Origin of the sequence: Bradyrhizobium sp. JR4.3 (assembly GCF_040547695.1) — a bacterium.
Taxonomy (GTDB): domain Bacteria; phylum Pseudomonadota; class Alphaproteobacteria; order Rhizobiales; family Xanthobacteraceae; genus Bradyrhizobium; species Bradyrhizobium canariense.
Genome location: NZ_JBEPQF010000037.1, coordinates 1 through 57,008, shown reverse-complemented (window position 1 = coordinate 57,008; position 57,008 = coordinate 1). Strand labels below are relative to the sequence as shown.

The 57,008-nt window shown below is 62.9% G+C and carries 55 protein-coding genes (1 of these 55 running past the window's edge); 35 read left to right on the top strand and 20 right to left on the bottom strand.

The window, feature by feature from the left end:
- The 3 genes from ABIB91_RS35315 to ABIB91_RS35305 all read right to left on the bottom strand — a co-directional run.
- Positions 1-2,193, bottom strand: the 5' portion of a protein-coding gene (locus ABIB91_RS35315) for a decarboxylase (RefSeq protein WP_354171353.1). The gene continues 561 nt to the left of window position 1, outside the view; only the first 2,193 of its 2,754 coding nucleotides appear in the window; the start codon lies at positions 2,191-2,193; its stop codon lies off the left edge, out of view.
- Between the two features lie 206 nt (positions 2,194-2,399).
- Positions 2,400-4,106: a SulP family inorganic anion transporter gene (locus tag ABIB91_RS35310; protein WP_354171355.1), complete on the bottom strand. Its 1,707-nt coding sequence runs from the start codon at positions 4,104-4,106 to the stop codon at positions 2,400-2,402.
- Positions 4,106-4,780, bottom strand: a complete 675-nt coding sequence (locus ABIB91_RS35305; RefSeq protein WP_354171358.1) for a YoaK family protein — start codon at positions 4,778-4,780, stop codon at positions 4,106-4,108. The genes ABIB91_RS35310 and ABIB91_RS35305 overlap by 1 nt, the downstream gene beginning before the upstream one ends.
- A gap of 123 nt (positions 4,781-4,903) precedes the next feature.
- Between ABIB91_RS35305 and aspT the strand changes: the two genes are divergently transcribed.
- Genes aspT through ABIB91_RS35290 form a run of 3 tightly spaced genes read left to right on the top strand, consistent with a single transcriptional unit; the run spans position 4,904 to position 8,130 of the window.
- On the top strand, positions 4,904-6,592 hold the full coding sequence (gene aspT / locus ABIB91_RS35300; RefSeq protein WP_354171360.1) for an aspartate-alanine antiporter: 1,689 nt from the start codon (positions 4,904-4,906) through the stop codon (positions 6,590-6,592).
- Positions 6,593-6,636: 44 nt separating this feature from the next.
- The gene (locus ABIB91_RS35295; RefSeq protein ID WP_502917063.1) at positions 6,637-7,491 is read left to right on the top strand and encodes an alpha/beta hydrolase family protein; all 855 of its coding nucleotides are present in this window, start codon (positions 6,637-6,639) and stop codon (positions 7,489-7,491) included.
- Positions 7,492-7,518: 27 nt separating this feature from the next.
- Positions 7,519-8,130: an invasion associated locus B family protein gene (locus tag ABIB91_RS35290; RefSeq protein WP_354171362.1), complete on the top strand. Its 612-nt coding sequence runs from the start codon at positions 7,519-7,521 to the stop codon at positions 8,128-8,130.
- A 12-nt stretch (positions 8,131-8,142) separates the two neighbouring features.
- Here ABIB91_RS35290 and ABIB91_RS35285 read toward each other — a convergent pair whose 3' ends face one another.
- Entirely contained in the window at positions 8,143-8,517 is a 375-nt protein-coding gene (locus ABIB91_RS35285) for a response regulator (protein WP_354127605.1), read from the bottom strand.
- Positions 8,518-8,714: 197 nt separating this feature from the next.
- Entirely contained in the window at positions 8,715-9,338 is a 624-nt protein-coding gene (locus ABIB91_RS35280) for a response regulator transcription factor (RefSeq protein ID WP_354171365.1), read from the bottom strand.
- 318 nt (positions 9,339-9,656) lie between these two features.
- Between ABIB91_RS35280 and ABIB91_RS35275 the strand changes: the two genes are divergently transcribed.
- Positions 9,657-10,340 carry a helix-turn-helix domain-containing protein gene (locus tag ABIB91_RS35275; protein WP_007592978.1) on the top strand — a complete coding sequence of 228 codons (684 nt, stop codon included), beginning with the start codon at positions 9,657-9,659 and terminating at the stop codon, positions 10,338-10,340.
- On the opposite strand, the gene ABIB91_RS35270 is transcribed toward ABIB91_RS35275, so the two are convergent.
- From ABIB91_RS35270 to ABIB91_RS35255, 4 genes are all read right to left on the bottom strand, one after another.
- Positions 10,318-10,776, bottom strand: coding sequence for a potassium channel family protein (locus ABIB91_RS35270; RefSeq protein WP_354127603.1), 459 nt, complete (start codon positions 10,774-10,776; stop codon positions 10,318-10,320). The two genes, ABIB91_RS35275 and ABIB91_RS35270, sit on opposite strands and share 23 nt — an antisense overlap.
- A 103-nt stretch (positions 10,777-10,879) precedes the next feature.
- Complete coding sequence (locus ABIB91_RS35265) at positions 10,880-12,088, bottom strand: acetate/propionate family kinase (protein ID WP_354171368.1); 1,209 nt, start codon at positions 12,086-12,088, stop codon at positions 10,880-10,882.
- Positions 12,089-12,240: 152 nt separating this feature from the next.
- Entirely contained in the window at positions 12,241-13,356 is a 1,116-nt protein-coding gene (locus ABIB91_RS35260) for an AI-2E family transporter (RefSeq protein WP_007592983.1), read from the bottom strand.
- Between the two features lie 83 nt (positions 13,357-13,439).
- Entirely contained in the window at positions 13,440-14,285 is an 846-nt protein-coding gene (locus tag ABIB91_RS35255) for an HD domain-containing protein (RefSeq protein ID WP_219684394.1), read from the bottom strand.
- Positions 14,286-14,593: 308 nt separating this feature from the next.
- Here ABIB91_RS35255 and ABIB91_RS35250 point away from each other — a divergent pair, with 308 nt between their 5' ends.
- Complete coding sequence (locus tag ABIB91_RS35250; protein ID WP_354171371.1) at positions 14,594-15,091, top strand: hypothetical protein; 498 nt, start codon at positions 14,594-14,596, stop codon at positions 15,089-15,091.
- A 314-nt stretch (positions 15,092-15,405) separates the two neighbouring features.
- Here ABIB91_RS35250 and ABIB91_RS35245 read toward each other — a convergent pair whose 3' ends face one another.
- The 3 genes from ABIB91_RS35245 to ABIB91_RS35235 form a co-directional block, all read right to left on the bottom strand.
- Positions 15,406-16,161, bottom strand: coding sequence for an outer membrane protein (locus ABIB91_RS35245; protein ID WP_007592988.1), 756 nt, complete (start codon positions 16,159-16,161; stop codon positions 15,406-15,408).
- Positions 16,162-16,333: 172 nt separating this feature from the next.
- Positions 16,334-16,609, bottom strand: coding sequence for a hypothetical protein (locus ABIB91_RS35240; RefSeq protein ID WP_007592990.1), 276 nt, complete (start codon positions 16,607-16,609; stop codon positions 16,334-16,336).
- Positions 16,610-17,057: 448 nt separating this feature from the next.
- Positions 17,058-17,576: a hypothetical protein gene (locus tag ABIB91_RS35235; protein ID WP_007592992.1), complete on the bottom strand. Its 519-nt coding sequence runs from the start codon at positions 17,574-17,576 to the stop codon at positions 17,058-17,060.
- Positions 17,577-17,892: 316 nt separating this feature from the next.
- Here ABIB91_RS35235 and ABIB91_RS35230 point away from each other — a divergent pair, with 316 nt between their 5' ends.
- The 4 genes from ABIB91_RS35230 (at position 17,893) to ABIB91_RS35215 (ending at position 19,503) form a co-directional block, all read left to right on the top strand.
- Complete coding sequence (locus ABIB91_RS35230; protein WP_354171374.1) at positions 17,893-18,183, top strand: hypothetical protein; 291 nt, start codon at positions 17,893-17,895, stop codon at positions 18,181-18,183.
- A 77-nt stretch (positions 18,184-18,260) separates the two neighbouring features.
- A complete protein-coding gene (locus tag ABIB91_RS35225; protein ID WP_354171375.1) occupies positions 18,261-18,797 on the top strand; it encodes a hypothetical protein in 537 nt (178 codons plus the stop codon).
- A gap of 91 nt (positions 18,798-18,888) precedes the next feature.
- Complete coding sequence (locus tag ABIB91_RS35220; RefSeq protein ID WP_007592998.1) at positions 18,889-19,062, top strand: hypothetical protein; 174 nt, start codon at positions 18,889-18,891, stop codon at positions 19,060-19,062.
- A gap of 165 nt (positions 19,063-19,227) precedes the next feature.
- The gene (locus tag ABIB91_RS35215) at positions 19,228-19,503 is read left to right on the top strand and encodes a hypothetical protein (protein ID WP_007593000.1); all 276 of its coding nucleotides are present in this window, start codon (positions 19,228-19,230) and stop codon (positions 19,501-19,503) included.
- 147 nt (positions 19,504-19,650) lie between these two features.
- On the opposite strand, the gene ABIB91_RS35210 is transcribed toward ABIB91_RS35215, so the two are convergent.
- On the bottom strand, positions 19,651-20,529 hold the full coding sequence (locus ABIB91_RS35210) for a MurR/RpiR family transcriptional regulator (RefSeq protein ID WP_311985924.1): 879 nt from the start codon (positions 20,527-20,529) through the stop codon (positions 19,651-19,653).
- A gap of 318 nt (positions 20,530-20,847) precedes the next feature.
- On the opposite strand from ABIB91_RS35210, the gene ABIB91_RS35205 reads away from it, so the two are divergent.
- The 25 genes from ABIB91_RS35205 to ABIB91_RS35085 all read left to right on the top strand — a co-directional run bounded on the left by ABIB91_RS35205 (position 20,848) and on the right by ABIB91_RS35085 (position 48,664).
- Positions 20,848-22,389: an ABC transporter substrate-binding protein gene (locus tag ABIB91_RS35205; protein ID WP_354171378.1), complete on the top strand. Its 1,542-nt coding sequence runs from the start codon at positions 20,848-20,850 to the stop codon at positions 22,387-22,389.
- A 79-nt stretch (positions 22,390-22,468) separates the two neighbouring features.
- A complete protein-coding gene (locus ABIB91_RS35200) occupies positions 22,469-23,413 on the top strand; it encodes an ABC transporter permease (protein ID WP_007593006.1) in 945 nt (314 codons plus the stop codon).
- Positions 23,410-24,270 carry an ABC transporter permease gene (locus ABIB91_RS35195; RefSeq protein WP_007593008.1) on the top strand — a complete coding sequence of 287 codons (861 nt, stop codon included), beginning with the start codon at positions 23,410-23,412 and terminating at the stop codon, positions 24,268-24,270. The genes ABIB91_RS35200 and ABIB91_RS35195 overlap by 4 nt, the downstream gene beginning before the upstream one ends.
- Before the next feature lie 3 nt (positions 24,271-24,273).
- Positions 24,274-25,248, top strand: a complete 975-nt coding sequence (locus ABIB91_RS35190; RefSeq protein WP_219684399.1) for an ABC transporter ATP-binding protein — start codon at positions 24,274-24,276, stop codon at positions 25,246-25,248.
- Complete coding sequence (locus ABIB91_RS35185; RefSeq protein ID WP_007593009.1) at positions 25,245-26,210, top strand: ABC transporter ATP-binding protein; 966 nt, start codon at positions 25,245-25,247, stop codon at positions 26,208-26,210. The genes ABIB91_RS35190 and ABIB91_RS35185 overlap by 4 nt, the downstream gene beginning before the upstream one ends.
- A gap of 340 nt (positions 26,211-26,550) precedes the next feature.
- A complete protein-coding gene (locus ABIB91_RS35180) occupies positions 26,551-27,801 on the top strand; it encodes an ABC transporter substrate-binding protein (protein ID WP_007593010.1) in 1,251 nt (416 codons plus the stop codon).
- 130 nt (positions 27,802-27,931) lie between these two features.
- Complete coding sequence (locus ABIB91_RS35175) at positions 27,932-28,759, top strand: AraC family transcriptional regulator (protein ID WP_219684401.1); 828 nt, start codon at positions 27,932-27,934, stop codon at positions 28,757-28,759.
- 200 nt (positions 28,760-28,959) lie between these two features.
- Complete coding sequence (locus ABIB91_RS35170; protein ID WP_354171382.1) at positions 28,960-29,970, top strand: branched-chain amino acid ABC transporter permease; 1,011 nt, start codon at positions 28,960-28,962, stop codon at positions 29,968-29,970.
- Between the two features lies 1 nt (position 29,971).
- Positions 29,972-31,093: a branched-chain amino acid ABC transporter permease gene (locus ABIB91_RS35165; protein ID WP_354171384.1), complete on the top strand. Its 1,122-nt coding sequence runs from the start codon at positions 29,972-29,974 to the stop codon at positions 31,091-31,093.
- Entirely contained in the window at positions 31,086-31,868 is a 783-nt protein-coding gene (locus ABIB91_RS35160) for an ABC transporter ATP-binding protein (protein ID WP_007593014.1), read from the top strand. The genes ABIB91_RS35165 and ABIB91_RS35160 overlap by 8 nt, the downstream gene beginning before the upstream one ends.
- Positions 31,861-34,074, top strand: a complete 2,214-nt coding sequence (locus ABIB91_RS35155; RefSeq protein WP_354171386.1) for an ABC transporter permease — start codon at positions 31,861-31,863, stop codon at positions 34,072-34,074. Before ABIB91_RS35160 ends, ABIB91_RS35155 begins: the two co-directional genes overlap by 8 nt.
- Before the next feature lie 3 nt (positions 34,075-34,077).
- Positions 34,078-34,911: a phosphoenolpyruvate hydrolase family protein gene (locus tag ABIB91_RS35150; RefSeq protein WP_354171388.1), complete on the top strand. Its 834-nt coding sequence runs from the start codon at positions 34,078-34,080 to the stop codon at positions 34,909-34,911.
- 25 nt (positions 34,912-34,936) lie between these two features.
- Entirely contained in the window at positions 34,937-37,840 is a 2,904-nt protein-coding gene (locus ABIB91_RS35145; protein WP_219684405.1) for a flotillin family protein, read from the top strand.
- Between the two features lie 9 nt (positions 37,841-37,849).
- Positions 37,850-38,287, top strand: coding sequence for an SRPBCC family protein (locus tag ABIB91_RS35140; protein ID WP_007593021.1), 438 nt, complete (start codon positions 37,850-37,852; stop codon positions 38,285-38,287).
- Between the two features lie 5 nt (positions 38,288-38,292).
- Positions 38,293-38,742, top strand: coding sequence for an SRPBCC family protein (locus ABIB91_RS35135; protein WP_354171391.1), 450 nt, complete (start codon positions 38,293-38,295; stop codon positions 38,740-38,742).
- On the top strand, positions 38,739-39,557 hold the full coding sequence (locus tag ABIB91_RS35130) for an FAD binding domain-containing protein (RefSeq protein ID WP_354171393.1): 819 nt from the start codon (positions 38,739-38,741) through the stop codon (positions 39,555-39,557). The genes ABIB91_RS35135 and ABIB91_RS35130 overlap by 4 nt, the downstream gene beginning before the upstream one ends.
- A gap of 5 nt (positions 39,558-39,562) precedes the next feature.
- Positions 39,563-40,039, top strand: a complete 477-nt coding sequence (locus ABIB91_RS35125; protein ID WP_007593025.1) for a (2Fe-2S)-binding protein — start codon at positions 39,563-39,565, stop codon at positions 40,037-40,039.
- An 11-nt stretch (positions 40,040-40,050) separates the two neighbouring features.
- Entirely contained in the window at positions 40,051-41,640 is a 1,590-nt protein-coding gene (locus tag ABIB91_RS35120) for a xanthine dehydrogenase family protein molybdopterin-binding subunit (RefSeq protein ID WP_354171395.1), read from the top strand.
- Between the two features lies 1 nt (position 41,641).
- The gene (locus ABIB91_RS35115) at positions 41,642-42,664 is read left to right on the top strand and encodes a xanthine dehydrogenase family protein molybdopterin-binding subunit (RefSeq protein WP_354171397.1); all 1,023 of its coding nucleotides are present in this window, start codon (positions 41,642-41,644) and stop codon (positions 42,662-42,664) included.
- Positions 42,665-42,671: 7 nt separating this feature from the next.
- Positions 42,672-43,553, top strand: coding sequence for an AAA family ATPase (locus tag ABIB91_RS35110; protein ID WP_027569309.1), 882 nt, complete (start codon positions 42,672-42,674; stop codon positions 43,551-43,553).
- The gene (locus ABIB91_RS35105; protein WP_354171400.1) at positions 43,550-44,671 is read left to right on the top strand and encodes a vWA domain-containing protein; all 1,122 of its coding nucleotides are present in this window, start codon (positions 43,550-43,552) and stop codon (positions 44,669-44,671) included. Before ABIB91_RS35110 ends, ABIB91_RS35105 begins: the two co-directional genes overlap by 4 nt.
- A complete protein-coding gene (locus tag ABIB91_RS35100; RefSeq protein ID WP_354171402.1) occupies positions 44,668-45,552 on the top strand; it encodes an amidohydrolase family protein in 885 nt (294 codons plus the stop codon). Before ABIB91_RS35105 ends, ABIB91_RS35100 begins: the two co-directional genes overlap by 4 nt.
- Positions 45,553-45,593: 41 nt before the next feature.
- Positions 45,594-46,442, top strand: a complete 849-nt coding sequence (locus tag ABIB91_RS35095) for an MBL fold metallo-hydrolase (protein WP_354171404.1) — start codon at positions 45,594-45,596, stop codon at positions 46,440-46,442.
- Positions 46,443-46,459: 17 nt separating this feature from the next.
- Positions 46,460-48,034, top strand: coding sequence for an isochorismatase family protein (locus ABIB91_RS35090; RefSeq protein ID WP_354171406.1), 1,575 nt, complete (start codon positions 46,460-46,462; stop codon positions 48,032-48,034).
- A gap of 3 nt (positions 48,035-48,037) precedes the next feature.
- Positions 48,038-48,664, top strand: a complete 627-nt coding sequence (locus ABIB91_RS35085; protein WP_354171408.1) for an FMN-dependent NADH-azoreductase — start codon at positions 48,038-48,040, stop codon at positions 48,662-48,664.
- Positions 48,665-48,688: 24 nt separating this feature from the next.
- Here ABIB91_RS35085 and ABIB91_RS35080 read toward each other — a convergent pair whose 3' ends face one another.
- From ABIB91_RS35080 to ABIB91_RS35055, 6 genes are read right to left on the bottom strand one after another with little or no spacing between them, the layout of a single operon-like run.
- A complete protein-coding gene (locus ABIB91_RS35080; RefSeq protein WP_354171410.1) occupies positions 48,689-49,738 on the bottom strand; it encodes a LacI family DNA-binding transcriptional regulator in 1,050 nt (349 codons plus the stop codon).
- Positions 49,735-50,379 carry a ThuA domain-containing protein gene (locus ABIB91_RS35075; protein ID WP_219684414.1) on the bottom strand — a complete coding sequence of 215 codons (645 nt, stop codon included), beginning with the start codon at positions 50,377-50,379 and terminating at the stop codon, positions 49,735-49,737. The genes ABIB91_RS35080 and ABIB91_RS35075 overlap by 4 nt, the downstream gene beginning before the upstream one ends.
- A gap of 10 nt (positions 50,380-50,389) precedes the next feature.
- A complete protein-coding gene (locus tag ABIB91_RS35070) occupies positions 50,390-51,487 on the bottom strand; it encodes a Gfo/Idh/MocA family protein (protein WP_354171413.1) in 1,098 nt (365 codons plus the stop codon).
- Between the two features lie 22 nt (positions 51,488-51,509).
- Entirely contained in the window at positions 51,510-52,358 is an 849-nt protein-coding gene (locus ABIB91_RS35065) for a carbohydrate ABC transporter permease (RefSeq protein ID WP_219684416.1), read from the bottom strand.
- The gene (locus ABIB91_RS35060) at positions 52,351-53,292 is read right to left on the bottom strand and encodes a carbohydrate ABC transporter permease (RefSeq protein ID WP_502917062.1); all 942 of its coding nucleotides are present in this window, start codon (positions 53,290-53,292) and stop codon (positions 52,351-52,353) included. The genes ABIB91_RS35065 and ABIB91_RS35060 overlap by 8 nt, the downstream gene beginning before the upstream one ends.
- 2 nt (positions 53,293-53,294) lie before the next feature.
- Positions 53,295-54,554 carry an extracellular solute-binding protein gene (locus ABIB91_RS35055; RefSeq protein ID WP_007593046.1) on the bottom strand — a complete coding sequence of 420 codons (1,260 nt, stop codon included), beginning with the start codon at positions 54,552-54,554 and terminating at the stop codon, positions 53,295-53,297.
- Between the two features lie 164 nt (positions 54,555-54,718).
- Here ABIB91_RS35055 and ABIB91_RS35050 point away from each other — a divergent pair, with 164 nt between their 5' ends.
- Positions 54,719-55,477 (top strand): SDR family NAD(P)-dependent oxidoreductase, encoded by a 759-nt coding sequence (locus ABIB91_RS35050; RefSeq protein ID WP_007593048.1) that lies wholly within the window; start codon positions 54,719-54,721, stop codon positions 55,475-55,477.
- A 34-nt stretch (positions 55,478-55,511) separates the two neighbouring features.
- On the opposite strand, the gene ABIB91_RS35045 is transcribed toward ABIB91_RS35050, so the two are convergent.
- Entirely contained in the window at positions 55,512-56,660 is a 1,149-nt protein-coding gene (locus ABIB91_RS35045; protein ID WP_007593050.1) for an ABC transporter substrate-binding protein, read from the bottom strand.
- Positions 56,661-57,008: the final 348 nt, after the last annotated feature.

Below are 57,008 nucleotides of genomic sequence, written 5' to 3'. Positions count from 1 at the left end.
AGAATTGCGCGATGTCTTGTTGATCTGGATGTTGTAGTCGTTGGCCAGGATGCCCTTGAACTGCGTACCGTCGTAGCCGGCGGTGCCGCAGACCAACGTCATCCGGGTCGGGTCGAGGCAGAACTCGTCGTCGTCCAGGCTCTTCAGGACGCTCGCCCAGTTCATGCCTGTTGCGAGATAGTCGGTGAAGCCGCTCTGGCGATATTGCGCCGGCACCATCGCGTCCGCACCGAGAATCCGGAAGTATTTCGAGATCAGCGGATTGCTGTTGACCGCTTTGCGGATCGCGAACGCAATTTCGATCGCGTTGGCGACGAGACCGTAGCCCTCAAGCTCCATCTGGCGCCGCGAGACATCGAGGCTGGCGATGAGCTGCTGGTTCGGGCTGGTCGACGCGTGCGTGAACACCGCCTCCTTGAACTGCTGCTCGACGGTGTGGAATTCGACGTCCTTGACCGACAGCATCGAGCCCTGCCGGATCGCCGACATCGACTTGTGGGTCGAGTTGGTCTGGTAGACGCGCAGGCGGATCTGACGCGGATCCGGGATCAGACGAGTCTTGAGCAGCACCTCGTCCGAGGGGGTCTTGCCGAGGTCGGCCTGCTGCTTCTCGTAAGCCGCGACCGATTTCGGATCATGCATCCAGGTCTCGATCTCGTTGGCGGCGCCCATCGCGGTCCGTCGCCGCAGGAACGGAGAGAAGCGCGCGAAGCCGAACCAGGCTTCGTCCCACAGGAAGATCAAATCCGGCTTGATCGCGAGACATTCCTCCATCACCCGGCGGGTGTTGTAGATGTGGCCGTCGAAGGTGCAGTTGGTCAGGTCAAGCATCTTGACGCGGTCCAGGCGGCCGTCGGCTCTGGCATTCAGCAGGGCCTGCTTGATGGTCTTCAGCGGCACCGCGCCATACATCGAATATTCGGTCATCGGGAACGCTTCGACGTAGATGGGCTGAGCACCGGCCAGAACCATGCCGTAATGGTGCGACTTGTGGCAGTTACGATCCACGATCGCGATGTCGCCTGGCCCGAGCAGCGCCTGCACCGCCATCTTGTTGGATGTCGAGGTGCCGTTGGTCACGAAGAACACGCGATCGGCGCCGAGCGCGCGTGCCGCCTTATCTTGCGCTCTCTTGATGGTGCCCGTCGGCTCCAGCAAACTGTCGAGACCGCCGGTGGTCGCGCTGCTCTCGGCCAGGAACAGGTTCAGCCCGTAGAATTCGCCCATATCGCGGATCCAGTCCGACCTGAAGACAGATTTGCCGCGAGCGATCGGTAGCGCATGAAACGTCCCGATCGGGCGTTGCGCGTATTTCTTGAGATTGTCGAAGAACGGTGTGTCGAAGCGATCCTGGATCCCTTCGAGGATGGAGAGATGCAGCTCGAGGAGCTCTTCGATGGAGTAAAATATCCGCCGAACCACATTGGCTTCGGGGTTCCCCGCCATTGCCTCCACGTCGCGATTCGACATCAGGTAGATGTCGAGCTCGGGACGTACCCGCTTGATGACGTGCGCCAGCCGGAGCGCGGACGCGTCCGCCTCGTCATTGATGCCCGCGGCGGCGGTCATGGTGCGGAGTATCGGCGCATCGTGGCGCGAGCGCAGGCCGAACCCTTCGTTGATGACGACGGCGGCGATATTGGGGTTGAGCATCGTCGCGCAGAAGGCGTCTTCAAGACTACCGACGATCACCGGCTCATAGACGAAAGAATCGACCGGACGGCGCAACTTGCGCCATTCGGCGGCGAGCGCCGGCCAATGGTTGGACGAAAGGCCGGTGACGATCAGTGTCTCGAAATAGGGTCGATGGCCCTCATGCGATCCGAAAGTTGACGGCACAAGCTCGGGCGCATCACCGTTGCCGTCGTCCTTGGCATTCCAGTCGCCGGCAAGCTGGCGGAAAGATCTCGTCATCAACGCCTGCGTGATGCGCGTCGCGAGAGCAAGTGAACCCGCCGCATCCCCGGCCGAGGCCGCTTCCCGCAAAGCCGCCATCAACTGCAGCCCCGGATAGCCGTGAAACTCCTCTATCACGGAGAGATCCGCCAGCGCCGCATCGTACTTCGTGCGGTCACCGCCGCGCGCCCATGCCTTCGCTGCCTCCACCAGATCGCGCCAATCATCCGCCCGTCCGCCGGGCCCGGAAATGAACTGATCGATGCGCTTTTCTGCAGCCTTGGCGTCCTTGGGCATGTCTCTCTCCGGATCTTTTTGCGACGTCTCCGCCGGAGATCGTGATGCCCGCGCACCTCGGTCCATTGATCCAAGTCAAGGGTCGCGCCTCTTGAAGAGACCTGGAGTAATTTGCGGTGCGACATCGTCCAAGGCGCTGCCGCGTGACGGATCGAGGACGATGGTGAGATCGCATCAGAGACGACCGCCAATAAGTCGGGCGGATCCTATGGATTGGGATCAGATGATTGTCCGGCCATGCTTTCCCCGAGTACGCTGCCGACCGAACGAAGCCACGCCCCGCTGTCAGTCTTTTCCGCCAGTCCTTCAGCCCGCAGAAGATCGCGCAATTGCGCGTGCGCGCCAACGATGCGGAAGGTGATATTTCGGGAGGCGAGTTCGTCATAGAGATCATGCAACATGCGCGCGCCGGCCAGATCGATGTAGGGCGATGCCGACAGATCGCAGACAACCAGCTTGACGCCGACCGATAGCGGCAAGGTGCCTAACACTGTTTCCAGGATCGTTTCAGCATTGATGTAGAGCAGCGAGGCTTCGGGTCGAAACGCGATGATGCCGACCAGGGGCTCGACGCCTTCATGCCTCGCATTGTCGGAATAACGGCCGGTGCCGGGCAGCCGGCCGAGGAATGCGACATTCGGACGCGAGGCCCGCGCCAGCAGCAGCACGATCGATGCGACAGCCGCGAGCAGGACGCCTTGTAATATCCCCAGGAGCAGCACCGACACCAACGCGATTGCCGCAGCATAGAAGTCGATGCGGCTGACTTGCCACATCCGCACCAGCGCTCGGATGTCCACCAGCCTGTAGACGGCCGCAAAAACGATTGCGGCAAGTACTGCCTTGGGCAGATTCGTCAAGAGCCCCGTGAAGAACAGCAGGCATAGCGCGAGCGTCGCCGAGCAGATCACCAGGGCCAGCGGCGTGCGCGCTCCGGCATTGTCGTTGACGGCAGATTGCGACAACCCGCCGGCCACGGGATAGCCGTGGCCGAACGCGGTGACGAGGTTCGCCGCGCCGAGCCCCAAGAACTCCTGCCGGACATCGAGGGTATAGCCGTGCTTGGCAGCAAAGCTGCGGGCGGCGGAGACGCCTTCGATATAGGCCAGCAGCACGCATCCCGCAGCCAGCGGGAACAGTTCGTCCGGCTCCAATAGACCAAAGCTGGGTAATCCAAACGCCGGCAATCCCTCCGGAATTTTGCCGGTCACCGGCACGCCAAGCGACGGAAAACCAAGCAGTGTCGCCAGCATGATCGACAACGCCATGATCGTGAGCCCGACCGGCCTTCCCGGCAGCCGCCGTTCTCCCACCAGCAGGAACAAGAGCGCAATGGCTCCGATCGCCAGAACCAGCCAATTGATGCCGCCGAGCTGGCCGGCGAGCTTGATGGCGCGGTCGAAGAAATTGTGACCGCCTCCGGGGACGCCGAACAGGCTCGGCAACTGGCTCATCACGATGGTAAGTCCCGCGCCGGCCTTGAAGCCGACCAGGATACTGTCGCTCACCAGGCGGACGAGAACGCTGAGCTTGAACAACCAGGCAATCAGACAAAGCAGCGCCACTGCGCATGCGGCCAGGCTCGCGATCTCGGCGTATTTCGCCGCGTCTCCGCCGGCAAGTGCTCCGACAGTGGCCGCAATCATCAGTGAGATCGCGGAAGTCGGACCAATTGCAAGCTGGCGCGACGACCCGAGCAACGCGTAGCCGATGCCTCCGAGCATGTAGCCGTAGATGCCGATTTGGGGCGGTAGGCCCGCCAGCGTGGCATAGGCCAGCGACACCGGAATGGCGTAAGCCGCAAGCGTGATGCCGGCGATGGCGTCCGAACGCAGCCAGGCGCGGTGATACTGCGCCAGCCAGGTTGCGGGCGGAAACAGGAAGATCCAGTGCCATTTCCACCCGGAAGACATCAGAGCCTGCCCTCCTCGCTTGAGGCTTCGCAGAGCAACAGCACGACCAGCAGTGCGATCACGGGGAGACCGAGCGCCAGATTCGGGATTTGCTTGGTCGCGAAGGCGCCCACAGCCGCCCCGAGACCAAAGGAGACACATAGGGTGGCAAAAATGCCGGGGGGACGGAGCGCCCCATCGCCAGCGGCCGCAGTGAACAGGCCTTCAATTGCCTGCCGCATGTTACCCGTGATCATGACGGAGCTGTAGACCACGCCCTCCACCCTCGTGAAGACGGCGCTCTGCACGGCGGCGACGAATGAAATGCCAAGCGTTCCCGCAAGATCCGGCAAGCGATTGTGTAGGACGGCGATAGCGACCAGCAGGAGGATTTCGATCAGCGTGCTGATCGCGCTAGCGCGCTTTCCGGTTACCCGGCGCAGCCATGACGCGACGACGATACCAACCGCGAACGCAAGGATCGGTGGGACGAAGTGGAGCGCTTTCGTCCAGTCGCCGATCGAGCCATAGACCCACAGCAGCACGAGATTTGCCGTCTGGGCATTGGCCATCACGCCGTGGATGATCCACGTATAGGCGTCGAGATAGCCGCCCGCGAAGGCCAGCAGCAGCGCGATTGGCACCGTTTCGTCGCGGCGTATCGACGAAGCAACGGCGGTATCCATCGTGCTCATGTCCCCACGTCAAGTCCTGCGGCTCAACAGGGAGCGGCTTAACCCCGGCAGGGGTTGATCTGAATCAAGCATCGCCGGATTTGACGAACCAGATTTAGCGCAAATCGCTGGAGGGCCTGCACCATGAGCACGGTCAGATGGATCATCTCCGCCGCGCCGGAAATCTTTCTGCTGCTGTCGGTCGCGCTCGGCACCATTCTTGGCCGCGTCCGGATTCACGGTTTTTCGATCGGTACCACCGCGTGCACGCTCATCGTTGCCGTCCTGATCGGGCAGCTCGGCACCTTCACGTTTCCCTCCCTGTTGAGGGTCATTCTCTTCAGCCTGTTCGTGTTCACGATCGGCTACCGGTCGGGGCCCGAGTTCTTTGCCTCGCTGAGCATCCGGACCCTGGCTCAGGTCGCCCTCGCGCTCGTGCTTGGTGGCACCGGCCTCGTCATCGTTCTCATATTCGCCCATGTATTCGCGCTCGGTCCCGGCACCGCTTCCGGTCTTGCTGCGGGAGCCCTGACACAGTCGTCGGTCATCGGCACCGCGTCTGGGGCACTATCCCAGCTCGGACTGGCCAAAGAGGTGCTGCAGCAGCAGGACGCCAATATCGCCGCCGGGTACGCCGTCACCTACGTGCTCGGCTATATCCTCACGCTCCTGTACGTGCCGTTCGTCGCGCCGAAATTGATGCGGATCGATTTGAAAGCGGAAGCTGCAAAGCTCGAGGCGGAGCTGTCGGGTGGCAACCCGCCACAGACCGAAAATCTGCATTATCGAAAGTTCCAGGCGCGCGCGTACCGGGTGTCGGCAGCGGCGGGCCGGACCGTCGGCGCCGTCGAAGACCAGATCGGCAGCCGCAGCGTGATCGAGCGGATCGTGCGCCAGGGCGCTGACGTCGAACCGCATCGCGACACCGTTCTTGAAGCGAACGACGACATCGTTATCGCAGGCCGCACCGCCGCCATTGTCGCTGCAAAGCCGATTGTTGGCACAGAAATCGACGCCGACGAGATCCTGAAGGCTCTTCCAGGCAACGTGGTCGACGTCCTCGTCGACAATCGCAAGCTCCATGGCCGCTCCGTCAAGGACATGGCTGAACGCGTCGGCGACGCCGCGCGCGGCGTGTTCCTGCGCACCCTGACGCGGATGGGACGCGAGGTCCCGTTGAGTGCGGACACCCGCGTCTATGTCGGTGATGTCATGACGCTGGTCGGCAGCACCCGCAACATCGAGCGCGCCGCCTCGCAGGTTGGACAGATCCTGAGCTCCGAAGACCGCACCGACATCGCATTCCTTGCCGCAGGCATTGCCATAGGTCTGCTCGCCGGCCTCGCGAGCGTCAAGATCGGTTCAGTGCCTCTGACTCTGGGCGGCGGCGGCGGTGCCTTGATAGCGGGACTTTTCTGCGGCTGGCTGCGCTCGCGGCGGCCGACGATGGGCGCGATGCCGCCTGCAGCGCAGCAGACGCTGAGCGATCTCGGTCTTGGCGGCTTCATCGCCGCGATCGGGCTCGGGAACGGCCATGCGGCCTGGGTCGCGATCCAGTCGCACGGCATGCTGCTGGTCGGCATGGGCCTGGTCGTCACGCTGGTACCGCTGATCGTGACGACCCTGTTTGCCCATCGCGTGCTCCGCATGAACCCGGTCATCATTTGCGGCGCGCTGGCCGGCGCCATGACTGTCGACGCCGCGGTGACCGGGGCCTGCGAAGTTGCAGAAAGCCAGACGCCGGTGCTCGGCGTGGCCGTGCCTTACGCTGTTGGCAACGTCGTCCTGACCGTGCTTGGACCGATCATCGTGGCCAGCACTTTCGCCGGTTGAAGGAGGCGCGCGTGAATCTCCGCCATGCTTCAACAGCGACCTATCTGGCAGGAGCGCTGAGCATCTTGGCCTGCTTTCTTGCCCCTGTACGCGCCGACGACAATGCTCGGATCCAGGAAGAGGTCTGGGCCCTGCCGCTCCCGCTGCCGATGTTCGCCTATGTGGTGCGGCCGGTCGGCGACGGCCCCTTCCCGCTGGCGATCATGAACCATGGCGTGTCGCTCAAAGCGGTCGACCGAAGCTTTTTCCCGCTGGTGGAATTCCGCAATGCCGCGAAGTGGTTCGCCAGCCGCGGCTATTTCGTCGTAGCGCCGGTCGGAACCGGCTACGGCGCGGCCGCCATCGATATTCCCGAGCACGGTCTTTACGGGCCCTTCTTCTCCAAGGTCGGAAGCTGCACCAATCCGAACTTCCACGACGCCGGGCGTGCGGTGGCACAAGTCGATCTCTGGATCATCGACTACATGGTGGCCGAGAAGCGCGTTCTGCCGAAGGACGTGATCGTCATCGGACAGTCCGCAGGCGGCTGGGCTTCCATTGCGCTCTCGAGCGCAAACCCTCCGCAGGTCAAGGCGATCATCACCTTCGCCGCAGGACGCGGCGGCCGCGTCGATGGCAAACCCAATAACAATTGCGCACCGGACAAGCTGGTCGAAGCGACCGCCGATTTCGGCCGGACGTCGCGGGTGCCAATGCTGTGGTTCTATATCGAGAACGACACGTTCTTCGGCCCTGCCCTATCGAAGCGCATGCATGAGGCCTTCACCGCGGCCGGCGGCAGGGCCGAATATCATCTGATGCCGCCCTTCGGCGGCGAAGGACATTTCTTCATCGGCTCGCCCGACACGATCCCGATGTGGTCACCGCTCGTCGAACGATTTCTTGACGCGCAGAAATAGCCGCAGAGGCTGGCGTGGAGGTAGAACATGATTGACGCAACATCAATACCTTCGCCGGGCGGTACGCTCGTCTGGCTATCGATGTTGTTCGCGGCGGCTCTTGCCGGACCAGCTTCGGCGCAGAATGCAGTCGCGCCCAAGCCGGCTCCAGAGGCAAAGTCCGCCGAAATCGCGCCTCGCGGACAGCGCGAAGCCAAGGACATCACCTATGGCGAGTGGCGGAAGCTTTGCGTCAAGCCCGGCGGTGCGCCGACGCTGTGTCGGACCTCGATCACCGGCAAGTTTGCAACGGGCCAGATGGCGGTGCGCGTGGACCTGATCGAGCGCGACGGCGACCGCACTGCCCGGCTGCAAGTGTTTGTCCCCGTCGGGATGTATCTGCAACGGCCTGCCAAGCTGACCGTCGATCAGGGAAATTCCAGATCATTGCCCTACACCTGGTGCCTGACCAATACCTGTATCGCCGCAGACGCCGCCGATCCCAGGTTCATCGAGGACATGGAAGCCGGCAAGACTCTGGTGCTCGAGGTCACCGATTCCAACCTTCTGTCTCTGACGACATCGTTGCCGCTGGCACAGTTCGGCTCGGCTCACAACGGCGCGCCCGCACAGACTCTGGAGCAGGACATCGAGGAGTGAGCAGCGGCGGCTTCAGCCATGCTCGGCGCAGGCGCGTTCAATGGAGTCGATGAGTGCGCTTGCTGCAAAGGGCTTGGCCAGATAGGCGGCGCACCCGGACTGAATCGCGGCAGCCTGATTTGCCTGGCAGTCGTTGCCGGTAATATAGATGATCGGGACACTGGCACACTCGCTCGCGAGCCTGCCGCGGAGTGAGATACCCGACTCTCCGTTCAGATTGATATCCAGAACGATGCAGCACGCCTCTTCGATGCAGCCATAACGAAGCAGCGCAGCGGCGGAATCAAAGGCAACAGCATCAAAGCCGTGCTTTCGAAGCAGCCGCTCCAAGCTCCGGCGCATTGATAAATCATCATCCACGACGTAAATCGGCTTACGTGCAAACAATGGGCCCGTCTTTCTGATTGGAAACCTGGCACTCGCGTCGCAACGACGCTACGCGGCAAAGGTTCCTGCGCTAATCCGACGGCTAACGACGCCGGTATGTAGGCGGCCCAGGGCGAATTATGTCAATAACATTTCATATTGTCCCATCGTACAGGTCTGATCGCAGACCTGACGAAGCGCACGAAAACCGGCCTGCGTCACACCTTTGCCGAATCCAGAAGGCCGAGCCGCTCGGCAGCGGACACCAGTTCGGCAAACGATAGTACCTGCATCTTTGTCATCACTTGGTGGCGGTGCGCCTTCACCGTTCGTTCGGTCGTTCCAAGCTCGTAGGCGATCTGCTTGTTGATCTTCCCGCGCACGATGAGGTCGAAGACCTGTCGCTCGCGTCGCGATAGAGACCTCAAGCGAGAACGAAGCGGATCGAGCTTGCTCTGTTGGCTCCGCGCCACCTCCTGTTGAGCCATTGCCCGCTCAATCGCATCGATCAACTGTTCCGACGACACCGGTTTGGTCAGAAAATCCTCCGCGCCGGCCTTGATCGCACGGACCGTTGTCGCGGTATCCGCATGCCCGGTCAGAAAGACGATGGGCAGCGGCGAATGGCATTGGACGAGCGAGGCTTGCAACTCCGGCCCGCTCAGGCCCGGAAGCTGCACATCGAGCAAGATACATCCCGGATGGTCGGCCCCTGGCGGATCATCCAGCAGCTGCTGGGCAGACGCGTAGGTCACAACTTCATACCCAGCCAGTTTGAGCCGACGCTGAATCGCCATCCGAAAGGATGCGTCGTCGTCCACGACATATACGAAGCCGGACAAGTTTTTTCCCCTCGATGGGTACTTCAAATGCAGAAAGACCAGACGTGCCGTTGATGCCTAAGCAAAGCAGCCCAATTGGGATGCTGCAATCGGGAACGAAGCGTCCGTTTTCGGCATATTGCCGCACCATCTGACAGACACTCTGACGGGTTCTCAGTCAGCGCATCGAACCCCTCCTGTACCTTGGTACAATGCACCTACAGACAATGGTTGAAAACCCCAATTATCGCCTAAACAACCTTCGCGGGAAGCGGATTTTCGGCGGCTCCTTATTCCCGCGATGGAAATACCGCGTCACCATCAGTTCGGGAGTTGGCCATGTTCGTTCGCACCGCTGCCGACGCCTCCTCGCGGCTTCATTCGCTCCGCGAGCTAGGGTTAAACACCGATTCAAACCCGATCATCAGTTTAAACGAGTTTACCTATAAGAAGGGCTCCGAAGTCTACGGCGAAAAGGAGCCCGCAGAGTACGTCTATCAGGTGAAGAACGGCGCTGTGCGGAGCTACAAGCTGCTGTCGGACGGCCGCCGCCAGATCGGCGCATTTCATCTTGCGGGCGATATCTTCGGGCTGGAAAACGGCAGTGCGCACAGGTTCACGACGGAAGCGATCGTCGATACCACGGTTCGCCTGGTGAGGCGCCAAAGTCTCGAGCTGGTCGCGCAGGACGACGCCGTGGTGGCTCGCAACCTGCTGAGCATGACCACGACCAACCTTCAGCATGCGGAAGACCACATGCTGCTGCTCGGCCGCAAGACGTCGCTGGAGCGGGTCGCAGCCTTCCTGATCGAGATGGACAAGCGGCTGACAGCCGCCGGGATCATGGCGCTGCCGATGTCGCGGCGCGATATCGCCGACTATCTCGGATTAACGCTGGAAACCGTCTCCCGCGCATTATCGCGGTTGCATGAACTTGGTATCCTCGGCTTCGTCGGAAATACCCAGCGCCAGATCGTGCTGCTGGACCGGCTGAAGCTCGCTAGCCTCGATCTCCAGAACTAGACTTAGGCGCCGCAATCGCCGCGAGATGTTCAACCGTCTTGCGCAGGACCTCGAAAAGAACCGCGGTCGACCAACCAAACATCAGGATGCCGTTCATGGCGGTCATAGGTCCGGTCAGCCGCCAGCCCGCCACGGGCGTGATGTCCCCATAGCCGAGCGTGGTGTAGTTCACGAAGGTGAAATATAGCAGATCGCTTCCCGGAGGCGCCGCGCCGACCGCCGCATAGGCGAGCGCCCAAATGAGAACCTCGACGACGTGCGCGACCATCAAAATGACAGCAGTGATGACCATCACGGCCATCAGGTGCGACCGGGGCCGCGCCGTATGCTTCAATCCGGCGGTACGGGCGATGTCGATGGCCGCAACGGTCACCAGCGCGTGAATCATGATGTTGATCACGCTGATCAAGGTACCGAGCAGGAATTGAACCGCCAATACGCACTCCTGGTGCCGACATCGAAGAAGCCGTCCGATCCCGCAAGCGCCGACCACGGGACCCCGTTGACGCTTGACCGCAACCCCGATCAAGGGGAACCGATCACGACGCCCCCTTTGATGCTGTCGAGCCGCTGTTCATTAGCAGCGCCAACGTGTGTCTCGCGATCATAAGATCCACGTCGGACGGCAAGACGTAAACCGGAATGCGGCTCGCGGCAGACGATATCAACTGCGATTGCCGCGCGTTCTGCGCCACATCAAGCTTGACACCGAGCCATGCGAGCCGCTCCGCCACGCGCAAACGGATCGACGCGGAGCTTTCGCCGATCCCGGCGGTGAAGACGAACGCATCGAGCCCCTGCAACGCAGCTGCGAGCATACCAGCGTTAAGGCTGACCCAGTGAACGAAATAGTCGATCGCAAATTTCGCGTTGACGTCTTTACTTGCCTCGAGCTGACGCATATCGCAGCTGAGGCCCGAGAGGCCGTTCAGCCCGCAATCTCCCTGGAGAAGCTCCTGCACTCTGGATGCTGCCATTCCCTTCTCCGAAATGAGATAAAGCACAACTCCCGCGTCGATCTGCCCTGGTCGCGCTTCCATCGGCAGTTCGTCAATCGCGGTGAAGCCCATGGTGCTTTCGACGCTCCGCCCTCCATCGAGCGCGCACATTGATGCCCCGCTCTCGAGATGCGCGACGATCACGCGTCCCATCGCGATTTCCGGCGCAACCCTCAGCAAGGTCTTCGCGATGTATTCGTAGGAAAGGCCATGAAATCCATAGCGCGGTACGCCCTCTGCATGAAGCCCACGAGGGATCGCGTCGTGGTCGGCCACCGCAGCATGTGTTCGATGAAATGCGGTCTCGAAGCAGGCGACCTGCGGAAGCGTCGGGAAGTCAGCCAGGATCGCTCGAATGGGCGCCAGATTGTGCGGTAGATGAAGCGGCGCCAACGCCGTCAGTCCTTCCAGGCGAGCCAGCATCCCCTGATCAATCAGGACCGGCCGGTCATGCTCCGCACCGCCGTGAACGACGCGGTGCCCGACAGCGATGGGGCTGATATGAAGCTCATCCCGCAACCAGGCGCCTGCAATGTTCAGTGCGGCCGGAATATCCCGCACTGCTTCGATCGGATAGGCGCGATTGGCAAGCGGATCGCCACCGGCACTGCTCGCCTGCAGTCGCGGGCAACGTCCGATCCCGTCGATCCGCCCCTTGATCTGCTGCCGTAGGCTTCCTTCTCCTTCGACCGAATAAATACGGAATCTGAGGTGGGAAGAGCCGGCATTGATGACAAGAATGGTATCCATGGCGCTCACGTCGCACTCGTTGGAGCATGCCGAAGTCCTGCATCAATACCGGCGGCCACAGCAAGGGGACCAGGCGGGCCAGATATTTCCACCACGTTCCGACCTCGTTGTCGTATCGCTTTGCCTGAAAGGCTCAGTCGAATTGATATGCGTCAACGCTCGATCGCCAGTTTCGCCGGCACAGCACGTTCGGTACGAATCCAGGCCACCGTCAGCTCCCAGACCACAGATAGAATGATAGGTCCGATGAAGAGGCCGATGATCCCATGGAAGAGGGTTCCTCCGATCACCCCGATCAGGATCACGAGCGCCGGCGTGGTCAGGCCGCGGCCCATGACAAGCGGTTTCAGGATATTGTCGAGCACCGACACGATCACGAGAAACACCGTCAGCAGGAGCGCGATCGGAAATTCCTTGTCGGTCCAGATCCAGATGATAACCGGCAGGATGACGATGGTCCCGCCGATCTGCACGATCGACAGCAACAGCACCACGAAGGCAAGAAGGCCCGCGCTGGCGATGCCGGCGAGCTTGAAACCTATTCCCGCCAGCAAGGCTTGGATGATAGCAACGCCGATCACGCCTTGAGCCACCGCACGGATCGTGGCTCCCGCCAAGTCCAGAAAATGCTCGCTTTGGTCCGGCACGATGCGCGACAGAAAGCTGCGCCCTGCGGCCACGAGCTGAGGTCCATACGGAAACAGCACGCCGGCCACCGCCACCGACAGCAGAAACTTGACCGTTCCCACACCGGCATTGCCGGCAAACCCAAGCAAGGTGGTCGCGAATGGCTTCAAATAGGGCACGACCGCGCGCAAGAGCGACCGGAGGTTGGTCGTCGCCTGATCCCAGAGATCGAAGAGCTGAGGCCCGATGACTGGCCACTCCTTGAGCGACTGCGGCGGCGAAGGCACATGCAATTCACCGGCCGTCACCTGGGCGGCAAGATCGGTGATCCCGTCGACCGCGCCCATGCCCAGCCAGGTCGCCGGTCCGATCACCACAGCCAGGTTGACGAGCGTGAGAATCGTCGCCGCAAGCTTCGGCCGCCCACCGAGAATGTCGCTGAGGCGCCGAAAAACCGGGTTCAGCGCAGCAGCAAGCACGACACTCCAGGCCAATATGGGGATGAATGGACGGACCAGGAGGAGCGCCCAGACGAGCAGCAGCCCGAGCAATCCGAGCCGGATCAAAAGCTGGATGATCTCGTCTCCAGAGAATATCTGACGGAGTGTTTTCACGGACGCGCCTTCAGTCATGCCGCGCATGCTGAGGCGAACTAGCCCCTGCTCTCACGCCGCACGCTTGATCCAGATCAAGCGTCGAGCCTCTTCTAGGGCTGTGGTCCGGTCTAGGGCTGCGGTCCGGAGAGAGTCAGCTCACGCTCGGCCCGAAATACGTTGCCGTAGAGACTCGCTATCCATTGCCGGCCTCGAGACGTCACGTTGAGATAACGTATCGCCGGTTGGATCTGGGGAGCTACGTTACTCCAATAGAATTGTGGATATTTGTAAACGATGTCCGCTGGCGTCGCGTAGCCCAAGGTCTTGTTGAGTCCGATCTCCTCGAACTCGTAGAACAGCGCGTTGGACTTCTTCAGATAGTTGGGATCGCCGAGCTGACCGATGAGATCGGCGGCCCGCAACAGCAATCCCTCCTCTTCAATGAGGCTGTCATTCGAAGACATCGTGTAAGGAAACCGGGTATATTCGATCGCCCGAGCGACCCGATCGGCATCCACCTGCTCGACGGAATCCAACCGTTCCAGCACGAACAGTTTCGACCGATCGACATGGTATGGCGCGAGAGCCGCATCGGACGATCCTCGCGGCAGACGAACCGTGTTGCCGGTGACGTCCGCGATGAACAGATCGTCCTCATCGCCCTGAACGACGCCGCGGACGTATCCGATGTCGTGGGCAAGGCACGCCAGAATGAAATTCGCATAGTCGTTTGCCGTGGTGGGCCGGAGCAGCGCGCGGCCTGTCAGGATATCGTGCCCGGCAAGGGTCACGAGCAACGTATGCTCGATGTTGTGATAGAGAGCATCGCTGTTGCCGATGCACTCCATCGTGAGCTTGGCTGCAAATGGAAGCAATTCGGTCAGGCCGGCATGCGAGGCGCCGAACCGGTCCTTGGTTTCCGTCGTCAGAAACGCGCCCAGAGCTTGCGACACCAGTTCCGGAACTGTGATCATCAGGCCGCTCCACTATGCAAGTGTCGACGATATGCAGATCGAGCCGTTGCGATTAATGTTCGCTATATTCACAGGTTCTTCAAGCCCGCCGCGCTCTGCGACCTAAGGACGATCCATCTGGTGCCGCGCCTCGGGCAAGCGGGCCCGTGACCGGCCGGAGCCGCTCACGGCCTCCAAGCTCGCTCGTTGATTCAAATCAAGGCCAAGCCGGTAACGACCGCAAACATTTCATGTGCGCGGTCGTGCCGCCGGCGTGACGGAATTCTTCTCTCGCCGGTCAGTCGAGATTTAAACCAGTGGAGGATATGATGAGGTTCATCAAAGGAGCATTTCCAGCAATTCTTACTGTCGCGACCACCATGATTTCTGTAGCCGGAAGCGAAGCAGCGCCCTTGCCGACCAACGTCGGCGCCATGAGAGCCACGCTCGATAATGACGTGGTGAAAGTGCGCTACGGAGGCTGGGGTTATCGCGGCGGATGGGGCGGAGGCTACCGCGGAGCGGGATTGGGCTATCGTGGTTTGGGCTATCGCGGCGCCGGATATGGCTACAGAGGTTACGGATATCGAGGCTACCGTGGCTGGGGCGCCGGCGCGGTGGTTGCGGGCGCTGTCGTGGGTGGCGCGATCGCAAGCTCCGGCTACTATGGTGCATATCCCTCCTACGGCGGCGGATACTCCTCTTACGGCGGAGGATACGGCTATGAATATTGTCCGCCCAGTGCCTACAGCGCCTACGGTAGCTATGGCGGTTATGGCGGTTATGGCGGCTACTATGCGAGGCGGAGCTACTATTCCGGCTGGTAGATCTGCCCCGGATTTTCCAGAGCACGCGCTCTTGGTGCCCGGGCTCGTCTTCGCGAGTCCTAAATGCGCCAACGCGGCCGTATATTGCCAATATGTGGACTAGCCCGCGCATTGCGTCGCAAGACCGGGCGTCGTCTGGGAGTGCGTCCCGTCGCGCACGCTGCCGCACGAGAAGCAGTGCGGTCCGGCGCTCCGACCAACCGCGGCGGTCCGGTCGATCGCGCCGGCAGACGCTGACTGGCTTGCGCGATGAGACCACAAAAATGAGGGCCGACATGACTGCCGGCCCCCTGAAGACATCAGACCGGGAGAGTTCAGTACCTCGCGACGACCGGGTTGGCCCCTCCGAAGCGGTAGTTGAAGCGCACGGTGAGCATATCCACGTCCTGGGTGATCCGGTCGTTTACAAAAGCGGCAAGGCGCGGATCGGCGGCCGTGAACGAATTATTCCGATGCCCCATGAACAGATGGTCGTATTCGAGCCCCACCGACCAGTTCGGGGTGAAGCCATACTCGTATCCGACACCAATGACACCACCCCAGCGGGTTGCGCTTTGCGCCGCGAGCTCGGCGCCGGACGCAGTATCAAGCACGCTGAGACGATTGTCTGTTACCGCAGCGCCACCCTTCACGTAGAACAGTGACGCATTCCAGGCGTAGCCGATCTGGCCGGTGAAGAGGCCGATGGCGCTCGTTTTGGCGCGCGTGGAGAGCGCCGGATTGAACAGGCTGACGCGCTGGTTGCTGAGATCCGCCCAATCGCCCTGAGCCTCCAGACCAAACACCCACTGGCTGGCCTGCCAGCGATAACCGAGCTGGCCACCGATGACACCACCGGAACGATCGCGGCAGCCAGAGGCGACGGCGACTCCAGCCGCGTCAAGGAAATCGACGCAGTTGTGGTTCTGCGCCCAGCCACCATTGCCGCCGATGTAGAACCCCGTCCAATTGTAGATCGGAATGATCGGTGCCGGTGGAGGCGCCTTTACGGCCATATCGGCAGCCATGGCGGTCCCCGCCGTGCACAGCGCCACCAGACCAACGGTTGCTAGTAGAAGTCTTTTCATCATGCTCTCTCCTTGCCGGCCGCTTTTGATTGCCCGATCGGCGGCTTGTTGCACTGCAATCATCCCCCAACTTCCAGCTGAAACTCTACGGGCGACGCCACAAACTCCACGTGCCATAATGGCAACACTCAAGACATTTCGACGCGACATCGGCATGAGCACCAAGACATGCTGCCTATTTCTCCGGGTCGCGCTTGGCATCGTGGCCGGCAACCTCGTCGCCTCGGTCTTGCTCTATCCAGGACGGGATATCGCTCGAGGGAATCAGCCGTCGCGGCAAAAAGGGATTGAGCGTGCCTGCAAACACGATCAATCCCTCATTGAACTTCGCTCGCGCGAAAGCCCGCGCCTCGGCTTCGCTCTCGAATGTGCGTGTCTCCCGTGGACTTCGCCGCTTCGGCAAGGTCCCACGCTTGTGCACCTCGAATGTTACGTACCAGGTCTGCGGCATCCGCCAGCTTCCGGATCGCGATCAAGCAGACATCTGCCGGCGAACGATAATCGGTGAGGTCATGTCGGCGTCCTAATTGCGCCGCTCTTCACGGCGCTCCGTGCGCCCTGTATGCCTTTCCTGACGGCGTTCAGTCCGGCCCGCGCGCCGTTCCTGACGCCGCTCGTGGCGGGCTCCGCGCCTCTCCTGGCGTCGCTGCATGCCGATCGTCTGCGCCGGCGCTTCTGCTCCGAACAGGAACGTTCCGGAGGTCGCCAATCCGAGTACCGCGGCCCATCCGAGCAACGAAAGAGCCCGGCGACGATCGGTTCGCTCAGACCTCGACGTTTCACTCATGTCAGTTACTCCCGATCTTCAAGGACGTTTGATTGGGCAATGCCTCGACGTGCACTCGTTGATAGTATCAATGGCGGGCGCCCCACCCCGAAGATGCGACGATAGGAGACGCTCACCAAACCTGGTTGCCGAACCAGCCGTATTGCGGCGGCCGCGCGACGAGCCGGATATTTTTTTCGATGTGCCTCCTCGCACTTTTGTTTTGGCGCTGCGGCTTCACATCCGCCTTTGTCGACGGACGCGCTGGTGGTCGTTCGGCATCGGGGGCTCCTAGCTGAGCAAAGGCCTCGCGAGCGCGCCTCTGTGAGACGTCGGCGCCGGGCAGGATACCAAGCTCGACCCTGGCGATGTCGGTTGCGACAATCGTCGGCAGGCTAGTGTCGAGAACGACCCGCTCGGGTAATTTCCAATCGGAATGGATGCGGATGGTCGCGGAGCGCGCAGCTCCACCGTGGATGGCGGGCCGATCCGGCACCAGTGCGTCCACAACAAAGAGCATCGCGAGCAACGTACTGCCGACATAGAGCAGATATCGTGAGATGGGCATTGTCGGCGCCATTGCCGCCGCAGATCTTCGCCGGGCAAGCAACGGGCCACGGCGGCAGAATTGGCGAAGCAATGCAACCTGCATGGCATGGCTGCCTAAATCGAGCCGCCGCTTCTGCCGCGGCGCGCCCCTGGTGAAGCACTTGCTGAGGCATGGCGGCGCTTCGTCGGTAAGCGCACGCACGCTGCAGCAGGCGAATATTCACCGCGTCCGAACGCGGCTTCGCTTGAGCCAGATCAACGAATTGAACTATCGCAACACGGCCTCGCATAGTATCGCACGGCTTAGTCAGTGGCTGTGACCTGCCCCTTGGTACAATGACCGGAAGGGCAATTGCAGAGGTGTGGCACGCAACGCAGAATTCTCACCGGGTACATCGAGCTTCTGGCAGGGAGGGCCGATGATGAGTCAATTCGAGCTGAGTTCGCGCGCAGCACTTTGCCGGCAGCTTGCAAGCCAGGATCCGGCAAACCAAACGGTCTGGATGGCCGAGGCAAGAAGCTGGTCACGGCTGGCCGCCGAGATGCTTCCTGATGAGCACCAATTGAAAGGCGGCATCACCGCCCGGTTATTCTTCGCCTTCAACAAATTGGTCGCGGCGCAACACGAGCCTGCGAACCAAACGGCAGAAATGATGAAGAGTAGATCCAAACGCGTCATGCCGCCTCGGAGCTTGTCACCGACTGCCTGACGCATTCCAGCGAGAAGCGTTCGCACGATTGCATACATGGCTCAAGTATGAAGAGAGCCGGTGCACCACGTGACAGCATGCTTTCCGATGCGATCCGGCGGGCTGCACTCGTCGGACGTCAAAGCGTCGTCATCCAGATTCCCTTAACTCGATCTGAACTTGACCCGGTAAAATCGAAGACGAAGCAAATGCGATTTGTTGAATCCCTTGATCTAAAGCAAGCCGCCGCCCTGGTGCTGCGTTGGTGTGGTGGCGTTGAAGTTCATTTTTGGAGAACGTCCATGAAGTCGATAAGCGCAAGGAAGATTGCCGTTGCCGTCGCCGCGCTCGTATGCGGCACGACGCTGTCCATCGGCTGGACCGATCAAGGCGGAGTTTCGCTGGGGCTCGACAAGGCGCAAGCGACGACGAGGTTGTACGTCACTCCCTATTATCGCGGACACTACTACACGAATGACGGTCTGCCCTGGTACGCCGTGCGAGCCTATTACTTCGGCGGACCGTGGAGCTATGGCTATAGCGGCTGGACCGACTATGCGGCGCGCAACGGCATCGGTTGCGTCCCAGGCTCGTTGGTGAAGGGCGGCGATGGCATCATGTACGTGTGCCAATAGAGCTTGATGATGGCGCGATGGGCGGCGCCCATTAAGCCGCCTGTCGCGCTAATCTGAGCTCAGGAGATCGACGGCTGAGGGGGAGGATACCGTGACCTATGTTCTGGTCGTCATCAGCTGGCTCGGCGTCGCGAATGGCGCCGTCATATCGACACAAGAATTTTCAAGCGCAGAGCGTTGCGAAGCAGCCCGGACGGCGCTGATGGAATACGCGAAAGCGCGCAGCAGCGACGAGACACTGAGGCCGCTCTGCATACAGAAGTAAAAACGAGGCGAAAAGGGTGACGCATGTACCCGAACCCGACTGAATCGTTCTGGTGGTTCGCCTTCGGTTACCAGCTTACGATTTCGACGGTTCCTTGATCTTGATCAATGGTCCGAGCCCCAGTCCATGGAGCGTCCAAATTCACTCTCACAGGCGGAGACTATTATGAAGCTTGGTTTGGTCACAAAATTATCACTCGCAGTTGCCGTGGTCGCCCTCGGAGTGTCCGGCTCGATGGACTGGTCGGTGGACGAAGGCCTTTCGCTCTCGCTCGGCCGGGCTGAAGCACGGGTCGGGCGGCCCTTGACGCCCGTATCAGTCGCCGGCGTAGCACGGCGCACCACCAGGCGCGCGGTCGTCGGCGGCGCAGCAGTTGGTGCAGCCGCTGTCGGTACGGGATGTGTCCGCGTTCTGGTCAATGGCAGCTACGTCTGCCGCTGATAGCCGTCGCAGCCGGCTCTGAACATCGTATCCTGCCGGACGATTTTTCTGCAGCATGTACTGTTCAGGTTTCGGAGCGCGATGGACGTTGCCACATGCGAGCGGCGATGCACCGAACAAATCCTCGTCGGGCCACTGGGAGATTTTTCAGTCTCCCAGCGGCCCTTTGGCGTCCCCGTCGCTTCCCTTCAGCAACTCGTATTTGATCCGCCGCATGCGTGCCTGGGCTTCGAGCGGCTTGCAATAGGCGGTTGACGCTGCGAGCAGATCGATGGTGGCGAGAAATGCATAGCGCGACGCCGTCGGCTTGAGCGCGTCGGGCGCTTCCGGCACGTGCACGCCGAGCGCAATATCGGCGATCGAGGCCAGCCTGCTTTGCGGCTTGGTAATTGCGACGACCAAGGCGCCGTATTGCTTGGCGATACTGGCTGCCTCGATCACCGCGTTCGCTGCACCGGTGGTCGAGATGGCAACGACGACATCATCCCGTCCGAGGGTCGCGGCGATCATCCGCATCAAGCTCGGATCGGAGGCATGCGAGACGGCAACCCCAAGACGAAAGAACCGGTTCTGAACCTCCGCCGCCGCAAGAGTGGAACCGCCCCCAACCCCGAACGCGGCAAGCTTCGAACAGCGCGAGATAGCTTCGGCAGCCCTCTCGATGTCTTCCTTGCGAAGTCCTTCCTCGGCGGCGGCAATTGCACGGCGAATTTCCTGAAACACCGACCGCCAGAGCGCGGGGCGCGCCAGATCGGTCCCGACATGCGGGGGAAGCTCAACGTAAATCCGCCCGACCGCCATTGCTTGAGCCAGCCTCACCTTGAGGTCGCGGACGCCCCGACAACCGACGGAGCGGCTGAACCGGGTTACCGTCGGCTCGCTGACGCGCGCCCGACGGGCCAACTCGGAATTGCTGGCGTGAACGGCAAACTCCATATCGGCCAGCAGCACCGTGGCAACGCGTTGCTCCGAGGGGCTGAGGCTTGGAGCGCTTTGCCTGATGAGGGAGATGATGTCGCCGGCCACGACATTGTCGTCGCCCGACGGCTTCGAGATCGCTGTACCAACGGCTCTCGCCGGATGATTTCGCTTTGCACGCGCCATTGCCCGCCCTTCCCCAGGTCAGATCAACCTGCGCCCTTGGCAAGAAGCTGCCGTAAGAAACCTTCAGCATCGACCAAACGTATATCGGCATGCCCCATCAAGAACAGCATTTTCCGCTTGATAATTGCCAAATTGTGTATGTAACTTTCGAACAACCAATAGCGTGCCATCAGCGCAACAGCTGAAAGGCACATCCCCTGCACCGGGAAGCAGGCGGTTCAACAAGGCGGGAGGGCGATCATGAGATACGGTCCAAGTGTCTTGATGCGTGGCGTCATGGGGCTGGCCACTGCGTCGTTTTTGATTGCGCAGGCCAATGCCGCCACCCTGCTCCGCGAAGCCACCATCGGAGAACCGCCGCCGCTCGATGTCATGCTGACGACAGCCGACGTCGCATCGGTCATCGGCCGCCACATCTTCGAGACCCTGTATGCCCTGGACTCGACCTATACGCCGCGTCCGATGCTGGCCGAGAGCGATCGCACGGAAGACGGCGGTCGGACCATCGTCATCAAGCTCCGCGAAGGTGTCCTCTTCCACAACGGCAAGGAGATGACCGCCAAGGACGTGGTCGCCTCGATGACGCGATGGGGCAGTTTCGGTGCGCGTGGCAAGCTCCTGATGGCGGCGGCTACCTCGGTCGAGGCGACCGGAAAGTATGAAGTCACGCTGAAATTGTCCGCGCCGAACGGCGCCTGGAAGGCTCTCATTGCGGACGTCAATGGCGGCCTTGCGATCTATCCGGAAGACATAGCCGCCAAAGCGGGAAACCGGCCGATCGAGCAAAAGGACTATATCGGCACCGGACCCTACAAGTTCGTGGAGTGGCGGCCGAACCGCTATGTCGAGGTGGAGAGGTTCGAGGGCTACAAGCCAGTCAAGGAAAAGGGGGACGGCTTCGCTGGCGCCCGCGTTGCGAGCTTCGACAAGATCCGGTTCATTCCGGTGCCTGACGTCGGCACGCGCGTGAGCGGCGTGCAGGCGGGCGACTACGACTACGCGGAAATGATCTCCGGCGATCTGTACGAGTCCCTGAGCAAAGATCCATCGGTTCAGGTGCAGCGTACCAACGCGCCGATCTTCGGCCTTTTCTTCATGAACTCGAAGCAGGGAATCCTGAAGGACAATTACAAGCTCCGCCGCGCCATCCAGACCGCGCTGGACAAGTCGCAGGCATTGCGCGTCGCCTTCGGTCCCAAGGACCTGTGGAATGCCGAAGGATCGATCTTTCCCAACGGCACACCCTGGTACTCGACCGAAGGCGCCTCCAATTACAGTGCGCACGATCCGAAGAAGGCCAAGGAGCTCGCAAAGGAGGCGGACTACACGGGGACGCCGATCCGCCTGCTGGTCTCGACGAACTACCAGGCACACTATGATGAAGCCTCTGTCTTCACCCGCCAGCTGGCCGACGCCGGCATCAATGTTCAGATGATGGTCGTCGATTGGGCGACCCTTCTGAAGATGCGCGGCCAGCCGGAACAGTGGGACATCTTCGTCACCCACCATTCCTTCGCGCCCGACCCGCTGCTGCTCACGTTCCTGAATGCGAGCTATCCCGGCTGGTGGGACAGCCCCGAGATCGGCTCGCTTCGGGCAGAGTTGATCAACACGACCGATCCAGCTGCGCGCAAGTCGACATGGGACAAGATCCAGTCGCTGATCTATGAGCAGGTACCGGTGATGAAAGTAGGCGATGCCTACACCTATGACATTGCGTCTCCCAAGCTCAAGGGGCTCAATCCCAACGGTCCCGTGTTCTGGAATGTGTCGACGAAATAAGGACGGACAATGAGGCCGCGAGGACTGTCGAGCGCCGGCGCCGGCGCGCATCGTTGCCGCTGACCAGGCGCCCAATCACATGTGGTCTTACGCATTCAAGCGCGCAGGAACGACGGCGGTGACGCTGCTGGCAGCGTCCATCATCATCTTCGCGTTCATCCATATCGTGCCGGGTGACCCGATCTATGTTCTGCTCGGTGACACCGCGACGCCCGACCAGATCGACGCCTTGCGACACCAGCTCGGTCTCGACCAGCCGATCATCCTGCAATATCTCACTTGGGCCGGCCATGTGCTCGAGGGCGATCTCGGGCGGTCGATCTTCTTCCAGGCGCCCGTGCTGTCGGTGATTGCCGATGGCGCCGAGACCAGCATCTTGCTCGCCACCATGACGATGATCTGGGTTGCGGTCATCGGCGTGCCGATCGGCATGATTGCGGCGGTCCGGCACGGCACGTGGCTCGACCAGGGATTGTCCGGTGGGGCGATGCTGATGGCCTCGATACCCACGTTCTGGGTCGGGCTCTATCTGATCCTGATCTTTGCCGCCTGGCTCGGCTGGTTTCCGAGCTCCGGTTATCCGTCGATCTTCGAAGGCGGTGTCGTCAATCTCCGCTATCTCGTCCTGCCCAGCCTGGCGCTTGCGGCTCCGAATGCCGCTTTGATCCTGCGGCTGACGCGCGCCAGCATGCTCGACGTCTCCCGGGAGGACTACGTGCGCACGGCGCGTGCAAAGGGAATTAGGCCGTGGCAGGTCGTGCGTCGTCACATCTGGCGTAATGCACTGCTGGCGGTCGTCTCGGCCTTCGGCTTCACCTTCGCCGCACTGTTGTCCGAAGCGGTGGTGACCGAAACCGTCTTTGCCCTGCCCGGCATCGGCCGCCTCGTCGTTCAGTCGATCCTTCGTCGAGACTACCCTGTGATCCAGGGCGTCATCCTAGTTATTGTCGTGGTTTATCTCCTGATCAATCTGATCGTCGATCTGAGCTATCGTCTGCTCGATCCGCGGGTTGAACTTCAATGAGCAGCAACAGCGTGATTTTGTGGCTCAAGCCGTTCATCGCCCGTCCGATCGCGCTGGCCGGGCTCGGGGTCCTTCTGGCGACCGTGCTCGCCGCGATCTTCGCACCCTGGCTGTCGCCTTACGATCCGTATGCCATCGATCCCCTGATCCGCCTGACGCCCCCGAACGTGACCCACTGGTTCGGCACCGACCAATTCGGCCGGGATACCCTGTCGCGCACCATTCATTCAGCACGCATGGCACTTCTGATCGGCTCGGGCGTGGTCGTCTTCGCTCTCGCGACCGGCGTTCCGGCCGGCGTACTTTCCGCTCTGTTCCCGCGGCTGGGTCACCTGCTGATGCGCATGGTCGACGTGCTGATGGCCTTCCCGACTCTGCTTCTCGCACTTGGCCTGATTGTCATCTTGAGCCCGAGTGTGGCCACCGTCATCCTGGCCATCGGGATCGGCTACATGACGACGACGACCCGGATCGTCTACGGACTGACACTGCGCTTGCGCGCGGAAACCTATGTCGAGGCGTCGCGCAGCATGGGCGCCGGAGCGGCATGGCTCATCAGTCGGCACATCTTGCCGAACCTGGTCTCACCACTTCTCGTGCAGGCCAGCTTCGTCTTCGCGTTCGCGCAGCTCGGCGCGGCTTCACTCGATTTCCTGGGCCTCGGCGCCCCGCCGGACATTCCGAGCTGGGGCAATATGCTGGCGGAATCGCGGACCTTCATCACGCGCGCTCCGTGGCTGCTCTTCTTTCCGGGCATGATGATCGTGGCGACGGCGTTTTCTCTGAACCTGGTCGGCGATGCATTGCGCGATCGACTTGATCCGCGATTCCGTCAGGTCTTTGGTGAGAAGGGTTAGGCCGTGCTGACAGTTTGCGACCTTACGGTGTCAGTGGGGCCGGAAACCTCGCCGGTCGACATCGTCGCGGGCGTGTCCTTCGGCTTGGCCAAGGGCGAGATCCTTGGCCTCGTCGGCGAGTCCGGTTGCGGAAAGAGCATGACCTCGCTTGCGGTCATGGGATTGCTGCCGCAGCCCGGTCCCCGGGTTCGCGCCGGGCGGGTCCTGTTGGAGGGCTGCGACGTAACGCAGCTGCAGCCCTGGCAACGTGTCGAAGCGGGCCACGGCCGCATGGCAATGATCTTTCAGGAGCCGATGACCTCACTCAACCCTGTTCGTCGGATCGGCGATCAGATCGCCGAAGCCGTGCGCGTGCATGAGGGAATTTCGGGCGCGGCGGCGCTGGTCCGTGCGCGCGAACTGCTCGAACTGGTACGTATGCCCGACCCCAAAATGCAGCTGTCCGCGTATCCGCATCAGTTGTCCGGAGGCCAACGCCAGCGGGTCATGATCGCGATTGCGCTGGCCTGCAGGCCACAGGTGCTGGTCGCCGATGAACCGACCACCGCGCTCGATGTCACCATACAGGTTCAGATTCTCGGGCTCTTGCGCGAGCTCTGCAATCGGCTGGATATGGCGATATTGTTCATCACCCACGACATGGGAGTCATTGCGCAGCTCGCCGATCGCGTCGCTGTCATGTACGCCGGCCGGATCGTGGAAACCGCTTCAGTCGGTGCGCTGTTCGGCGCACCGCGTCATCATTACACCCGCGGATTGATGGATTGCATGCCGTCGCGAAACTCCGGCGCGCGCCGGCTGCCAACCATTTCTGGTCAGCCGCCGCTGCCAGGTACGGTCGCTGCCGGCTGCGTGTTTGCCTTGCGTTGCGCAGCGGTGCGCGATGAGTGCCGCGTGGCGCCCCCTCCCCGCCTGGAGGCCTCCCAAGGACACGAGGTGCTCTGCGCATTTCCGCTGGCCGGCGGGGGGCTACCATGAGCGGCAATGTCATCCTCGACGTCCGGGACATGATGGTCTCGTTCAGTGCCAGGCGAGCCGGTCGGAAATACCGGGTGCAGGCGGTGGATGGTGTATCGCTGTCGCTGGCCGAAGGCGAGGTCCTCGGGATCGTGGGCGAATCCGGCTGCGGCAAGACCACGCTAGGCCGAACCCTCGTCGGGCTGGTCCAGCCCGACAGCGGCAACATCAATTTGAAGGGAACCGAATTGATCGGAGCCGGCCGCTCCGGCCTGCGCGAGATGCGTCTGAACGTCCGGATGGTTTTCCAGGACCCCAATGCATCGCTCAACCCGCGGCGCGCAATTGGAGATTCGGTGGCGGAGGCGGCCGACATCAGCGGCATCTTCAAGAGCCGCGCCGAGCGCAGCGCGGCCATAGCCGCCACCTTGACGGCCGTCGGGTTGAACCCGTCTTTCGCCGCTCGCTACCCTTACGAACTGAGTGGCGGGCAACGGCAACGGGTCGGAATCGCGCGCGCCATTCTTCCCACGCCGTCCATCATCGTCGCCGACGAGCCGGTCTCGGCCCTCGACGTTTCCGTGCAGGCGCAAGTGCTCAACCTGATGATGGATCTGCGTGACCAATTGAGACTGTCGATGCTCTTCATCTCGCACGACCTTGGCGTGATCGGGCAGATCAGCAGCCGCGTTGCTGTCATGTATATGGGCCGGATCGTGGAGCAGGCCGGGACGCGGACGGTCCTGGATCATCCGCTCCACCCCTATACGCGCGCGTTGGTGGCGGCAATTCCGAAGCCCGATCCATCGGAACGGATCCAGGGCGCGATCGAAATGGGTGAACCGCCAAGCCTCTTCACGCGACCGCACGGCTGTGCATATGCGCCCCGCTGTCCTATGGCGAGCGATCGCTGTCTCGTCGATGTGCCACAACTTCGATCTGTCGGTGCGGACGGTCGGACGATCGCCTGCCACAACGTATAACCAGCGAGTGCCGCGCGCGGCGAAATCACGCAACGCCTACGATTGATTTCTCCTCTATTCGAGCGATCCCTTCACACGGCGGCAGTCCGCGACCGCCATGCGGCTGGCGGGTGCAAATTCGGGAAGCCTGACGCCTGTTGCACTGCGATGTTAATCGCGACGCAGCATTCAAAATGAGACTGCCCGTTAAGCCGCGCGCGGCTCCGGCACGTGCGCTGCATCGGAGTTCAGTTAGCCTCCATTTCAAGAACCGTTGGCCTTGTCCGAACGCCGCACCGCGCGGCGGGCGCGTCCAGGCGCGGTGAAAAACAGTGACAAGAACGCCCAGGGAGCAGAGCAAATGTTGAAAGGCAGTCTAGGACTGATCGCGTTGAGCAGCCTGTTACTTTCGGGCACCGCCTTCGCACAGGAGAAGATCAAGGTCGGCGTCACCGCGACGCTCGAAGGCACCTACACCGTGCTCGGCGAGGACGGCATCCGCGGCTTCCAGACGGCCCTCAACGTCCTCGGAAAGAAGGTCGGCGACAAGGAACTCGAATTTGTCATCGCCTCGACCGACGCGACGCCGGACTCCGCCGTACGAGCCGTGCGCAAGCTGATCGAGCAGGACAAGGTACAGATCCTGCTGTCGCCGCTCTCTGGCGACGAAGGCATCGCGGTCAAAAATTTTGCAAAGACCCATCCCGAACTCACTTTCATCAATGCCGCCTCCGGTGCCCAGGAAACGACCTATGTCGATCCGGCTCCGAACTTTTTCCGCTACAACATGGACGGCGCGCAGTGGCAGGTGGGCCTCGGCAAATACGCTTATGACCAAAAGAAGTATCGCAAGATCGCGACCGTCGGCGAAGACTACTCCTTCATCTATACGCAGGTGTTCGGCCTCGTGCTCGAGTTCTGCGGTGCTGGCGGACAGGTCACCAACCGGCAATGGGTGCCGCTTGGCACAAAGGACTTTGCCTCGGTTATCGCCGCACTGCCCGACGACGTCGACGCAATCTATCTCGGCCTCGGCGGCGCCGACGCCGTCAACTTCCTGAACCAATACCAGCAGGCCGGCGGCAAGGCGCATCTGATGGGCGGCTCGATCATGATCGACCAGACCATCCTGTCGTCCAAGGGAAACGCCAAGAATGCCCTGATCGGCACGCTGGCCGCGAGCGGCCAGGCCGACACCTGGGAGAACCCGAGTTGGCAGAAGTTCGTGAAGGACTATCAGGACGCCTTTCCGCCCAACAAGCGCTTCCCGAGCCCATCGCTGCTCGCCACCAACTACTACGGCTCCACCATGGCGCTCATCCTGGCGCTGCGTCAGGTCAACGGAGATCTCTCCAACAATCAGGCCAAGTACAAGGAGGCGCTTGCCAAGATCGAACTCGACGCACCCAACGGCAAGATCAAGCTGGACTCCAACCGCCAGGCGATCGGCACCAACTTCGTCACCGAGGTCGTCGACGACGGCAAGGGCGCGCTGTTCTCAAAGGTCGTGAACGTGATCCCGAACGTCAACCAAACGCTGGGCTACGATCCCGCGGTGTTCGCCAAAATCGGTTTACCGAGCCGCACAGTACCGGAATGTAAGAAATACTGACCTAGTCTCGTTCGCGAACGATGACCGGCCGGGGAGAGATTTGCCAGAAGCGCGACACGTGCGCCCTTGCATTCTCTCCTCGGTTGTTGAACGCTACCAAAAAATACCAAGAGCTTTTGGGAGGAGAGGCATGAGCCGGGCGCTCGCCGTCTTCCACGGCCGCTTTGGTCGGGCGACGGTCTATCAGTTGAACCGCCCTTTCAACATCCACGCACATCGCGAAGGTCATTTGATCTTCCATGTCGGCGGGCGTTCCGCATGCATCGATGTCAGCGACGGACGCTACGAGCTCACCGAAGATTCCGTCGTCGCGGTCAATCCGTGGGAGCCGCATAATTTCCTGCCGTCCGATCTCGACGGCGGTGCCGTTTTCTTCGTGCTCTACGTCAATGCGGAGTGGTTTGCGCCCGATGCGCCCGGCGCCGATCGCCTGCGCTTCGGCCGCACCCAGTTCACGCGGTCCGTTGCGCTGGACAAGCATATCAGGCACGCAGCCGCCCTCGTGTGCGGCGCTCCCTCGCTCAACAGCCTCGATGGCGAGCTGAGAAGCCTGATCGACATCTGTTATGACGAAAGCTGGCAACAGGCGGCGACCGCGCGCGATCCGCGCACAAACGGTTCCATCACTGATTTTCGCGTGCGCAAGTGCATCAAGATGATGTCGGAGAGTCCTGGCGCCGAGATCGAGCTCGACACCATCGCGCGCGAATCCGGCCTGTCGCGGCCGCATTTCTACCGGCTCTTCCGCACCCAGACCGGCGTCACGCCACACCTCTATCTCAACACGCTGATGATGGAGCAGGCGCTGGAGGCGCTGGTGGCGAGCGAAGCGCCGATCGCTGATATCGGCTTCGATCTCGGCTTCTCGTCGCAGAGCGGATTCACCCGCTTCTTCGCCGCCAATGTCGGCATGGCGCCGACCGATTATCGCCGCGCGGCCAAGGTTTTGCGCGCCTGACCGCACGCGAAAAGATACTCACGATCAAACACCTCCCTTACAGCCGCATTAGGATGCGCCAAACGCGATCCCGAAAAGAGGATCACGCGCAATAGGGAGCGCACGTTCATGGCAGGGCTTGCGGCCGGCAACGGTCTGCGTGCCTCTCCGCCCCGCTTGCGGGGTGAGAGATGGGGTGACGTGAAGACGGAGCGGCGATCATGACCCGCTTTGTCGAGCGCCATCCTGCCTGGGCACTGATTGTCATCATCGTGATTGCGGTGGCGCTTTGGCTGGTTTTCGCAGTGTGGCCGCAGGGCGTCGAAGATGCGTTCGGCCGCAAGCGGGTCTTCCTCAACGCCCTCTTCAACGGCATCACGCTCGGCGGTCTCTATTTCCTCGTCGCCAGCGGTTTCACGCTGATCTTCGGCCTGATGCGCAACGTCAACCTCGCGCACGGTTCGCTCTATTTGTTCGGCGGCTATGTCGGCTATGCCATCAGCGCCGCTACCGGTTCATGGGTCCTCAGCTTCATCGTCGCTTTCGTCCTGACGGCACTGGTCGGCGTCCTGCTCCAGGTCCTCGTCTTCCGCCGTATGGAAGGCCAGGACCTGCGCCAGACCATGGTGACCATCGGACTCTCGATCGTGTTCGCCGATCTGATGCTGTGGGCCTGCGGCGGCGATTTCTATCAGATCCAGACCCCGAACTGGCTGATCGGACCTGTAGAGCTGCCGCTGGTCACCGCGATCAAATCCTCAGGCGAGCCGGTCTATCTCCGCTATCCCCTGGTTCGACTCGTGATCTTCGCCGCCTCCGTCGTGATCGGCATGGCGATGTGGCTGGCGCTCAACCGCACGCGCATCGGCATGATCATCCGCGCCGGCGTCGACGATCGCGACATCTTGGCTGCGACCGGGGTACGGATCCAACTCGTTTTCGTGGTGGTGTTTGCGCTCGGCGCCGGCCTCGCCGGCGTCGCTGGCGTCGTCGGCGGAACCTTCCAGTCGCTCTCGCCAGGCGAAGATATCCGCTTCCTGCTCGCCTCCCTCGTCGTCGTGATCGTCGGTGGGATGGGCTCGATTCCTGGGGCTGCCCTGGGCGCGCTCATCATTGGCCTCGCCGAACAGCTCGGCTCGGTCTACATCCCGACCTACGCCATCGTGGTGACCTTCCTGATCATGGTTCTGGTGCTGGCAATTCGGCCGCAGGGCCTGTTGGCGAGGCGCTGACATGTCCCTCGCTCACGACGCCCGCGTCCCGGTTCGTCCCGCCACTGCGGTGCAGCGCTCCAGATTGCGCGGATGGCCGGACATCGACAATCCGGCGGCCTGGGCCGTCGCCGCCATTCTCCTGATCATGCCCCTGATCGCCAACGGCTTCTTCCTGATCGAGATCTTTGCGACCACGCTGATCCTCGGAACCATGGCGCTGAGTCTGATGTTTCTTGCCGGCTATGGCGGCATGGTCAGCCTGATGCAGCTCACCATCGCGGGTTTCTCCGCCTATATGGTCGCGGTGTTTGGCGTCAGCGGCAACGCCAATATCAGCCTGGGCTGGCCGTGGTGGCTTGCGGTCCCGATGGCGCTTGCGCTCGCGACCATCTTCGGCACGCTCGGCGGCGCGCTGGCGGTGCGCACCGAGGGCATCTACACCATCATGATCACGCTCGCGATCGGCGCGGCGTTCTATTATTTCACCAACCAGAACTGGGCGATTTTCAACGGCCATACTGGCATCAATACCGTTGCCACGCCGCATTTCTGGGGCGTCAACTGGCGCGCCGACATTCCGTTCTATTATATCGTCCTCGCGGTAGCCGCGCTGTGCTACTTCGCCGTCGACTACATCTCCCGCGCGCCATTCGGCCTCGCGCTGCAAGGCGTACGCGACAATCCCCGCCGCATGGCGGCGCTCGGCTTCAACGTCAATGCGCATCGCGTCGCGGCCTACGTCTTCGCGTCCTTCGTCGCGGCGCTCGCAGGGGTACTCCAGGTCTGGAATTACGGGCAGATTTCGCCGGGATCCGTGAGCGTCGGAGCCTGCATCGATATTCTCATCATCGCAGTCGTCGGCGGCATCACGCGCCCCATCGGACCCTTTATCGGCGCGCTGATCTTCGTGCTGCTGCGCACTTTCGCACTCGATTTCCTGGTCAAGCTGGGGCTCGACGGCAACCGCTTTCGGCTCCTGATCGGCCTCGGCTTCCTCGCCATCGTGTTCTGGTCCTCGGACGGCGTCATCGGGCTCTGGCAGAGCTGGCGCCGCCGCCAACGCTCCGGCGCGGCAAGTTCAAGCGGACGACGTGGCCGAGAATCTGGCCAAAGATCCAGTCAAGGATCCAACCATGGATAGCGTCGCACAACGCCTCTCTGTCGTGGGCGCCGGCGCGGCGCTGGAGCTGCGCGGCGTGACACGTCTGTTCGGCGCGCTGGCGGCACTCACCGACATCACCATTACCGTCCGCCCCGGCGAACGGCGCGCCGTGCTTGGCTCCAACGGCGCCGGCAAGACCACGCTGTTCAACTGCATCACCGGCGACTTCCCACCTTCTTCCGGCACCATCCGCTTCTTCGGCGAGGACGTCACGCACTTCCCGCCCTATGAGCGCATCCGCCGCGGCCTGCGCCGGACTTACCAGATCTCCGCGCTGTTTCCCGGCCTTACCGTCCAGGACAATGTCTACCTCGCCTGCCGTGGCGTCTCACGGGGGCGCTTCTCGTTTCTCCGCCCCGGTCAAAACGATGCGTTGATGCACGCAGCCGAAAATCTCGTGCAGGCCGTCCATCTCTCGGGCGTGAAGGATCAGCGCGTTGCCGAACTCGCGCATGGCCAGCAGCGCCAGCTCGAGATCGCACTTGCGCTTGCCGGCGCACCGCGATTCGTCCTGTTCGATGAACCGGCCGCGGGACTGTCGCCGACCGAGCGTGCCGAGCTGATCGAGATATTGACCTCCCTGCCCGCGCATATCGGCTACATCATCATCGAGCACGACATGGACGTGGCCCTGCGCGTCGTCGAGAGCGTCACGATGATGCACAACGGGCGGATCTTCAAGGAAGGCCGTCCGCAGGAGATCGAGTCCGATCCCGAAGTGCAGGAGCTTTACCTCGGAGGCGGCCATGAATGAGGTCCGCCGTACCGCCGCCGCGCTCGAAGTCCGCGGCCTGGACGTCTATTACGGCCATTCGCATGCGTTGCAGGGCGTGGACCTGACGCTCGAGGCCGGCGTGTTCTCGGTCGTCGGCCGCAACGGCATGGGCAAGACCACGCTGTGCAAGGCCATCATGGGGCTGGTGCCGGTCAGCGGCGGCTCGATCCGCATCCGCGGCGATGACATCACCCGGCAGCCGCCTGCCCACATAGCCCGACTCGGCGTCGGCTACGTTCCGCAGGGACGGCGGCTGTGGCGTTCACTCAGCGTCGACGAGCATCTGCGGCTTGCCGCCGGCTTGCGCCGCGGCGCCTGGACGGTCGAGCGCATCTACAAGACGTTTCCGCGGTTGGCCGAGCGCAAGGATCACGGCGGCGGCCAGCTCTCCGGCGGCGAGCAACAGATGCTCGCGATCTCGCGCGCGTTGCTCACCAACCCGCGGCTCCTGATCATGGACGAGCCCACCGAGGGGCTCGCGCCCGTCATCGTGGCCCAGGTCGAGGAGATGCTGCTACGGCTTGGCGAGGACGGCGACATGTCCGTGCTCGTGATCGAGCAGAATATCGGGGTGGCGACCGCCGTGTCGGGCAACGTCGCGATCATGGTCAACGGCCGCGTCAACCGCATCATCGATTCGGTGCGGCTTGCCGCCGATCGCGAGCTGCAGCAGCGCCTGCTCGGTGTCGGAATGCACGCCGGACTCGAGCTCGACCTCGACGTGCCGCCGGCGGATACGGAAGCGAAACCTTCTCCGCCGCAAACGCGGCCGGGCGGCGCGATCCGCATCTACATCTCCAACCCGACGCCGCCGACTCGCTGGTCGCAACCGGTGCCGATCGCCCGCATCGAGGCCGCGGCCCGCACGTTCTCGACACAGGTGATGCGTCTCGACGAGACGGCACGGCGACGGCGCGAACCGGTTGCGACGCAAACGCAGGGCCCTCCGGTCGTGCTCGTCGTCGGTACGCTCGACACCAAGGGCACGGAGCTCCACTTCATCCGCGACATCATCGCTGGGACAGGCCTGCGAACCCGATTGGTCGATGTCTCCACCAGCGGCAGACACGCGGCCAGCGACGTCTCCGCCCAGGAGATCGCCTTGAACCATGGTCGCGGCGGATCGGCGGTATTCGGACCCGACCGCGGCGCCGCCGTCACCGCGATGGCCGAGGCCTTCAGCAGCTGGCTGCGGCGCCAGAGCAATGTTGCCGGCGTGATTTCGGCGGGCGGCTCGGGCGCAGCGTCACTGGTCGCGCCCGGTATGCGGACCCTTCCTGTCGGGGTGCCGAAACTTATCATCTCGTCCGTCGCCTCCGGTGACGTCGGGCCCTATGTCGGCCCCGCGGACATCACCATGATGCATTCGGTCGCCGACGTGCAGGGCCTCAACTCGATCTCGCGCGCCGTGCTGGCCAACGGCGCCAACGCGCTCGCCGGCATGGTCAAGGCGCGCCTGGATCAGCATGCACGAAAGGATCGCGACGACAGCGGATTGCCGTCGGTCGGCATCACCATGTTCGGTGTCACCACGCCGGCGGTGCAGAAGATCGCGGCCGACTTGCGCGAGGATTTCGAGTGCCTCGTCTTCCACGCCACCGGCGTCGGCGGACGCTCAATGGAGAAGCTCGTCGATTCCGGGCAGGTCGCAGGCGTCATCGACCTCACGACCACGGAGGTCGGGGACCTCCTGATGGGTGGCGTGTTCCCGGCCACCGACGACCGCTTTGGCGCCATCATCCGCAGCCGGGTGCCTTATGTCGGCTCGGCGGGCGCGCTGGACATGGTGAATTTCGGCGCTCCTGAGACGATCCCGGAGCGCTACCGCGGCAGGAAATTCCACGTCCACAACCCGCAGGTCACACTGATGCGGACCACGGCGGAGGAGAACGAGCGCATGGGGCACTGGATCGCCGATCGACTCAACCGGATGGACGGGCCGGTGCGCTTCTTCCTGCCCGAGGGCGGCGTCTCCGCGCTCGACGCGCGAGGACAGCCATTCTGGGATCCGGATGCCGATGCGGCGCTGTTCCGCACGCTGGAGCGCAACGTGCGGCAGACCGCCAACCGTCAGCTTATCCGCGTTCCCAAGAACATCAATGACCCCGAGTTCGCCTCCACCATTGTCAGCGCGTTCCGAACATTGTTCGGCCGCATTGGGGCGCGCCGGAGACTAGCGAGGTGACCGATGGCACGGTTTGAACGCGCTGCACTGTTGAAGCGCTTCCGCGACATGGCAAGGCGCCGCGAGCCGATCGTCGGCGGCGGCGCCGGCACCGGCCTTTCGGCCAAATGCGAGGAGGCTGGCGGTGTCGACCTCATCGTCATCTACAATTCCGGCCGCTACCGCATGGCTGGCCGAGGCTCACTCGCGGGATTGATGGCTTACGGCGACGCCAACGCCATCGTGCTGGAGATGGCGGGCGAAGTGCTGCCCGTCGTCTCCAGGACGCCAGTGCTCGCCGGCGTCAATGGCACGGATCCGTTCCGCGACATGGATCTTTTCCTGGACCAATTGAAAGCGCTCGGCTTCGCCGGCGTGCAGAACTTTCCGACCGTCGGCCTTATCGACGGCGTGTTCCGCGCCAATCTCGAAGAGACCGGCATGTCCTATGCGCTCGAGATCGACATGATCGCAAAGGCGCGCGAGAAGGACCTGCTGACGACGCCCTACGTCTTTAGCGAGAAGGAAGCTGCCGCGATGGCGATCGCGGGCGCGGATATCATCGTCTGTCATCTGGGCCTGACGACCGGGGGCACCATCGGCGCGCAGACAGCGCTCAAGCTGACGGATTGCCCAGCGCACATCGACACCTGGGCCTCTGCCGCACTCGGCGTCAATCCGGACATTCTGGTGCTCGCTCATGGCGGACCGATCTCCGATCCGGACGATGCCGATTTCATCATGAGGAACACACGCAATTGCCACGGCTTCTACGGCGCCTCCTCGATGGAACGGCTTCCGGTCGAGCGGGCACTGACGGATCAGGTTCGCAAATTCAAGACTATCGGCGCGCGATAACGCCGAAAGGTCGAGGGAGAGAAACATGTCAGGGACTCTGGTCGGTGAATTGATCCTCTGGCTGATCGTCGCCGTCGTGGTGATCGTGGTCGGCGTCTACATCGTGAACTGGCTCTATCACCGCTCGTCCAAGGAGACCTCATTCGTCCGGACCGGCCTGCTCGGCGAGCGCGTCGTGATCAACGGCGGCGCCTTCGTGCTGCCGTTCATCCACGACTACACGCCGGTCAACATGAACGTGCAGCCGATGGGCATCGTTCGCTCCCGCCAGGACGCCGTAATCACCCGTGACCGCATGCGCGTCGACATCGAGGCCGATTTTTATGTCCGCGTGCAGGCGACCCGCGAAGCCGTGTCTATCGCGGCCGCCACGCTCGGCCGCCGCACCATGGAGCCCGAACAGCTCCACGCCCTCCTCGCCGGCAAATTCATCTCCGCCATTCGTTCCGTTGCCTCGGAGATGACCCTCGAGCAGATGCACGAACAGCGCGGCGAGTACGTCGCCCGCCTCAAGGCAAACGCGGCAGAGGCCCTCGCCCAGAACGGACTCGAGCTGGAGTCAGTCGCGATCACCGATCTGGACCAGACCGATCTCGAATTCTTCAACCCCTCGAACCGCTTCGACGCCGAAGGTCTGACCCGCCTGATGGAGGACATCGAGGCCAAGCGCAAGCTGCGCAACGACATCGAGCAAGATTCGATGATCAAGATCCGCTCTCGCAACCTGGAGGCCGAGCGGCAGGCTCTCGAGATCGAACGCGAAAGCGAGACGGCGCGCCTCGAACAGGAACGTGACATCGAGATGCGCCGCGCCCTGCAACGCACCGAGGTCGCGCGCGAGCGGGCCCTGCGCGAGACCGAAGCCGAGCAGGCGCAGATTTCCGCCCGTGAAACCATCGAGAAGGCCCGCATCGCCAACGATCAGGCGATCGCCGAGGCCCGCATCGCCTCGGAGCGTGAGACCCGTCAGCGGGAGATCGAGCGCACCCGCACCATCGAGGAGAAGGAGCTGCTCGCACGGGAGGAAATCGAGAAGACCCGGATCGCCAACCAGCGTTCGATCGATACCAGCCGCATCGCCTCCGAGCGCGAGGTGCGCCAGCGCGAAATCGAGCGGATGCAGACCATCGAGGAAGCTGAGATCACCGCCCGCGAGGCGATCGAGAAAGCGCGTATCCAGCAGGACCGCGTCGTGACGGACGCCCGCATCGCCAACGAAGAGGAGACCCGGCGCCGCGAGATCGACCGGACGCGCGCCGTGGACGAAGCCGAGATCGCTGCCCGCGAGACGACCGAAAAGGCCCGCATCGCCCAGACCATGATTGTCAATGTCGAGCGCATCGCATCCGATGAGCGCACCCGTGCGCTGGAGATCCAGCAGGTGCGTAACATCCAGGAAGCCGAGATTGAGGCGCAGCGTGCGGTCGAGGCGGCGCGTATCGACCGCGAGCATAGGCTCGCCGTCGAGCGCATCGCGGTCGAGCAGAATACCCGGCAGTTGGAGATCGAACGCAATCAGACGCTGGAAGTCGCAGAGGTCACGGCACGCGAGGCCACGGAAGCTGCCCGCATCACCCAACAAGAACGCGTTCGGTCGCTGGAAATCGCCCGCAACCGCGCCGTCGAGGAAGCCGACATCGCCTCACGCGAAGCCATCGAAGCCGCGCGGATCGCGCAGGAGAAGTCTGTTGCAGCCGAGCGTATTCAGGCGGAGCGTGACACACGCGCGCTCGAGATCGAGCGCACAGCCGTGCTCGAGGCGGCCGAGCTGAAGCGGCGCGACACCATCGAGCGGCAGCGCATCGGCGTCGATCTCGCGCTCGAAACCGAGCGCATCACGTCCTCCAGGAAGCGCGAAGTCCTCAACATCGAGCACAAGAAGGCGATCGAGATCGCGGATGAGGACCGGGTCATCGCGCTCTCGACCAAGAAGTCCGAGCGCATCGACGCCGACCGCCAGGTCAGGCAGGCCGAGATTGTCGCGCGCAAGGAGGTCGAGACCACGGACGTCTCGCGCGAGCATGCGCTGGAGGCGGCGCGGATCGAACGTCGCCGTTCGATCGAACAGCTCGAAGTCGCTCGCGTCCAGTCGCTGCAGGAAGCCGAAATTGCCGCGCGTGAAGAGGTCGAGCGCTCCCGCATTGCCTCCGATCGCGGCCTCGACGAGGCCCGCATCGGCCGCGAGCGCGAGCTGCGCAAGCTTGAAATCAATCGTGAGAAGGAGGTCGAGACCGTTCTGATGGAGAAGGCGATTGCCATCCACCTGAAGTCGTTGGAGGAATCCGCGGCCAAGACCTCGGCCGAGGAGGCGCGGGTGCATGCCACTGAGGCTACCGAGCGCGTCATTACCGCGCGCGAGAGCGAGATCGCGAAGCGTCGCAAGACCGTGGAGATCCTGATCGCCGAGAAGCAGGCCGAGGAGACGCGAATTGCCGCGGAAGCGGAACGGATCCGCGCCGCGGTCGAGGCCGAGGCGCAGCGTATGCTCAACGAGGCCGAGAACGTGCTGACGGACCAGGCGCGCTACTCGCTGTTCCGTAGAAAGCTGCTCGACCGCATCGAGGGCATCGTCCGTGAGAGCGTCAAGCCGATGGAGAAGATCGAGGGCATCCGCATCCTCCAGGTCGACGGCCTCAACGGCAACGGCCATGGCGGCAATGGCGGCCGGAGCGCGACCGACGAGGTGATCGACTCGGCGCTGCGCTATCGCGTCCAGGCGCCGCTGATCGACTCGCTTCTTGCGGACATCGGCGTCGAAGGCGGCAGCCTCGCCAAGATGCCAGGCCTGATCCGAGAAGCTCGCGACATGCAGGGCATCAAGGACTCCGCGCGCAAGGGCGGCGGCGGCGGCGAGAAGCCGACCGCTGCGCCCTCGCCTTCGTCCGACGGCGAGCCGACCGCCGAGCGCAGCCCTCGGAAGAAGAGCTGAGGTCGCCCCATGGCCCGGGTCTATGTCTCAACCGTCGTCAACGCACGCAACGATCGCGTCTGGGCGCGGGTACGCGACTTCAACGGTCTGCCGAACTGGCATCCCGCGATTGCGGAAAGCCGCATCGAGGGCGGCGAGCCATCCGACAAGATCGGCTGCGTCAGGGATTTTCGCCTGCGCAACGGCGATCGTATCCGGGAAAAGCTGCTCGGCCTGTCCGATTACGACATGTTCTGCACCTATTCGATCCTCGAATCCCCGATGGGGGTCGAGGACTACGTCGCGACGCTTCGGCTGACGCCGGTCACGGATGGCGACCAGACCTTCATGGAATGGACCGCCGAGTTCGACTGCGCACCCGAGCGGGAGGCGGAGCTCGTCGCGAATATCGGCGGCGGCGTGTTCCAGGGCGGCTTCGACGCCCTCAAGCGCCAGTTCGGAGGCTGAGCGCCGTGCCGCATATCGTCAAGAGCACGATCCTGGATGCGCCGACCGGCTCCGTGTGGGCCGTGCTGCGCGACTTCAACGGGCACGATCGCTGGCATCCGGCGGTCGCGACCTCCACGATCGAGCGCGCGCAGGCTTCGGACAAGATCGGTTGTGTCAGGCGCTTCAAGCTGCAGGACGGCTCGGAGCTGCGCGAGCAATTGCTGATGCTGTCGGATCTGGAGCAGACCTTCAGCTATTGCCTGCTCGATACGCCGGTCCCGATGTTCAACTACGTGGCCCACGTCCGCCTGCTGCCCGTCACGGACGGCGACCGCACCTTCTGGCACTGGGAATCCCGCTTCTCGACACGGCCGGGGGACAAGGACCGGATCACCCACATGGTCGCGGAAGACATCTACCAGGCGGGATTCGACGCGATCCGCCGGCACCTCAAGGAGGCTGTGTCAACATGACTGTGACGGTGAAGACCTTCACGAGTTCGAGCGAGGCCGCCGCTGCGCTGTCGTCCGATCGCAACGCGCGCTATCTCGGCGGCGGCACGCTGGTGATGCGTGCACTGAACGAAGGCGACATCTCGATCTCAACCGTCGTGCGCGCCAATGACCAAGCCTTGACGCGGATCGACCCCTCCGGCCCACGGATCACGCTGGGTGCTGGCGTGACTTTCGCCAGGATTCTGGCCGAGCGCGACCTCGCTTTCCTGCACGCCCCTGCCCGCTCGATCGGCGGTCCGGCAGTGCGCAACATGGGTACGGTGGGCGGCAATCTGTTCGCGCCCAACCCCTATGGCGATTTCACCGTCGCCATGCTTGCGCTCGATGCCACCGTAGCCCTGCAAGGCGGCTTTGGATCGCGCGACATTCCAATTGAGGAGTTCTTGCAGTCACGTGAAAGGCAGGCGGGTGCGCTCGTGCTGTCGGTGTCGTGCACGCGACCGACCAACGCGGAGGCTTTTCGCTACCGCAAGATCGCACGGATCAAGCCCAAAGGGGGCGCGGTCATCACGCTCGCCGCGCATCTGCCTATCAGTGGCGGACGGATCGCCGGGGCGCGAATTGCATTGGGATCGATGGCGCCGACGCAAATACGTGCGCGGGCGGCCGAACGCGCCCTGGAAGGCCGCGCGCTCGATGCCGCAACGGTAGCGGCCGCAGCCTCCGCAGCCGCGGAAGGAACATCGCCGTCCGACAACGCGCTCGGCAGCGCCTGGTACCGCCGCGAGATCGTCGGCGTCCATCTGCGTCGTCTTCTCTTGGGTCAGGAATAGATCGTATGGCCAAGACTGCCCTGCAATTTCGTCACAACGGCAGCGATGTCGCCATTTTCGTCGATGGTGGCACCAACCTGCTCGTCGCGCTTCGCGAATTGATCGGCGACATGACGCCGAAGTTCGGTTGCGGCCAGGGGGGCTGCGGCACCTGCAGTGTCCTGATCGACGGCGAGCTTCATCTCTCCTGTCTGACGCTGGCCGAGACCGTTGCCGGCCGCTCCGTCGAGACGCTGGATAGCCTGAAGCAGGGACCGAACCTCCATCCGCTGCAGCGCGCCTTCGCCGAGAATTTTGCTGCCCAGTGCGGCTATTGCACGCCGGGCATGCTGATGGCTGCCAAGGCATTGCTTGATCGCAATCCCTCCCCGAGCCGCGCCGAGATCGTCGAGGCGATCTCCGGCAACATCTGCCGCTGCACCGGCTACGAGCCGATCATCAACGCCATTCTGGCCGCCTCCGGCGGCCGGGTGAGCGCCTGAAGGACCAGATCATGCTGGAACTGCGCAAAGACATTTTCGCCGACGAGCGCGACGATAATCTCAACGAGATCGGCAAGGGCACACAGCGTCAGGACATGCTCGGCCATGTCACGGGGACGTCGAGCTATTTCAACGACCACAAGCTCCAGGGCATGCTGCACCTGAAGGTCGTCCGCTCGACCCATTCGCATGCAAAGATCCGGCGGATCGACACAGCGGACGCGGATCGCTCAGCCGGCGTGCGCCGGATCATCCGCGGCTCCGACGTGCCCCGTAATCTCAACACACTTTTGAGCCTGATCAATTTCGGCAAGGACGACGAGCCGTCGCTCGCTGTCGACAAAGTTCGCTACAAGGGTGAGCCGATCCTGGCCATCGTCGCCGACAGCGAGCGCGAGGCGTTCGAGGCGATCGCAAAGGTGCGGATCGACTACGAGCCGTTGCCGACGGTGTTCGACGTAGAAGATGCGTTGAAGGCCGGCGCGCCGGTCGTCAACGACACCTATCCGAAGAATGCCTTCATTTATCACGACACATACGACCACCAGAAACTCCGCTTCGGCGACGCCGATGCCGCACTCGCGACCGCCGATCACGTGCTCGAACAGCGCTACCAGATGTCGCCTATCGAGCACGCGCCGACCGAAACCAACGGGTCGATCGCGGCGCCCGACACCAACGGCCGCTATGTCGTCTATACCTCGACCCAGGCGTTGTTCTTCTCGGTCGACACCTGCGCCAAGATTCTCGACGTCCCCTCGAACACCTTCCATTTCATTGGCGGCACCGTCGGCGGCGGCTTTGGCGGCAAGGTGGACACGCTGACCGAACCTTTGTGCATCCTGGGTGCGATGCTGACGGGACGTCCGGTACGCTACGTGTTCGGACGCGAAGAAGAGATGCAATACGGCCCGCCGCGCGGCGCCGAGCGCATCTACATCAAGGACGGCGTGATGCGCGACGGCCGCGTCGTCGCGCGGAAAGTCCGCGCATATTTCGACAGCGGCGCATATACGCGGCTCTCCAGTTATGCAGCGGTGAAATGCGCAGCCCACCTGCCGGGACCCTACACCATCCCGAACGTCTATGGCGACGTCTACTGCGTCTTCACCAACCGTACGCCGGCAACCGCGATGCGCGGCTTCGGCGTCACCGCCATGGATTTTGCGATCGAGTGCCAGATGGACAAGCTCGCGAACCTCGTCGGCATGGATCCGATGGAGTTTCGCATCCTCAATGCCTATCGCGACGGCGACATGAAGGCGCACCGGCGCGAGGCCAAGAACACGGCGCTGATTGAGTGCGTCCAGGTAGCCGCCGAGAAAGCCAAATGGCCGATCCGCGACGAGTTCAAGCGTGCCTCCTCCCGCAAGGACGGAGGCGGCAGCCGCGCCGTCATCCCGCGGACGCCTGCCGACACCAACGCGCGGACAACCGCGCCGGCGCCGCAGCGCACGAGCTATGATCGACTGCCGACCGCCGCGTTGCGCGAACCGCCGCGCGAGCCCCCACCGCCCTCCCCGCCGCAGCCACCGCGACCGGCATCGCCCTCGCATGGGGCGGGTCGATTCTCATCCGTGTTCGGCACCAGGAGACGTTGAGATGACCCGACATCGCGGACGCGGCATCGCGTCGGTCAATTATCCCATCGGCATGAACCTCGGCGGCGATCCCAGCCAAGCCCTGGTCCATTCCAACCCAAGCGGCAAATTCACCGTAGCGCTGTCGTCGATTGATCTCGGCCAAGGCATGAAGTCGGTCACGCGGCAAATCTGCGCAGAGACGCTCGGCGTGCCCGTCGAGGACGTCTATGTCGACACAGCCGATTCCGATACCGGTCCGCATTGCATGGGCTCGTTCGCCTCGCGCGGCACCCACCGCGTCGGCAATGCCGTGATGGCGGCAGCGCGCGAGGCGCGCGGCGTGATGATGGAGGCCGCCGCAGAGGAACTCGAGGTCAACGCCGCCGATCTCGAAACCGACGGGCGTGGCAACATCCACGTCAAGGGCGCGCCGCACCGCTCGATCTCCACCAAGGACGTCGCCATCGCCGCGCAGTTCAAACAGGGCAAGACCATCTCTGGCCGTGGCATCTTCCTGGTTCCTCTGTCCAATGTCGATCCGGAAACCGGCGAGATGTCGCCGGCGACCTGCTACGCCCATGCCTGTCTGGTCGCCGAGGTCGAGGTCGACGACGAGACCGGCGAGGTCACGATGATCCGCATGGACTCCGCCTATGAGCTCGGCCGTGCGCTCAACCCGCGCCTGGTCGAGCAACAGCTCGTCGGCGGCGCCTGGATGGGCGTCAGTCACGCGCTCTACGAGACCCCTGAACCCTATTATCCAGACCCTGTCCATGGCCCTCGCGACTTCGTCGAATATATCATGCCCGGTCCTGGCGACATCTGCCCGCACGACATCGCCGTGTTGGAACGCCCCGCTCCCGATGGTCCCTTCGGCGCCAAAGGCCCCGGGGAAATGTGCGCGAATCCGGTATTGCCGGCCGTTGCGAACGCCATCTTCAACGCCGTCGGCGTTCGCATCGACGATCTGCCGATTACGCCGGAGAAAGTGCTGCGCGCGATCAAGGCCGAGGGCGGCGCGCGCCCTCAGGCGCGGCGCTGAGGTCGCGATGGCCGTCCGCAGCAACATCGTCGGCATCGACAGCCCCGAGGCACTGGAGAAGGCGCTTCGGGCCGCCTATTACCTCGCCGACGAGGGGCTGGCGACCGCGGCCTATCTCGGGCTGGCGCTGGGCAAACCATTGCTGCTCGAGGGTGCGCCGGGCGTCGGCAAGACCGAAGCCGCCAAAGCCATCGCCGCCGTCCTCGGCCGCCGCCTGATCCGCCTGCAATGCTACGAAGGCATCGACGCATCCGCAGCACTCTACGAATGGAACTATCCGCGCCAGATGCTCGCCATCCGCCAGGCCGGCGATGAGAGCATCGACATCTACGGCGAAACCTTTCTGATCGAGCGACCGATGCTGGCGACACTGCGCGCGCCTGACTCGACTGTGCTGCTGATCGACGAAATCGATCGCGCCGACCAGGAATTCGAAGCCTTCCTGCTCGAGTTTCTGTCCGACTTTCAGATCTCGATCCCGGAGCGCGGCACGGTGCGCGCTTCTGAGCGCCCGGTCGTCGTCCTCACCTCAAACCGCACGCGGGATCTTCATGAAGCGTTGCGGAGGCGGTGCGTCTATCACTGGATCGACTATCCCTCGGCGGAGCGCGAAGCCCGCATCGTGATGATGCGGGCCTCCAGCGTCGCCGAGGGGACCGCGCGGGCCGTCGTCGCCGCCGTCGAGAAGCTGCGACGCGAGCCGCTCAGCAAGGCGCCCGGGATCGCCGAGGCCGTTGACTGGGCTGAGGCCGCCACGCTGCTGCACAAGGGCGGCGCACGGTGGCCCGATGCCTTCAGGCGCTCGATTGGCGTTGCCCTGAAAGACGAGGAGGATCTGCACTTCATTTCGCCGCGCCTCGACGCCCTGCTGGCGGAGGCCTCTGCATGAGCGCCGAACCCGAACTGCCGCGCGCTGCGCGTGTTTTCATCTCGTTCGTCAGCTTGTTGCGAACGAACAGGTTTGCCGTCGCACCGGAACAGACGACCTCGTTCCTCGCCGCGATCCAGTTGCTCGGTCCCCGCAGCCTGGAAGACATTCGGCAGGCGGCCCTTGCAACACTGGCCCCTCCACCGGAGCGTCGCGCAACGTTCGACCGGCTGTTCGATCTGCACTTTCGCGGAAACGAGGCAATCGAGCGCGTCGATGACGGCGAGGACGACGAGACAGTTCGGCTCCAAGAGGAGGTCCGTGGAAACGACGAGCCACTGTTGTCGGACGAAGCCAATGAGTCCGGTCTCGCAGCTGCGCGCGCCGAAGCGCTGGTCGAGCGCCGCTTTGCGCAGCTCTCAACCACCGATGCGCTGCGCCAGATGTCCCGCGAGGCGCCCAGGCGCCTGCCGAAGCGGCGCGGCCATCGCCGCATGCGGGCTCGCAGCGGACCCTACGCGGATTTGCGCCGCACCTTACGCGACTCCGTTCGCAGCGACGGCGAAATCCTCCGGCTGGGACGTTTGAAGCGGCGGCACCGCCCACGCAAGGTGTTGCTTCTGATTGACGTCTCCGGCTCGATGAAGACGCGCACCGAAGAGAATATGAAGTTCGCGCACACGCTGGTGCAGGCGGCACCCAATGTCGAGGTCTTCACCTTCGGCACGCGGCTGACCCGCATCACCCGCCCGTTGCGTCTCAAGCGCCGCGAGCAGGCGCTCAAGGCCGCGGCCTATGCGGTCAGCGACTGGGACGGCGGCACCCGGATCGGCGAGGCGCTTCAGGCCTTTCTCGCCGTGCCCCGCTTTGGCGGATACGCGCGAGGAGCTGCCGTGATCATTATTTCCGACGGCCTGGAGCGGGGCGAACCCGACGCGCTGCGCGATGCGGTCGAGAAACTATCGCGCCGTGCGTGGCGCGTGAGCTGGCTGACGCCGCTCGCGGCCGGTCCCGGCTTTCGGCCGCAGACCGAAGCGCTGGTCGCGATCGAGCGCTTCGTCGACGACCTGGCCGATGGTGGATCGAGCGCGTCGATCGTCGCGCATGTGCTGGCGCTGGGACAGAGGAGAGTTGCGTGACGGACATCGTCGATGGGCACCATCATATCTGGCGCCAGGCTGACCTGCCCTGGCTGGTCGGTCCGATGCAGCCGCGCATCTTCGGTCCATACGAGCCGATCCGGCGCGATTACCCGATCGGGGAATATCTCCGCGACCTCGAAGGCAGCGGCGTCACCCGCTCAGTCTATGTCCAGACCAACTGGGCCAATGACCGCTTCGAGGAAGAGGCCGCCTGGGTGCAGCAGACCGCCGAGGAGCACGGCTGGCCGCATGCCATCGTAGCTTACGCCGACTTTTCAGTGGATGACGTGCGTCCACAGCTCGATCGCCTGAAGCGCTATGCCCTCGTACGCGGCGTTCGCATGCAACTGCATTGGCACGAGAACCCGCTTTATCGCTTCGCCGCGCGGCCGGATCTCTGCACCGATCCCATGATCCAGCGCAACATCGCCCGCCTTGCGGATTATGGCTGGAGCTTTGACCTTCAGGTGTTCACGCCGCAGATTCCGGACGCCGCGCGCCTTGTGGAATCTTGCCCGAAGGTGACCTTTATCCTCCAGCACGCCGGCATGCTGGAGGACCTTTCACCCCCAGGCCGCGCTGCGTGGCGCGCCGGCATGGCCCGCCTCGCCGCATGCCCGAACATCGTGTCGAAACTGTCGGGGCTCGGAACCTTCATCCACCGCAACGACCCCGCGCATATCGCGTCCGTCCTGACCGATACGATTGCGATCTTCGGCGCCGAACGCTGCCTGTTCGGCTCGAATTTTCCGATCGAGAAATTGTGGACCAACTACCGCGAGTTGATTGATGCGTTCCGTGTCGCCGCGGCGCCGCTACGCGATGATCAGCGCGAAGCCGTTTTCAGAACCACTGCCATGCGCGTCTATCGGCTCTGAGCGCCGAGGAAACAACGAGAACGGACACAGGGAGGGACGGAATGCCGCTGGAGATCAAGATTCTGGACTATGGCGATATTGAGCTGGAATCGAGCTTTTTGGTTCTCGGCCGCGATTGCGGCCGCACCCGCCGCGTCCTCACCCTCGGTTTCCTGATCCTCGGCGGCAAGGATCCGGTGGTGGTCGATACGGGTTACCGCTCCAACCAGATCATGGAAACGCTGGGCATGCGCGGCCTGCAGTATCACGAGCACATGATCGAAAACCAGCTTGCACGGCACGGCGTGCGGATGGGCGATGTGCGCTTCGTCTGCCACACCCATCTGCACATCGACCACGCCGGCAAGGACGATCTGTTTCCGATGAACACGACTGTCGTCCTCAACCGTCGGGAGCTTGAATACTCCGTGTCCGGCCTGATGCATCCGCAATATCCGGCGCCGGATATTAAGCATCTGATCGACCGTCTGCACACCAAGAGTGCCCTGCGCTTTCTCGACCTTGAGATCACAGGTCCCATCGAGCTGATGCCGGGCGTCTACTGCGACGCTGCGAATGCGCATACCGAGGGCTCGATGAACATCATCGTCGAAACCGCCGACGGCATCGCCACGATCTGCGGCGACGTCATCTATGATTTCAACGACCAGATCGTGACGCCCTTCAACGAGATCCACGACTGGGAGCCGCGCACCACCGGCAATCACGGCACCACCAAGCGCGCCGAGAAGGCCGCCATCAAGAAGCTGCTCAGCAATTCGCGATATCTGCTGCCGGTCCATGACCGTCCCGCCAAGATCGAAGGTGGCAACGTCGTCGGCCGACTCCACGACCAGGTGCCTGGGCCGGTCGTGCAGTCCCTGCCCCAGCGCAACTGGTTTCCAGCTTAGACGCCAGAGGATGGATGATGACGCACGTCACCTTACGCTCCGAATTCGAGACCCTGATTGACCCCTACGCACCAGTCGCGCAGATCGGCACCGGTTTTGACTTCACGGAGGGACCGATCTGGCATCCGGTCGATCATTATCTGCTGTTCTCGGACATGCCGGCCGACGTGCGTCGGCGCTGGGATGCGCGGCGAGGCGTCGCCGAGGTCAAGCGTCCCTCGAACAAATGCAACGGCATGACCTATGACGCCGAACTCAATTTGATCGTTTGCGAGCACGCGACGTCGTCATTGATCCGCGAGCGGCCGGATGGGCGGCGCGAGGTGCTGGCCTCGCACTTTGGGGGACAGGAGCTCAACAGTCCCAATGACGTCTGCGTGCACTCCTCGGGCGCGATCTATTTCTCGGATCCCTGGTATGGCCGCATGCCGGTCTATGGCGTCGAGCGGCCAAGGCAGCTCGGTTTCCAGGGCGTTTATCGCGTGGTGCCCGGCGCCGAGCCGAAGCTCGTCGTGGACCGCAATCTGTTCGACCAGCCGAACGGGCTGTGCTTCTCGCCCGACGAGAAACTGCTCTATGTCAACGACACCGTGCAGGCACTGATCCGCGTATTCGATGTCAACGGCGACGGCTCGCTGTCGAGTGCGCGTGTGTTCGCGAGCGGCATCCGCTCCGAGCTCGAGCCCGGCTTGCCCGACGGCATGAAGTGCGACCAGCACGGCAACATCTGGGTCACGGCACCCGGCGGCGTGTGGGTCTATTCGCCGCGCAGCGAGCTGCTCGGCAAGCTCCGCCTGCCCGAGCTTGTCGCCAACCTTACCTGGGGCGGGCCGGATTTCCGCAGGCTGTACCTGACTTCGACGCACTCGGTCTATGCCATTCCCACCAAGGTCGGACCGCGCCACGAGCCCTATATGAGCGGCAAGCGAGGCGGCGGCACAGCGGCGGCCGGCTCTGCTTCCGCTGCACCCGTCCTCGCCGACGGCGAGATGCAGCTCGACCCGCGACGCTGCGCCATGATCATCCAGGACCTCCAGAACGACGTCATCATGGACGGTGGCGCCTTTGCCGATTCCGGCGCGCCCGGGCATGCGCGCCAGCAGCATGTCGTCGAGAACGTCCGCCGCGTGGCCGAAACCGCGCGGGCGCGCGGCGTCGCCGTCATCCATGTCTGGTTCGTCGTTGAGCCCGGCGCGCCCGGCGTGACTCTGAATGCGCCACTGTTCGAGGGTCTCGTCGACAGCAAAGCGATGGTGCGCGGAAGCTGGGGCGCGGCACCGGTTTCAGGTCTCGAACCACGGCCCGGCGATTTCGTGGTCGAGAAGGTGCGAATGAGCGCCTGGGAAGGCACGAAGCTCGAAACGATCCTGAGAGCCACCGGTCGCGACATGATCATCAACACCGGCGCCTGGACCAACATGTCGGTCGAGCACACGGCGCGGACCGGTGCCGACAAGGGCTACTTCATGATCGTTCCTGAGGATTGCTGCTCGACCATGAACGCCGATTGGCACGCCGCGTCGATCAACTTCGCCATGCAGAACGTCGCCGTCGTGACCAGGGCCGATGCGGTCATCAAAGCGCTGGGATGAGCGGTGGCGAAGCTCCTGCACCTGTCCTGCTCGCCCCGCGACGACTCCTGGTCAAGCGCCGGCGCCCGCGTTTTCCTCGATGGCTTTCGCCAAGCTCGGCCCGATTGGGACGTGGACGTCATGGATCTCTGGCGCGAGCGCCTGCCGGAGTTTTCAGGCCCTATTGTCGAGGCCAAATATGCACGGATGAAGGCGCAGGCCTTTAACGACGCGCAGCGGGACAGCTTCGCGGAGGCCGAGCGGATGGCGGTGCGCTTGGCGCTTGCCGAGCGGGTGTTGATTTCCACGCCCATGTGGAATTTCGGCATTCCCTATAAGCTCAAGCAATGGTTCGACGTCATCGTCCAGCCCGGGCTCACCTTCCGGTTCGATCCGTCGCTGGGGTATGTCCCGTTGCTGAAGGACCGGCCGACCATCGTCATCATTGCCAGTGGCAGCGATTTCGCCACTGGAATGAACCGCGGGCGCATCGACATGGCAACACCTTACCTGCGCGAAATTTTGCGTTTTGTCGGGATCAACAATGTCCGTTTCACTCCAATCGGACCAACCACCGGACCGCAACAGCCGATCGAGGCGGCCCGCGAACGCGCCCACCAACGTCTGGCCGCAATGGCCGCGAGCTTCTGATGCGCTCCGCAGGCGACTCAAAGGTTACGGCAGATTGTCCCGCAGAAAAATGTCGATGCGGATGCGCTCCTGGTCGGGGCTGATGGGCTCACCCGAACAATGCGCGAGCAGGACTCGCGCCGCAGACCGTGCCTCGTGGCCGGGATCCTGGTTGATGATAGCATCGAGCGCGCCGCGGACCAGGAAACGCCGTGTGTATTGAGTCAGCTCATGGGCAATCCAGACCACCTCGCGCGCGCGTCCCGAGGCCCCGAGCGCATCGGCGATGCCACGGTTGCCGGCGCCGCAGCAGTATATGCCGCGCAGATCGGGCTGGCGCGCGAGCAGTGCCGCAGTGAGCTCCCGCGTGCGCTCGCTGTCGTCGCGGCCCTCGATCACCGGCAGCGCGAGCAGGTTCGGATACTCGCTGGACAGGATCTGGTGGAAGCCGAATTGCCGCTCGGTGTGATCGCGCAGCGACAACGATCCCGCGATCACGGCCACCGTCCCCTCGCGACCAGTGAGGAACCGTCCCATCAGCGTTGCAGCGGTGCGGCCTGCCGCCGGGTTGTCGATGCCGACATAGTGCAGCCGGCGCGAGCTCGGCGCGTCCGACACAAGGGTCACCACAGCGACCCCGCGCGTGGTGAGTTCGTCGATCGCGGCGCGCACCCTGGGATGATCGAGCGCGATGACGGCGACGCCCTGATACACCGGCGAGAGATTTTCCAGTGCGGCAGCGAGTACGTCCGGATCGAACACGTCGACATGCAGGATATCAATGAAGCCGCGCTGGCCGGCGAGCCAGTCCGCGGTGCGCTGGACCTGCTCGGTCAGGTTGGTCATGAAGCTGTTGCTACCCGTCGGCAGCACAAAGGCAAAGCGGAACGTCTGCCCGCGGGCAAGCCGCGCGGCCGCGACGTCGGCTCGATAGCCGAGTTTTGCCACCGCGGCCTCGACCCGCGCGACGGTCTTGGCGCGCACGCCCTCGCGCCGGTTGACGACGCGGTCGACGGTGGCGAGCGAAACACCCGCCGTGCGCGCGACGTCCTCGAGCGTGGCACGAAGCACCGGCTGGGTCGCACCAGCATTCATTCGCGCGCCGCCCACAGCATGCCGCGGATCATCAACGTACGGATCTCCGGTACGTCGAGCTCGTAAGCGCGGTGGCCGAGCGAGGAATAGAACACCCTGCCCGCGCCGTATCGCTTCTTCCAGACCACGGGCATCACCACGCCCTCGATCCAGGGTGCGTGCTCGCCGGTGAAGGTCGTCGTCGCCAACACCTCGTTGGCGGGGTCGACATGCATGTAGTACTGCTCGGAACGATGCTCGAAACTCTTCAGGCCCTTCATGATGGGATCATCCGGCTTCGTCAAGTCGACCTTGTAGTCGATGATGTTGCCGGGATGCGCAACCCACTGCCCGCCGCACAGGAATTGGTAGTCGACAGAATCGCGGAAAGCGTCGCCCATGCCGCCATGATGGCCGGCGAGCCCGACGCCGCTACGGACCGCAGCGCAGAGATTGAGCGCTTCCGCCTTCTCGATCTTCGACATGGTGTAGATCGGGATGATCAGTGACAGGTCGTGAATCGCGGGATCGGCGAACGCGGCGGTGGTGGTTTCGATCCGCACCTCGAAGCCTTCAGCCTTCAGCCAGCCCCGGATCATCGAAGCACAGAGATCGGGATCGTGCCCCGGCCAACCGCCCCATACAATCATTGCCTTGCGCATGGTCATTCCCTCAGTCGATCTGTCCGGTTTCACGCCCGGCCGGCAGCATCGCCGGCCGTTCGACGCAGCTCTCGATCTTGACGCGTCGCCCTTCGTCGGCAGAGGTCTGGAACGCTTCCATCACCTCCAGCACGTGGAACGCGAGCGCACCGCTGGCACGATGCGGCCGGTTGTTCAGGATCGCGGAGGCCATGTCGGCGACACCGATGGAACGGAACTCGCCGTCGACATGACCGTGGGTCAGCGGCACCGGCTCCCACTCGCCGCCGGTCTTCGCGACCTGCACCTCGCCGCCGAAGCGGTTCGGGTCCGGTACCAGCATGCTGCCCTTGTCGCCATAGATCTCGATCGGCGCATGTCGGTGCATGGGCACATCAAAGCTCATCGCGATCGAGACGACCGCCCCGCTCTCGAATTCGAGCGTGCCGGCGACATGGGTCGAAACTTCGACCGGGATCAGCGTTCCGTTCATCGGCTGACTGGTGACCAACCGCTCGGATTTCGGACGCGCCGTCGAGCCCATCACGCTCGCCACCGGGCCGAGCAGTTGCACGAGATCGGTGATGTAGTACGGGCCCATGTCAAGCATAGGCCCGCCGCCGCGCAAATAGTAGAAACCCGGCGCCGGATGCCAGCGCTCATGGCCGGGGCAGCCAAAGAACGCGCTACCGGCCACAGGCCTGCCGATCGCACCATCGTCGATCAACTTGCGCGCCGTCTGGTGCCCCCCGCCGAGGAACGTATCAGGCGCGCAGCCGACACGAAGACCCTTTTGCGCGGCGAGCTCCATCACCTTGCGGGCTTCCGTGACGTTGATGCCGAGCGGCTTCTCGGAGTGAACGTGCTTGCCGGCGTTCAGCACCGCCAGGCTGACGTCGGTGTGGGCGAGTGGCACGGTGAGATTGATGACGATCTCAACGTCGTCCCGCTTGAGCAGTTGATCAACCCGCATCGCCGGCAGCCCGAAGGCGGCGCCTTGCCGCTCTGCGATGTCGCTGCGCATATCGGCGAGCGCCTTGATTTCCATGACCGGGAAGCGCTGGGCCGCCTTCAGATAAGCGGTGCTGATATTGCCGCAGCCGATGATGCCGATACCGACTTTTCTCATTGTGATCTCCGTGAGGTGCCGTTCATCCCTTGACCGCGCCGGCAGTGAGGCCTGCGACGATGTGTTTCTGCGCGAGAAGGAAGATAATGATCGTCGGCAGGATGGTCAGTGTGATGAAGGCCAGGATCAGATGCCACTCGGACGAATACTCGCCCTGATAAACCATGATGCCGAGCGGCCAGGGATAGAGCGCGTCCGTGTTGAGCATCACCAGCGGCAACAGATAGGCGTTCCAGCTGTTGACGAAGGTGATGGTACCGACGGTCGCCAGGATCGGCCGCGACAACGGCAACGTCACATAGCGGAAGAATTTGATATAGCTGCAGCCGTCGACCAGCGCGGCTTCCAGCAGTTCGTACGGGATGTCCTTGAAGAAGCGCCGCAGCAGCAACACGCTCATCGCAAGACCGAAGGCCGCTTGCGGCAGGGCAACGCCAAAATATGTATCGAGCAATCCGAGATCGCGCACCTTGATGAAGAGCGGCAGCACCGCTGTCGCCGCCGGAAACAGCAGGCCCAGCGTCAGGTAGCTCAGCAGCATCGAGCTGCCGAAGAACCTGATATGGGCAAAGGTGAACGCCGCCATCGAGGCGACGATCAGGGTTAGGGCCACCGTGAGGGTCGAGATGATCAGCGAGTTGCGCAAGAGCTGCCAGTAACGCGCCGAGAACAGGATATCAGCATAGTTCTGCCACTCCCAGTGACGTGGCAGGCCGAACGGATTGACGCGCAATTCGCCGAGTGATTTGAAGCCACCGAACAAGGTCGCGAGCAGCGGCACCAGTACGATGATGGCAACGACGGCGAGGAACACCAGCTTGAACAGCATTGCGGGATCGAACGGCGCGCGGATGATCCTGGCGTTACTCATCGCGCATGAACCATCGCTTGTACGTGAAGGCAAAGGTCACACAGATCGCAAACAAAATGACACCGATGGCGCTGCCGTAGCCGACTCGCATGCGCGAGATGCCGTTGTTGTAGAGAAAGCTCACCATCGTGTTCGAGGAGTCCGCTGGCCCCCCGCGCGTCAGCGGCATGACGAGGTCGAACAGCTGCAGCGAGCCGACGATGGCGAAGAACACGGAGAGCCTTATCGTCGGATAGAGCAAGGGAACGACCACATGTCGCAGGGCTTGCGATCGGGTCGCGCCGTCGATGCGTGCCGCCTCGACCAGGCTCTTGTCGAGACTCTGGAGCGCTGCGATGAAAAGCATCATGTGGAAGCCAAAGTACTTCCAGACGATCACGATCAGCACCGCCAGCATCGCCGTATCGGTCGAAGCCAGCAGATGCGGAGGCTCGGCGCCGAAGCTGCGCCAGATCGAAGCCACAAGGCCGTAGTCGCCGTCATAGACGAAGCTGAAGATCAACCCGGTCGCGATCTCCGCCAGGATATAGGGCATGAAGAACAGCATGCGCAGCGCCACCGCCCCTCGAAAGCGCTCGGCGAGCATCAAGGCCAGCGTGAGCGCGAGCGGCAGCTGGATGGCGAGCGAAACAGCGATAATCAGCCCGTTGTTACGCAGCGCGAGCCAGAAGGCGCGGGTCTCCAGCACGAAGCGGTAATTGTCCAAGCCAATCCAGTTGGTGGGCCTGCCGAACCCGTTCCAATTGAAGCCCGAATACCAGGCTGCTTCGCCGATCGGCAGCACAACGAACAACGTGAACAACAGCAGCGCCGGCGGCAGGAACAGGATGAGCACCGTCAGCCTGCCGTCCCAAACCGGGCCACGGACCCTGACTTGCGGTACCATCTCGCCAGCAGCACCGATCGCCGACACGCTCGCGGTCCGCCGCGCCACCGTCAGTTGCCCTGCTTCCACGCCGCCTCGATTGCCTTGGCAGCCTCTTGCGGGCTCATGCTGCCGCCGGCGATCTCGGCCGTGACGTCGTTGACGACGCGGCCGACCGACGGACCCAGGCTCTGGTCATAGAAGTTCTGGTGGTAGTTCGAATTCGCCAGATTGGCGGCGATCAGCTTCATGAAGCTGTTGTTCAGCCCTGCGTCCGCGCCCTGCACCACCGGGATGATGAAGTTGCCGGCGGCAAGCCGCGTCTGCACCTCTTTGGAGACGAAGTATTTCAGGAAATCGACGGCTTCCTTCGGCGAGCCTTTCGTAATCAGCCAACCGGTGATGCCGCCGAGCGTATCGGTGGGCGCACCCTTGCCGCCGGTCACGACCGGGAAGTCGAACCAGCACATCTTGTCCTCGGTCAATCCGACCTTGTCGGCGGCGAGAGCGCGTTGCAGATGATAGACCGTGCTGATCGCGAGCGTCATCGCCGCCTTGCCGTCCCCGAAATAGCCGACCGCCTGCGGGTTCTTGAAACCAAGGAAGCCATTCTGGAACGGCTGGAGATCGACGAGCTGCTTGAACAGCTCGCCGGATTTCTGGAAGGTTTCCCCGGAAAAGCCGCCGTTCTCGCCGCGCAGCGCCGCATCGAACGCCGCCTTGCCGCCGATGCGCACAGCAAGATGGGTCCAGTAGAAGTGCAGTGGCCATTTATCGGCGCCGCCGACCACGATCGGGGTCACGCCGGCGGATTTCAACGCCTTCACGGCAGCAAGCAGATCGTCCCAGCTCTTGATCCCGGCAGGATCGACCTTCCCCTTGGCCATCAGCTCCTTGTTGCAGAGGAAGCCGACCTGCGAGAGCGCCGTGGGCAGACCATAAACGCGGCCGTTGCGGGTGAAGGCGGCGAGCGCCGCCGGCGTGAGACTGTCGCTGTAGCCCTTCACAGAATCGGTGATGTCGTCGAGCACGCCGGCCTCGATCTGCGTCTTCAGGACACCGCCCGCCCAGCTGTAGATGATGTTGGGCCGGTCTTTGGATTGGAGGATGGTCGGCAGCTTGGCCTTGTAGGCCTCGTTCTCGAGGAACTGCATCTCGACCTTGACGCCCGGATGCGACCCCTCAAAGGCGCGCGCAACCTCTTCCCAGATTTTGACCTGGGCCGGGTTGGCCTCGATGTGCAGCCACTTCACCGTCGTATCGGCCGCAGCGAGTTTCGCTCCGAGCAGGCATGCGACAACGGCCAGTCCCAGTTTCCCGAGCAGTCTCATCACATTCCTCCCAACGGCTTTTATTCTTTGGTGCAATCCTGCCTTCGATTTTTGAGGTACGCAACTAAAATTCTGATCTATGCACCTCACGAAGGAGGTCGTTAAGGTGAGCGCGAGAATCGGGCGGCGCGTCGCGCTGCCCCAACGCAAATCGAGGGATATCCATGGCTGCCGTTTATTCCGACCTCGCCGGCAAGGTCGTTCTCGTCACCGGGGGCGCATCCGGAATTGGCGCTGCGATCGTGCGGCGCTTCGCACAGCAGAAATCCAATGTCGTGTTCTTCGACATCAAAGTCGACGAGGGCCAATCCCTGGCACGCGAGCTGTCGGATCAAGGTCTTAGCGCGCGTTTCATGCGTGTCGATTTGACCGATATCGCCGCGTTGCGTGCCGGTGTCGCGGAGGCGCGCAACGTGCACGGCGCGATCAACATCCTCGTCAACAATGCCGCACATGACGAGCGGCACAGCACCGAGGAAATGACACCGGAATATTGGGACAACCGTGTCGCGGTCAACTTGAAGCACCAGTTCTTTGCTGCGCAGGCCGTGTTGCCGGACATGAAGGCGGCGAATGCCGGCGCGATCATCAATTTCGGTTCGGTATCGTGGATCGCCGGACAAGGCGGCATGGCCGCCTACACCGCCAGCAAATCAGGCGTCATCGGTCTCACGCGCTCCCTGGCGCGCGATTATGGCGCCTACAACATCCGCGTGAACGCGATAGCGCCGGGATGGATCATGACCGAGCGCCAGCTCGATAAATGGATGACGCCACAGGGCGAGGTCGAGCTGATGCAACGACAATGCCTGAAGCGCAAGCTTATGCCGGACGAGATCGCGAAGTTCACCATCTTCCTCGCTTCCGACGAGGCTTCCGCCTGTACAGCCCAGCACTACATCGTCGATGGAGGCTGGGTCTGAGGCGGAGCAGGCCAGATCGTGCATTGGCGCGCCGCTACTTTGCCAGGCGGAACTTCCCGCCTTCGACCTTGATCAGGAAGGCCGAGCGCTCATCATAGCCGTTGTGATCGGCCTTGCTCATGTTCGACAGCCCATTGTTGAGATAGATGTTCTGCCCTCGCTCGAGTGCGTCCCGCAGGGCCGCGCGAAATTCGATTGTGCCAGGCTTTGCCATCTTCAGCGCATCCGGCGAAGCTTTTCCGATCAGCGCGACGACATCCCAGAGGTGAGCAGCGAACATGTTGGGCTTTTGCCCGTTTGCCGCTTCATACGCGGTCACGAACTCCTCCGTCGAGCGACGAAACGGATCTCCCGTGGGGAGGTCGGCGGCAATGGTAAAGGCCTCGCCCGCGAATACGGCACCTTCGACGTTCGCGCCACCAAGCTTGATGAATTCCTCACTGGCCACGCCGTGAGTCTGAAATATCTTCCCGGCGTATCCGCGCTCGCGGAGCGCCTGCTGCGGCAAGACCGCCGGAGTTCCCGCGGACGCGATGAAGACGGCATCCGGATTGGTCGACATCACCTTCAGCGCCTGACCGGTGACGCTGGTGTCGGCTCGCGCATAGACTTCGTGTGTGGTTACGGTCAGCCCCAGCGCGGGCGCGAGGCGGCTCACCTCCTTGTAGTAGCCCTCGCCGTAGCCATCCGAAACACCGATATAGCCGAGCGTCTTCACGCCTGAATTCGCGATATGCTTGAGGATGGCGGCCGCCATGAGGTCGTCATTGGGAACGACCTTGAAAGCCCAGGCGCGCTTCTCATCCATCGGTTGAACGATGGCGGTAGCGGCAGCGAGCGACAGCAGCGGCGTCTTCGATTCGAGCGCGACATCCAGCATCGGCATGGTCACCGGCGTCAGAGAGGAGCCGACCAGCACATCGACCTTGTCCTGGATCACCAGCCGGCGTGCGTTCTGGACCCCTTTTGTCGAATCCGACTCGTCGTCCAGGACGATATAGGTCACTTTCTCTCCACCGATCTCTTTCGGAAGAGCTGCAACCGTCTTGAGCTGCGGTTGTCCCAGTGCGGATCCCGGGCCACTTGCCGAAATCACAATTCCAATTTTGATGTCCGCGTGAGCCGCATTTCCATAAAGGACGCATGCCACAAGAAGCGAGGCTCGCGCGAAACCGATCTTCATGTCCTGTTCCTCCCTGTCCGCTTTGACGATTCCGCCGGCTGCGTCGGCGCCCCGGCTCGAGCTTGCAGTGCTCCCCACGACACCGTCGCCGCTCAAGAGGCATGTCGTCCGACATACGCGTTTCCTCCTGCGGTCCCGAGCAACCGGGCGGGCCATGCTAAGCGGATCGCAGCAACGTGTCTGTCCCTAGCGTTAGGGACAAGTCATCGGTGCCCGAACCGGAATATTGGGTTGGCGGACGCACCGCCGCGTTCTCGCGACGCGTTTCGCCCGAGCTTTGCTTGGTCATTCCACCCTCTTGTCCAAGAGGGCGCAGGGAAGGCCGGGTGCCGGCTGGCACCCGCGGTC

Excerpts from the sequence above, each read along its gene's own strand:
- ABIB91_RS35310 (WP_354171355.1), bottom strand. The coding sequence starts at position 4,106 with ATGTCTTCCGGGTGGAAATGGCACTGGATCTTCCTGTTTCCGCCCGCA.
- ABIB91_RS35305 (WP_354171358.1), bottom strand. The coding sequence starts at position 4,780 with ATGAGCACGATGGATACCGCCGTTGCTTCGTCGATACGCCGCGACGAA.
- aspT (WP_354171360.1), top strand. The coding sequence starts at position 4,904 with ATGAGCACGGTCAGATGGATCATCTCCGCCGCGCCGGAAATCTTTCTG.
- ABIB91_RS35290 (WP_354171362.1), top strand. The coding sequence starts at position 7,519 with ATGATTGACGCAACATCAATACCTTCGCCGGGCGGTACGCTCGTCTGG.
- ABIB91_RS35275 (WP_007592978.1), top strand. The coding sequence starts at position 9,657 with ATGTTCGTTCGCACCGCTGCCGACGCCTCCTCGCGGCTTCATTCGCTC.
- ABIB91_RS35265 (WP_354171368.1), bottom strand. The coding sequence starts at position 12,088 with ATGGATACCATTCTTGTCATCAATGCCGGCTCTTCCCACCTCAGATTC.
- ABIB91_RS35260 (WP_007592983.1), bottom strand. The coding sequence starts at position 13,356 with ATGCGCGGCATGACTGAAGGCGCGTCCGTGAAAACACTCCGTCAGATA.
- ABIB91_RS35255 (WP_219684394.1), bottom strand. The coding sequence starts at position 14,285 with ATGATCACAGTTCCGGAACTGGTGTCGCAAGCTCTGGGCGCGTTTCTG.
- ABIB91_RS35250 (WP_354171371.1), top strand. The coding sequence starts at position 14,594 with ATGAGGTTCATCAAAGGAGCATTTCCAGCAATTCTTACTGTCGCGACC.
- ABIB91_RS35245 (WP_007592988.1), bottom strand. The coding sequence starts at position 16,161 with ATGATGAAAAGACTTCTACTAGCAACCGTTGGTCTGGTGGCGCTGTGC.
- ABIB91_RS35240 (WP_007592990.1), bottom strand. The coding sequence starts at position 16,609 with ATGCCGCAGACCTGGTACGTAACATTCGAGGTGCACAAGCGTGGGACC.
- ABIB91_RS35235 (WP_007592992.1), bottom strand. The coding sequence starts at position 17,576 with ATGCAGGTTGCATTGCTTCGCCAATTCTGCCGCCGTGGCCCGTTGCTT.
- ABIB91_RS35230 (WP_354171374.1), top strand. The coding sequence starts at position 17,893 with ATGATGAGTCAATTCGAGCTGAGTTCGCGCGCAGCACTTTGCCGGCAG.
- ABIB91_RS35225 (WP_354171375.1), top strand. The coding sequence starts at position 18,261 with ATGCTTTCCGATGCGATCCGGCGGGCTGCACTCGTCGGACGTCAAAGC.
- ABIB91_RS35215 (WP_007593000.1), top strand. The coding sequence starts at position 19,228 with ATGAAGCTTGGTTTGGTCACAAAATTATCACTCGCAGTTGCCGTGGTC.
- ABIB91_RS35205 (WP_354171378.1), top strand. The coding sequence starts at position 20,848 with ATGAGATACGGTCCAAGTGTCTTGATGCGTGGCGTCATGGGGCTGGCC.
- ABIB91_RS35200 (WP_007593006.1), top strand. The coding sequence starts at position 22,469 with ATGTGGTCTTACGCATTCAAGCGCGCAGGAACGACGGCGGTGACGCTG.
- ABIB91_RS35195 (WP_007593008.1), top strand. The coding sequence starts at position 23,410 with ATGAGCAGCAACAGCGTGATTTTGTGGCTCAAGCCGTTCATCGCCCGT.
- ABIB91_RS35185 (WP_007593009.1), top strand. The coding sequence starts at position 25,245 with ATGAGCGGCAATGTCATCCTCGACGTCCGGGACATGATGGTCTCGTTC.
- ABIB91_RS35180 (WP_007593010.1), top strand. The coding sequence starts at position 26,551 with ATGTTGAAAGGCAGTCTAGGACTGATCGCGTTGAGCAGCCTGTTACTT.
- ABIB91_RS35175 (WP_219684401.1), top strand. The coding sequence starts at position 27,932 with ATGAGCCGGGCGCTCGCCGTCTTCCACGGCCGCTTTGGTCGGGCGACG.
- ABIB91_RS35170 (WP_354171382.1), top strand. The coding sequence starts at position 28,960 with ATGACCCGCTTTGTCGAGCGCCATCCTGCCTGGGCACTGATTGTCATC.
- ABIB91_RS35165 (WP_354171384.1), top strand. The coding sequence starts at position 29,972 with ATGTCCCTCGCTCACGACGCCCGCGTCCCGGTTCGTCCCGCCACTGCG.
- ABIB91_RS35160 (WP_007593014.1), top strand. The coding sequence starts at position 31,086 with ATGGATAGCGTCGCACAACGCCTCTCTGTCGTGGGCGCCGGCGCGGCG.
- ABIB91_RS35155 (WP_354171386.1), top strand. The coding sequence starts at position 31,861 with ATGAATGAGGTCCGCCGTACCGCCGCCGCGCTCGAAGTCCGCGGCCTG.
- ABIB91_RS35150 (WP_354171388.1), top strand. The coding sequence starts at position 34,078 with ATGGCACGGTTTGAACGCGCTGCACTGTTGAAGCGCTTCCGCGACATG.
- ABIB91_RS35145 (WP_219684405.1), top strand. The coding sequence starts at position 34,937 with ATGTCAGGGACTCTGGTCGGTGAATTGATCCTCTGGCTGATCGTCGCC.
- ABIB91_RS35140 (WP_007593021.1), top strand. The coding sequence starts at position 37,850 with ATGGCCCGGGTCTATGTCTCAACCGTCGTCAACGCACGCAACGATCGC.
- ABIB91_RS35130 (WP_354171393.1), top strand. The coding sequence starts at position 38,739 with ATGACTGTGACGGTGAAGACCTTCACGAGTTCGAGCGAGGCCGCCGCT.
- ABIB91_RS35125 (WP_007593025.1), top strand. The coding sequence starts at position 39,563 with ATGGCCAAGACTGCCCTGCAATTTCGTCACAACGGCAGCGATGTCGCC.
- ABIB91_RS35120 (WP_354171395.1), top strand. The coding sequence starts at position 40,051 with ATGCTGGAACTGCGCAAAGACATTTTCGCCGACGAGCGCGACGATAAT.
- ABIB91_RS35115 (WP_354171397.1), top strand. The coding sequence starts at position 41,642 with ATGACCCGACATCGCGGACGCGGCATCGCGTCGGTCAATTATCCCATC.
- ABIB91_RS35110 (WP_027569309.1), top strand. The coding sequence starts at position 42,672 with ATGGCCGTCCGCAGCAACATCGTCGGCATCGACAGCCCCGAGGCACTG.
- ABIB91_RS35105 (WP_354171400.1), top strand. The coding sequence starts at position 43,550 with ATGAGCGCCGAACCCGAACTGCCGCGCGCTGCGCGTGTTTTCATCTCG.
- ABIB91_RS35095 (WP_354171404.1), top strand. The coding sequence starts at position 45,594 with ATGCCGCTGGAGATCAAGATTCTGGACTATGGCGATATTGAGCTGGAA.
- ABIB91_RS35090 (WP_354171406.1), top strand. The coding sequence starts at position 46,460 with ATGACGCACGTCACCTTACGCTCCGAATTCGAGACCCTGATTGACCCC.
- ABIB91_RS35080 (WP_354171410.1), bottom strand. The coding sequence starts at position 49,738 with ATGAATGCTGGTGCGACCCAGCCGGTGCTTCGTGCCACGCTCGAGGAC.
- ABIB91_RS35075 (WP_219684414.1), bottom strand. The coding sequence starts at position 50,379 with ATGCGCAAGGCAATGATTGTATGGGGCGGTTGGCCGGGGCACGATCCC.
- ABIB91_RS35070 (WP_354171413.1), bottom strand. The coding sequence starts at position 51,487 with ATGAGAAAAGTCGGTATCGGCATCATCGGCTGCGGCAATATCAGCACC.
- ABIB91_RS35065 (WP_219684416.1), bottom strand. The coding sequence starts at position 52,358 with ATGAGTAACGCCAGGATCATCCGCGCGCCGTTCGATCCCGCAATGCTG.
- ABIB91_RS35055 (WP_007593046.1), bottom strand. The coding sequence starts at position 54,554 with ATGAGACTGCTCGGGAAACTGGGACTGGCCGTTGTCGCATGCCTGCTC.
- ABIB91_RS35050 (WP_007593048.1), top strand. The coding sequence starts at position 54,719 with ATGGCTGCCGTTTATTCCGACCTCGCCGGCAAGGTCGTTCTCGTCACC.
- ABIB91_RS35045 (WP_007593050.1), bottom strand. The coding sequence starts at position 56,660 with ATGAAGATCGGTTTCGCGCGAGCCTCGCTTCTTGTGGCATGCGTCCTT.